Genomic DNA, 57,671 nt, shown 5'->3' on the forward strand with positions numbered 1-57,671 from the left:
ACGAAGGATGTCGAGACAACAATCTCGTCATCCTGCGCATGGTTGATGATTGCCCATATCCGCAGAGTTCTGCGAAAAATCAATCAAACCGCTTTCTGATTCAGGCTCTTAGGCTGTTCTCCGTCTTTCTGATGAGAAATATTGAACAGATCACGAATATCGGGATTGCTCAGGAGGCGACGATACATCTCCGTCGTTATTGTCAGGCCATGGGCTTCCAGAGCCGGAACGCAGGCTTTGATGATCGCACGGGTTTTGTCGTCCAGCGGGGCAGCCATCGGGGATCCTTAAAAATGTAGATATTGTATATATTTTAAGTATCTTCAGTGCTGTTATGGTGTCAATCATCCAGACGAGTACGTGCGTCGCGTTTTCCGACATATCGATAAACGCCATTGATCCAGATCATAGACACGGAAATCTTCTGATCATCAGGCGTTATCCTTTCGGACAATATCACCACGCAGCATCAGTCCGGATAATGACATATCGTTACTGATATTCCGGTTCTCTCAGTCATATCAGTTCACGAAAGAACGTATTTTAAAAAGTATATTATGATGCGGTTTTTTCGGAAAACTCCCGGATAAACCGAGCTGTCATTCGTGGCCATCGAAAGATATTGACATCAGCAATCAACGGCCTGTCGCGCGTCTTCAGAAGCGATAGGAACTTCCGCAGGGATCAGATCGAATATAAAAGAACGGGAAACATTGAAAACATTCATTCGACAGTTTCCGAAGTTACAGGCAGCCACAGAAGGGAAGTATTCCTCTGTAAGATAAATAATCACGAGAAAAATGGATGCTTCCACAACTATCCACCGGCATGCTGCCCAGAAGTCTGCCGGAGACCAGGAGACAACCCGCAACACGGAGTGATACCGGTTCCGGCCCCGTTCCTGTACAATCATCCCGCCGTGTCCGCCGACCTGACGTGCCCGGGCTTTTTCACTCACACGGAAACCTCTATCACAAGGGACGCGTTATCTTGCGTCGCCGTAAAGGATGCCTCCGTGTCACATAAAAACGTCGCCCTGCTCCTCTCTCTTTCAGCCCTGCTCGCCGGTGGCATGTTCACGGGCGGCGTTGCCGTCGCGCAGCCAGCATTCAGAGGAAGCCAGGTCAGGACTCTGCCCATCGCCGCAGCGCTCGCGAACAAAGATCGTCCTGAAGCGGACCGGGCAGCCGACGCAACCCGTAAGCCCGCAGAACTGCTCGCCTTCGCCGGGATGGCGCGCGGCATGAGAGTCGCCGACCTGATGCCGGGACAGGGTTATTTCACCCGGATCTTCAGCAATATTGTCGGAAAAACCGGCCATGTTTACACTGTGGTCTCCGCCGAACGCGTCGCGCAGAAACCTGACGCGGCAAACGCGGTGAAAGCAATCGCTGCCGATCCCTCATTCGCCAATGTCAGTGAAGTGACCACCCCGATCACCGCCCTGACCCTGCCCGGTCTCGTCGATATGGCCTGGACATCCCAGAATTATCACGATGTCTACGGCCAGAGCCCCGAATCTGCACTGGCATTCGATAAGGCCGTGTTCAGAATACTCCGTCCGGGAGGTGTGTACATCGTCATCGACCATGTCGCCACAGCCGGAAGCGGAAGTGAGGCGCCGAAAACACTCCATCGGATCGACCCCGCTCTGATCCGTGATCAGGTCACAAAAGCCGGTTTTGTTTTCGAGAGTGAAAGTGCAGCCCTGAAAAACCCGTCCGATCCGCATACGGCAACAGTGTTCGATCCGTCTGTCCGTGGCCGCACCGATCAGGTCGTATTCAAGTTCCGCAAACCTGGCCGCTGAAAACGATTTTGTGGTTATCCTGTCCGGCCTCTGCCATCCCTTGCGACTTCCCTCCTGACAGACCACTTTGCGAGACAAAGCCAGTATCGTCAGGGGGAAGAGGTGAAGGTGGAGGAACTCTATCTCGATAACGCAGCGACCACGCCATGTGACCCGCGCGTTATCGAAGTCATGATGCCCCTTTTCGCGGAAGACTTCGCCAATCCGCACAGCACTACTCATGCCCCGGGCGAGCGGGCCGCAAAGGCCGTCGAAACCGCCCGCGCCGGGATCGCCGCCCTCATTGGGGCCGATCCCCGCGAAATCATCTTCACGTCCGGCGCCACCGAGGCCAACAACCTCGCCATCAAGGGCGCCGCCCGATACCGCGCCCGCCACGGCGACGGCCGGAAACGCATCGTCACCGTCGCAACCGAGCATAAATGCGTGCTCGAAAGCGTCCGCGATCTCGCCTCCGAAGGGTTCGACCCCGTCATCCTGCCGGTTGACAGGAATGGCCGCCTCAATCCCGATCACCTCCGTGAAGCCGTCTCCGTCCCGACCGCCCTCGTCAGCATCATGGCCGCCAATAACGAAACCGGCGTGCTCCATGACCTCCCGGTCCTCAGTCGCATCGCCAGAGACGGCGGCGCGCTCCTCCATTCCGACCTCGCTCAGGCTGCCGGAAAAACAGCCCTCGACGTCCGCGCCCTGGATCTCGATCTCGCGTCCGTTTCCGCTCACAAGATGTACGGTCCGAAAGGCGTCGGCGCCCTCTTCGTCCGCCGCCGTCCCCGCATCCGTCTCGAACCTCTGTTCTCCGGCGGCGGCCAGGAACGCGGCCTTCGCTCCGGCACGCTGCCCGCCGCCCTCATCGCCGGCTTCGGCTGCGCAGCGCGGATTGCCACCCGCCAGGGTGAAGCCGATGCCCGCCATCTGGCCCATCTCGCAGAAGCACTCTGCAACAGTCTGCATGCCCGCCAGGTCGCTTTTTCCATCAACGCGAAAGACGCTCCCCGCCTGCCCGGAATCCTCAGCCTGCGCCTGCCCGGCGTGCCCCCCCTGGCTCTTATGGAGCAGGTTCCGGAACTGGCCCTCTCGGTCGGTTCGGCCTGCTCATCAGCCGATCTGGCACCATCCTACGTGCTCACCGCCATGGGCCTTTCGCCCGAAGAAGCCGCAGAAAGCTTGCGTCTCTCGCCCGGACGTTTTACGACGCCCGCCAGTATCACGCGCGCGGCCGACCTTATCGCCTGTGCCGCGCAGCAGGTGAGGGGAGCAGGACCCGCCTGGAACAGATCCCGGTCAGATGCGCGCATCTGACAGACTATCTGGCCGGGCGACGATGCTCACAAGACAACAATACCCGGAGCATGAACCCGGAAGGGCCGCCATCGCGCCATGCCTCCGCGACAGCCGTAACGAGAGACCTGAATGCCGCACATGATTTTCGTCGAGCCCGATGGCACAGAACACAAGGTCGATGCCCCTGTCGGCCTCTCCGTGCTCGAAATCGCCCATAAGCATGGCGTCGATCTCGAAGGCGCCTGTGAAGGCTCGCTCGCCTGCGCCACCTGCCACGTAATCGTCGATCCGTCCTGGGCTCCGAAACTCGCCGAACCGACTGAAGACGAGGAAGACATGCTCGACCTCGCGTTCGGCCTCGAAAAAACCTCCCGCCTGGGCTGCCAGATTGTTATGACAGATGCCCTGGACGGCCTGACCGTTCGCCTCCCGCGCAAGAGCTGATCTCAAACCCATGCTGACACAGACCGCTATCGGAAGGGCTCTGCCCCTGACCCGCCAGAGGCCGCAGACCTCCGGGCAGCGTTCTGTTGTCACGCAGGCAAAGACCTCAGGGCTCCGCCCTGAAACCCGGCAAAGGTCCGTGACCTTTGCCAACCATTTTATAACAGACAGCGCGCCGGGAGCAGCACGATGACCCGCATCCTCGTCGCCATGTCCGGAGGCGTCGACAGTTCCGTCGTCGCCGCCCGCCTCGTCGCGGAAGGCCACGATGTCGTCGGCGCCACCCTCCAGCTCTACGATACCAGAGGCGAAGCGAAAAAAGGCGCGTGCTGCGCCGGCCGGGACATCCAGGACGCGCGCGAAGTCGCCGAACGCCTCGGCATTCCGCATTATGTCATCGATGCCGAACAGCGCTTCCGTGACAGCGTCATCGAAAAATTCGCGGACTCCTACGCCGGCGGCGAAACCCCCGTCCCCTGCGTCGCCTGCAATCAGGGCGTCAAGTTCACCGACCTGCTCGGCCTCGCCCGCGATATCGGCGCCGACGCCATGGCCACCGGCCACTATGTCCGCCGCGTGGCAGGCCCGGACGGCGCCGAACTGCACCGTCCCCTCGATACCGACCGCGACCAGAGCTGGTTTCTCTTCGCGACCACGAAAGAGCAGCTCGACTTCCTGCGCTTCCCGCTCGGCGATATGCCCGACAAACAGGCTGTCCGCACCGAAGCCGAACGCTTCGGCCTCGCCGTCGCCGACAAGCCCGACAGCCAGGATCTGTGTTTCATCCCCAAAGGCTCCTACGCCGAACTCGTGGAAACCCTCCGTCCCGATATACGTGGCGAAGGCGAGATCGTGGACCGCTCCGGCAAGGTCGTCGGCCATCATGACGGCGTCACCCGCTTCACCGTCGGGCAGAGCAAACGCCTCGGTGACGCCGCCCGCCAGGATGGCGAACGCCAGATGGTCGTCGGCATCGAACCCGCCCGGAAGCGCATCATCATCGGTCCCCGTGAAACCGCTGCCGTGCTGTGCTGCCGTCTGCGCGACGTGAACTGGCTCATTCCGCCCCCGGATGAAGCGGCCGGAGAAACCGTTCGCTGCATGGTCCAGCTCCGCGCCCGTGAGAGGCCCCGTGCCGCCACCATCCGCCGCAGTGGCACCGGCGCGGAAGTGGTTTTTGACGAGCCCGCCATGCCCGCGCCCGGTCAGGCCTGCGTGCTCTATGACGGCAGCCGCGTCCTTGGTGGCGGCCTGATCTGCCGCGCCCCGGTCGCGACGCCCGACCCTGACAGCGAACGCTCGACGGCCAGCAACAAAGCAGGTTAGAGTTTCACGAATCGGGAGAAATCCGGGCTCCGCACGGGCCCGGCAGGTCTCTCAGGATTTGTTTCTGAAGCCTGCAACAGACTGTGCGGACAAACGTTGTTACTTCGTTCACGGGACCGGACAATAAGAAAAATATGAACGACACAGCATCACACGCCCCCGCACCCCACGATCTGCCCGTCAGACTCCTCATCGTCGAAGATGACCCGGGCATGCGCACGCTCCTGAGCCGCACGTTGCAGGCGGACGGATATCGCATCCGCGCCGTGCCGGATGCCCGCTCAATGTGGGACGCCCTCGAAACCGAAGCCGCCGACCTCATTATCCTCGATGTGATGATGCCCGGCATGAACGGCCTCGATCTGTGTCGCGCCCTGCGCCAGGGTGGCATCAAAGGCAATGTCGAAGACGAAGCCTTCACGCGCATCCCCATCATCATGGTCTCAGCCCGTGGTGAAGAACTCGATCGCGTCCTGGGCCTGGAACTCGGCGCCGACGACTATGTCGCCAAACCTTTCGGCCAGAAGGAACTCCTCGCCCGCGTTCGCGCCGTTCTGCGTCGCGGTCAGCAAAACGGCATGCCCGCACCCGACCGCCAGCGCCGTGAAGTCATCAATTTCGCCGGCTGGTCGCTCGATCTCCGACGCCGGGAACTCTTTGATCCCACCGGTGCCGCCGTCGAAATTTCCGGCGCCGAACACGATCTCCTCGTCAGTTTTCTCGATAACCCCCAGCGCGTCATCGGCCGCGATCGGCTCCTCGAACTGTCGCGAACCCGCCTGGGCGATGTCTCAGATCGCTCCATTGATGTTCTGGTCAGTCGCCTGCGCCGGAAACTGGGGTCCGACGCCGATAACCTGATCAGAACCGTCCGCGGCCAGGGCTATATCTTCACGGCCCCCATCGAACGGGTCTGAGAGGCTGTTTCAAAAGCCCCTCTGCCGGCGATCCGACGCGCGTTTTCTTCGCTCCGATGCTCACGGCCGCTCCGCGTCCATGCTCAAAAACACATGCTGGTCACGCCCCTCAGGGGGCGTTCCCGTTCGCCAGTGAGGCTTTTGAAACAGCCTCTGAGCCTCTCCTGCCCCGGAGAGCCCTGCTCTCCGAAGCCCGGCAACGGACATACACATGTCCTGAATAAACCAGGGGTATGGAGAGGCCTGTGGTCCCTGCCGGGACCAGGCAGAACCAGGCCTGTCCCCGGTCCTCACAAACCCGAGGTCATACCGTTTGATATCCAGAGCTGAATTCAGGACGCACGAACGCAGCATCCGTCTCTGGCCGCGTGGCCTCGTCGGTCGCGTCATGCTCGTCCTCCTCGCTTCCATCGGCCTCGTCTTCGTCGTCAGCTGGACACTCTATGAACACGCTGAAGCCTATATCGAGGACGGTGATCGCCTCAATCTGATCGGCGAACGTCTCGCAACAGACGTCCGCGTGCTCGACGGGGCCGCGCCCGCCACCCGCCCCATGCTCACGACCATGCTCTCCACCAACGATCTGCACATGATCTGGCTCCCCGCCGGCGCCCCGCCCGACAGCGAACCGGAACCACCACGCATGGCGCAGCTCCATACCCAGCTCGTCACCGCCAACCCGATCCTCGCCCGCGCGCAGCTCCGGCTGCACTCCGGCCGCCCCGGCAAATGGACCGACGTTACCGGAACCATCCTGCTGGCCGATCACAGCCAGATCCGCTTCACCGCCCCGGACATCCTCCGCAGTCATGTCGTCACCCGTGGTCTCGCCACCGCCACCATCGTCACTCTCTCCGTGCTGCTCGCCGCCGGCATGCTCGTCCACGCGCTCAGCATGCCCCTGAGGGCCCTGGCCACCGTCGCCGACACCGTAGGTTCAGGCGACTGGGAGCCTCTCAAAGAAAAAGGTCCCCGCGAAGTCCGTCGCCTCGCCCATGCGATCAACGAGATGCAGAAACGGATCACGCACCTCATCGAAGACCGCACCGAAGCCCTGGCCGCCGTCTCCCACGACCTCCGCACCCCGCTTGCCCGTCTCCGCCTCCGCGCCGGCTTCCTCACCGATGCCGAGGCCCAGGACGCCATCGAAGCCGATATCGATGAAATGGAAGCCATGGTCGGCGGCGTGCTCGCTTACCTGTCCGGCGAAAAGAAACGCGAACGCTCACGCTCCATCGATCTCGCCGCGATCCTGACCACGATCGCCGATGATGTCCTCGATCGCGGCGGCGCTGTCACATACGACGGTCCCGGTCGGCTGCCCGCGCACCTCCCGCCCCTCGCCATGAAAAGGGTCTTCACAAATCTCGTGGAAAATGCGCTGCATTACGCCGGATCAGCCGCCATCCACCTGACAGAACAAAACGGTCAGATCATCGTCGACGTCGAAGACGACGGCCCGGGCATCCCCGAGATCGAACTCGATCGCGTCACCACAGCTTTCTATCGCGTCGAAACCTCACGCTCCCGCAAAACCGGTGGCCTCGGCCTGGGCCTCGCCATCGTCAAGCGCGAAGTCGAACGCGTCGATGGCACCTTCACCCTTGAAAACCGCCCCTCCGGCGGCCTCCGTGCCCGCATCATCGTGCCAGCCTCGTCGTAACTCACAGTTTTTGAGGTTCCGTTCGACTCTGCGAGAGACTCGCAGAGCTTTGCTCAGGAACCCACCGGAAACATTTTATTCCACAGGACAGGGGGGGAAGTCGTCGTGCGCAGTACGCCTTCGCGTGACGCTCCCTCCAGATCCGGGCTCAGAGCCCGGGCTTTCTTCATGAAGGTCAATTTTTATGCGGGTTGGTATAATACCGGAGGTTGTGAAGACTGACCTGTTGATGAGAGCATCCGGGCTCAGCCCGGACCCCGCAGGCCCCTGCACCCCGGTCTGCTGATCATAAAACGGTTTGCAAAGGCGAGCCTTTGCCGGGTTCCAGGGCAGAGCCCTGCCAGATCCTCCGGTATAAGGCATGATCGCTTCTTTTTTAACGGTGTCCGGACTTATCATTAAAAATTGCACACTTATATTTTTAATGAGCTGAACACTCGTTTCAATTAATATTGTTCACGCGGAACCATGCATGAAGAGTAAGAAATGGCAGATGGAAAACATATAAACTCTGCAATCCTGTCTTTCGCAGGAAGGCAGTTTTATTTTGATGATATCGATGGCGCGGACCAGGTCGCCAGTCAGATCAGGGCCGGCACATTCGAGATCCCCCTCCCTCTGATGGTTATGGCTCACATGACCAGGATGAAGGGGGTATTCGTGGATGTCGGTGCAAATAGCGGGCTTTACACAATACTGGCAGCAATAACAGACCCTGATATATCTGTTTTGTCTTTTGAGCCATATCCTGTTGTTCGGGATATTTTAAATAAAAATGTATTAAGAAACGGGCTTGAGGGAAGAGTTGAGATATTCGGGACTGCTCTGAGTAATATGGTCGGAGAATTTCCGTTATACATACCAGACGATTCTCACGGTCTGATCGAGACAAGCTGCTCTCTTGAAAGCACATTCAAAAAGCAGCACAAAGGCTCAGTGAATGTGAAAGTCACCAAGCTTGATCTGATGAATATTGTAAATCCGATCTCCGTCATAAAGGTAGATATCGAAGGACATGAATGTTCTTTCCTGGACGGCGCGAGAAAGACGATCGAACATCACAGACCGGTCATTTTTTGCGAAATGCTCTGGGGAGTCGATACGAAATTCTATCAGAATTTCCTTCCTCAGATGGGATATGTCGATTTCAGATTGCGCGAAGATATTGCAATCCGTGATTCCATCACTCGTTTTGACGTCAAATCTCTGAATCATGCGCTCGTTCCTGTGGATAAACTGCCTGTGTTCTATGATTGCTGCCGAACGCACGGTATTGAGGTGGCTGAGAGTGTCGTGATCTAGTTTGCCTGACGGAGGGATACCTCTCCCCGCGCCGATCAGATGATCGCGGAGACGAGGGTGCAGAATTGTTTCTCCGCAAACCAGCCTCGAAATGAACAGATGATCGTGATTCATGGCTTTGCGCTATGTCCCGAAATCACGATGGCCTGGATTACGTAAGTAATACCAGAGGATCTGGCCTTTGACCCGCTGGGTTTGCCCTGGAACCCGGCAAAGGCTTGTCTTTTCAAACCGTTTTATGATCAGCAAACCGGGGTGCAGGGGCCTGCGGTCCCTGCCGGGTCCGGGCAGAGCCCGGAGACTCTCACCCACAGGTCAATCTTCACAACCTCCGGTATAAGCGCGTTGCGCGACGCGGAAAGAGCCCCCGTGTTGTCACACCTGGTTGCCTGTGGCGGCCGTTTTCGCCTGATCGGGACTACGGAAAATTGCAGCGCGCGTAAGCATTACATCATTCGCAAATACGCCTGATCGTTGAGAGCACTTTTGCCTGGCGCAAGCGTTGTCTTCATTTCTTATCGTCCATATCCGCAAAACTCATAGAAAAATCACCACCTCAGATCATTCTCTGATAAACTTTCTGCCTCCGGTGCCGTTTAACCGGGATAACGCCATTTTCGGAACGAGCTCCAGGTGACGCACCGCGTCGTAACACCGGCGCCGCGTGACAGGGCTGCCTCGCTCCGCCGATCATGGAGGTCATCATGGCTTATAAAACAGTCAATCCCTATACGAACGAGACGACGGCAACATTCCCTGATCTCAAAGATACCGAACTGTCGGCGTGCCTCGATCAGGCACAGGCCACATACGAGGACTGGTCCACAACATCCTTTGCAGACCGGCGCAGGATCGTAAAAAAGGCCGCGCAGCTTCTTCGCGAACAGACAGACGATTACGCACGCCTGCTCACGCTGGAGATGGGCAAGCTATTTCGGGAAAGTCAGGCCGAAGTGGAACTGTCCGCATCGATCCTCGATTATTACGCGGATCACGCAGAAGAATTCCTCGCCCCTCAGAAAGTGGATGACGTCGCCGGGCGAGGCGATCATGCGGTGATCATCAGCCAGCCCATGGGCATTATCCTGGCGATCGAACCATGGAATTTCCCTTATTATCAACTCGCCCGCGTGGTGGGGCCACAATTCATGGCCGGCAATGCAGTCATGGTTAAACACGCCTCGAATGTTCCGCAATCCGCTGCCGCGTTCGAGCGGCTGTTCCTCTCAGCCGGCGCTCCCGCAGGCCTTTACACCAATCTCTATGCCACCCACGAACAGCTCGAACGTCTGATCGATGACCCGCGCATCATCGGCGTGGCCCTGACCGGCAGCGAAGGAGCAGGCGCAAAGATTGCTGCCCGTGCCGGACAGAATCTGAAAAAGACTACGATGGAACTCGGCGGCAGCGACGCGTTCATCGTTCTGTCCGACGCCGATATGGATCAGGCCGTCAAATGGGCAGTCTGGGGGCGCATGAACAATGGTGGTCAGTGTTGCGTCGCATCGAAGCGTATCATCGTCATGGATGACATCGCCGATGAGTTTCTCTCACGCTTTCAGCAGGCCCTTGAAAAGATGCAGCCCGGAGACCCGATGGATGACGCAACGGGCGTGCCTCCGATGTCGTCGCAGGGTGCTGCCGACCAGCTCAGAAAACAGGTGGAAGAAGCCGTTCAGCACGGCGCAAAAGCCCTGAGAGCCGGTCCCGTTCCACCGACACAGGGCGCCTTCGTGCAGACGACAGTCCTCACCGACGTCAAACCGGATAACCCTGTCTATCATCAGGAGCTTTTCGGTCCCGTTGCCATGTTCTTCCGTGCCAGGGATGAAGATGAAGCGGTGCGGATCGCAAATGACAGCCCCTACGGCCTGGGTGGATCAGTCTTTACCCGCGATACCAGCCACGGCGCCGAAGTGGCCGCACGGATCGAAACCGGCATGGTCTTCATCAACCATCCGACCTGGACCCGTGCCGATCTCCCGTTCGGTGGCATCAAACGATCCGGTTACGGACGGGAGTTGTCCTCACTGGGGATACAGGAATTCGTCAACAGAAAGCTGATCGACATCGTCCCGGCTGACGCCGCCGCATAAGCGGCGCCCTCCCGATCCATGCTGTCGGGCTCATCTGTCCTCCGTCACTGCGGCGTAAGCTCCAGCCGGAACACAGGCGCGCCCGGCAGCAGCGGCCTCGCTTCTCCATGAACCCATGCCTCATGTCCGCTGCCATAATAGGGAAGAACCGGATTCGCCGCCTGCCCCATCGGCATCTCAAGCAAACCGGTTTCTTCATGCCCGGGGCTCACCACCAGCCGCTCCGATGCGCCAAACCCCGGCACCTGAACCCGCGGCACAACAGTGTCGCCCGCTTCCGGCTCATTCTCCGGGTCCGTCAGATGCCCCAGCAACGGCACCGCCCGTGCCAGCGGATGATCGATACCAACCCGATTGATCGCTCCCCAGGTGAAATGATCCGGCCCACCCGCCTCCCCGACATCATGTGCCACCTTTTCCAGGATTGCCGCCTCAACGGCGTCCCAGTCCCGGAACGGCGGCGGAACCAGCCCCGGCGGTCGCTGTGTCAGCACCGTTTCAACGGCCCACGCACTGCGTGGTGGCGCCCGAAGTCCATGTGACTCCGGCAGTGTCAGACCGTGGGCCCACGCCCCGAAAACGGTCTCGATGGCCCGTATCCGGTAATCACGAACCAGACGATACCCAATCGAGTCCGGCACCGCCCTTTCGCCCCACTGCGCCACAAACGGCTTCATCACCGCAAAATCATGTTGTCCGGATCGGGCATCCAGCGCGCGAAGCAGAAGCGCCTGCCACCCACGCAGCACCGTCGCATGGTCATCGAGCTGAATCGCCAGGAAATCACCTTCACTGAACAGAGATTTTTCAAAAAGATCATCGCGTATGCGCCCGGCCCGCAGCCCGTCCGCATACCCTCCGTCTCCGAGCGTCGTTAAAGCCGCCCCGCCCACAACACGCCCGTTGGCGGTCCACAAACGACCGGAGGGCGGATCGATAATTTCCGGAACTTCCGCTGGTGCAAGATAACCATTCCAGCCGTGCTGACCGTCCGCCCAGGAATGCGGCAGCCGGTCGTCCAGACCGACGCGCCGCGGAACAGGCCCGATAATGGTCCAGCCAATATGCCCCGCGCTGTCAGCCACCAGCATATTCTCATGTGGCAAAGCCGCGACATGCGCCGCGTCCAGTGCGCCCCGCACGTCATGCGCGGCCTCAAGCGCAAGAATGCCGCGTATATCGATCGCATTGTCATCCTCCGCGCTCCACCGCCACACCAGTGGCGCCCCGGACGAATCATGACCCGTCACCGGCCCCCAGATTGTCTCTTCAATCCGCTGCGCTGTGCAACCTGATCGACCGGAGCAAAGGTTTTCAGTCACCACTCCGACAGGACGGGGACCATCAGGCGTCAGATACCGCCAGGGCTCACCTGCCGCGGTTCCCTGCATCAGATCGAGGCGGATCAGATCGCCGCTCTCAATATATCCATCTGTAAAAGCCCAGGCGATATGCGTGTTGCTGCCCACAATCTGAACAGGTTCCCCAGGCAGTGTCACACCCGTCAGATCCAGTGTCGGAACTGTAGTCTCCGACGCCCTCACGATCTGACGCGCCCGATACCAGATGTTCGGAACACTGAGGCTGAGATGCATGTCACCCGCCACCATCGCCGCTCCCGTAGCAGTCAGATGTCCCGAAACAGCAAAATTATTAGAGCCCCGTTCAGGCTCAGGCGAATGCACGACAGACGGAGAACCGGGGGCGTCAGTTCCGCCGGACAGCGAGGCCGGCATAGCAGGCGCTTCAGCCACCGACCCGTCAGCCGGTGCATCAAGCGGCGTGTGTTCCGGGTCCAGAAAGGCCGTCATCTCCGGCCCCAGCCGATCCCGCAGACCTGCCCTCAGGCGCTGAGCCGCGCCATCATCGCTCTGAAGGTCGAAATACATCGCGTAAACAACAAGAAGAGAATCAATATCCGTCCATGGACGCGGTGCCTCGCGCAGAATCGCATACTCAAACGGCACATGTCCCAGCGCCGCCAGACCCGCGTTTACACCCGCTGTATAAGCAGCGAGCAAAGCCCGGCTGTCAGCATCCTGCCGCGCCAGAACCCGTTCAGCATGATGGCGAAACCGATGCAGACGACGGCGCCGATCCAGCGGCACAGCCACCTTCCCCACTATTTCCGATAATTCCCCGGCCCCGGCCCTGCGCATCAGGTCCATCTCGAAAAACCGTTCCTGACCATGAAGAAAACCAAGGCCCCGTGCCAGATCCGTACGATTTCGCGCCGTAATCGTCGGTATGCCCTCTTTGTCGCGCACAACGCTCACCGATGCCGAAAGTCCGGCAAGTGGCACCCGCCCCGAAAGCACCGGCCGGCTGGCATAAAGCACCCAGGCACTGTAGCCGACGCCAGCGGCAGTCAGTCCCGCCAGCACCGTTACCGCGGCAACACCAATGCGTCCTGCACGAAAGCGTCGTCGGCCAGATCCTGATGAGATGCCCATGGTCTCTTAACTATGTTGCGTAAGCGCAGTGTAATGGTGTCGTACAGGGAACCGCAAATAACCTTCGCGGATCAGCCGGACCCGTAACAGATCACCCGTCCCCCTCGTCCAGGCCCGTGACATCGGCCCCGGTCTCCATTTTTGTTTTTTGACCGCTCCTGGATTAGGGTCAGCGACCAGCACCGTTCCACAATCCGGATTCATCATGCCTGCTCCAGTTTCACAACCCGTTGTTGCTCCCCTGACCCGTGCCGCTATCTTCCTGGTGCTGACCATCAACCCGGGCAGCAAAGCCGAAACAGCCGTCAAAAGCCTTTGCGCTGATCTCTCGGCACTACGTCGCACCGTCGGCTTTCGTGACCTCAACGGCCAGCTTTCCTGTGTGACGGGCATAGGTTCAGACGCCTGGGACCGCCTGTTCCCAGGACCCCGCCCTGGAGAACTGCATACATTCAGGGAAATCAGTGGTGTTCATCACGCTGTTTCAACTCCCGGCGACCTTCTCTTTCATATCAGGGCCACCCGGCCGGATATGTGCTTCGAAATGGCATCCCTCATTATGGAACGCCTCCGTCCGTTTACATCGGTCATCGACGAAGTTCACGGCTTCAAATATTTTGATGACCGGGATCTGATTGGTTTCGTCGATGGTACGGAAAATCCGGAAAATGCCGCTGCCGCAGAGGCAGCTTTCATTGGTGATGAAGATCCTGCCTTCACCGGCGGCAGCTATGTCATCACGCAGAAATATCTTCACGACGTCGGCTCATGGAATAAAATTCCTGTCGAGACTCAGGAAAAGATTATCGGTCGTAAGAAACTTTCCAATGTTGAACTTGATGACGCAGCCAAACCCGACTACGCGCATAACGCTCTGAACGTCGTTACCCGTGACGGCAAACAGATCGATATCGTTCGCGATAACATGCCCTTCGGTGAAACTGGTAAAGGCGAATTCGGCACGTATTTCATCGGATATGCCCGCTCGGTCTCAACGACGGAAGAAATGCTGAACAACATGTTTGTCGGCAAACCCGCAGGCAATTACGACCGGCTGCTCGATTTCAGCCGCGCCGTCAGCGGCACTCTGTTCTTTGTGCCAACCGTGGGTTTCCTTGATGACGTGCAGGCGTAACGAATCCGGGCTTTGTCAGGTCAGTAAAAAGCGGCTTTGACGTGAGACAGGGCGGGGCTCTGCCCCGAACCCCGGCAAAGGCTCGCCTTTGCAAACCTTTGTTATTTTCACAAAATGGGGTGAAGGGATCAGAGACCCTTTTCGGGTTCGGGGCAGAGCCCGGAATTTCCCCCTGTCTGAAGCAAAGCAACGTCATAACAGAGAACTGAATAAATCCTCTGGTAAGTCCGGCAGAGACAGGAAGGCTATCCCTGTCATGTAACCCTGAACATCACTCATGAAGAGACGCAGCCACTCCGGCAATCGATCCATAGCGTCGGACTGGCACGCTGGCGATCATCTCCTCCGCTATCGTAAGCCGGATCATCCGGAAAATGCTGACTGCGTGCTTCGCCCGCAATTCAACCCGGCGGTCCCTCATACATCCCTGCCCGATCAGCACCGGACAGATCTCACCCCGCGCTCCATAAACCACCCGCCATCAGATTTCAGCGATAATCCCGCCTCGCGATCTTCCTCCGGAATGCCTCAGTCAGACCTGAACGATTTCGAAATAAAAATGTCCATAACCTTCCGGAATCTCAGTCATCACCTGTTCTGTCCCGGAAACAACCCAATACGTAATCTGCTGCACAGCGTAAAAAATCCGGTGGTCCGGCCCGGCAGAGACATGTTTACTCCCCGTTCTGGTACCCACATTCACACAGGAACTTCTGATCGTTTCGTCCGTCATAAATCCGGCAATCGTCCCGGCCTGCATTGTCAGTCCTCAAAGCCTGTGCGACATCTCCCCCCGACAGCATACAGTTCACCTCCCGGCCTGCCGCCGGAGGTTCGCTCTGTCTGGTGTCAGACCCGCCGATACGTTCATGTCCGCATGAAACGTCGGTTTCCCCATTCCGCGGAGATACAGGGAGGGATCCGGTGCACGATGTTCAGTCTCTCCCGCTCGCCGCGACGGATGCCGGTGCTGCACTCGCAGATGGTCTGGTCTGGGCTATCCTGTGCAATTCCGGTGAGAAACCGGAAAAACTCACTTCGGAAGAGGTCACGGACCGTCTCGCCGGTGCTCCGCTCGGCCGTCCCGGCTGGGCCTGGTTCCATTTCGACATTGTGCATACCGTTTCCCGCGCTCAGGTGGATGCCATTCCCTGCCTGCCGGAAGATGTAAAACAGGCCCTGACCAGCACCGATCGGGGCGCGCGGCTGGAATCCGAGGACGATCTCGTGTTCGGGGCTCTGCCTGCCTTTGACGATGCCGCCTCGGACGATGACCGCGACGTCTGCATCTGGCGCTTCGCGCTTCTGCCCGATCTGCTGATCACGACCCGCCGACACCCGATCCCGGCCCTGGGTGTCGTCTACCGTGAACTCCAGCGCCAGAAAGTGCCTGAAAATCCCGCCTGCCTCGTCGATCGTGCTCTGCTCGAATTCGCCGATACCGCCCGCCGGGATCTGTCGCGCCTCGACGACCATCTCGATCGTGCCGAAGACGTGCTGCTTCTGCTCGACCGCGACACCGATCTCGGACGCATGGGCGGTATGCTCGGTCAGGTCCGCCGTCGCTCCACCGAACTCCGCCGCGTCATCGCTCCGGTGAACCGCATCTTCCATGATGAGGAACTGGAACTCCCCGAATGGGCAGAGGATGACCTGCGCGACCGCTCCCAGCGCCAGATCCATGGCGCTCTGGACGATCTTCTCGCCCTTCAGGACCGTGCCCGCTCTCTCCAGGACGAGCTGACATCGAACCAGGCGGAAGAAACCAACCGCCGCCTCTACATCGTCTCCGTCGGCACGACCCTGATGCTGCCCGCGACATTCGTCACGGGTTTCTTCGGCATGAACACGGGCGGCATGTTTCTTACCGGTGGATCATGGGGCACGGTTTACGCAGGTTTCATCTGCTTTCTCATCATGCTGGGAACCTGGTTCGTGCTCAAGCTCAGCCGGATGCTCTGACGCATCCTGAAGCAGAGCTTTTTCAAAAACGTGGCCACGTTAAGCACAGTCAGGCAGAGCACACGGTATCGAAGTGTCGAAGTGAAGCAATAGCCTTGTGAGATTCAATAAAAACTCGCATCAACGCAATAAATTGCTTCCGGTTGCAGACGTTTCAGTCAGATCAGGATCACGGAAAAACAATCACTGGCCAGAAGAACTTTTGTTGTCCTCGCGCTTTAATGCCGCAAGACGGCCACGACACCGTATCAGAGCCAGCAATGTTGTCTGCGTCAGATGCGATCGTCCTGTGGCCCTTTTCAGAAAGGTTGCTTCTCAATGTTTGGTTCCAGACAGCTCGCTCTCCTTGCCACCTGCGGACTGGTGCTTTCATCTGCTGGTGTGGCTTACGCACAGACATCACAGCAACTTCCGGCCGGCACGACGCTTTCTGCTCCGCCCCCGGGCTCCATCCCCGTGACCAATCCGGCAGACGCTGCATCCGCTCCAAGCCAGGGTGCTCAGATGGTTCACGGCGTGACCGGCGCAGCCACGTCAGCCACGCCGGGTGCGCTGAACGAAGGCGGTATGCCCTCCATCGACAGCGCCAGTCCCGGAAACGTCGCCGGCCTGCTGTCCTACTGTATTCACAAAAAATACGTCTACGGGACAACGCCACGCAGCGTGGCCCGTGGTCTCGCAAAGCGCCAGGACGTGAAGAACGATCAGGCTTACTCACTTGGCGGCCAGGGCCTGCTGCAGAATGGCAGTTCCACTCCGTTTGACATCTCGACACTCAACAAATCTCAGCGCGTCAAACTGTGCAGCGATCTGACGAAGAAAGGTCAGACCCTTAACTAAAACAGTCCTGCCGGGTTCGGACTGAGTCCGAACCCGGCAGAAGCCCTGGGCTCCTGCGTCATTTTATATCGACGGATAATATCAGAGAGGCTGGCCTTCGATCTGTGTGAGACTGGTGGCCTCTCTCCTGGGCCCCACCAAAGGTCACAGACCTTTGGAACCGGTTTGTTCAACAGATCGGGGTGAAGGGGTCCATGACCCCTTCCGGGTCCGGGCAGAGCCCGGATGCTCTCATCCACAGGTCAATCTTCACAGCCGCTGGTATAAGCCCGTTCTCAGAGGTCACTTCTCCTGGTCTGGTGTCACGGGAAGCACTTCAGTCCTTGCTGTCAGCCGATGACACCAGACCACCCTGCATACGGACATCAAAACCGGCCATTGCCCGGATCGGCATGATCGCGCACACTTGAGCGCATGAATACGCCGAACGGCTCCGCACCCCCTTCGACCGAGCCCCCTGACGCGGACCCGATCCGCGATACGTCCTCTCCCGCCAGAGCAGCCCTTGAGGCAGCTATCGCGAGGACCGGCCTGGCCATCGCCCCGCGCGAGGAAACAGCGCTTCTTCGCCGGATCAGTCGCGCCCTGACGCCGGGCGCGCGGGATGTGCCCGACGAGACTTTCCATGCTGCCCTCTGCGCCGTTCGTCGCAAGCGCTGGGCCTCCCGTCTGATGGATCTGACCCGCCGCGAAGGCCGGATCTGGATCTCCCGCGAGGACATGGAACGCGCGGCCGGCAGCATTACAGACCCTGAAGCCTCAGATCCGGTGCTGCTGAACGCGCTCGATCCTGTCATGGCAACCCGTTTCCGCGATCTGGGTGATACGCCCCGCGCGGCTCTGGAAGCGATGAAGGCCGACATCCTCGATACCGGTCGCGTGCTCTCCGCAGCCCAGACGGCCAGGCTTGCCGACGCTGTTGCCGACGCCTTTCATCTCGCTGACCGGGCGCACTTCGTTGGTGGTGTGCAGCAGGAAGCCGAGCACCGTGCCCGCACGGAAGCGAGTATCGAACGCACGGCCCGGGCCCGGCGCGAGAGCGAGGAACAGCGTCTCAAAGAGTGGGAAAGCACCCTCGTCCGCTTTCAGGATGTTCCACCTCTGCTCCATTGCTCGCATCGTGAAGCTCTGCGCTGGATCGCCGAAAACCGTCTCCCTGTTGCACGGCGCGTCCGGCAGCCGGAGGGGCAGGAACTCTGGGAATTCGATCCCGCCGAAATCATCGCTCTCCGTCCGCTCCTGCCTGAATGGCGCCGTGGCGGGCCTGAAGTCGGAGACCGAAAGGAACGACAGGGCAAGGGACGCGACAGGCGCGACAATCCGCTCCCCGAACCTCCGGCGGTCGGCAAGCACGTCGCCAACGCCGTCATCGCCCGCGTCGCCGCGCTGGACCGCTACGCCGCCCATTTCCGCACGGCACGGGCGCTGGAGCGCCGGATTACCCTGGTCACCGGCCCCACGAACAGCGGTAAATCGCACACGGCGCTTGACGCGCTGGCTCAGGCGGAGAGCGGTCTCGCTCTCGCTCCCCTGCGCCTCCTTGCCCACGAGTTTCGTGAAGCTCTCGCCGCGCGTGGTGTCGAAGCCTCGCTGGCCACCGGCGAAGAGCGCATGATCATCCCCGGTAGCCGCCACCTTGCCGCGACCGTCGAGATGTGCCCGTTCAATAATCCTGTCGATGTCGCCGTCATCGACGAAGCGCAAATGCTCTTCGATGCCGACCGTGGCGCGGCCTGGACCGCTGCCATCATGGGCGCTCCGGCCCGCCATCTCTACGTCCTCGGCGCCCCCGATTGTATCCCCATGGTCCGGCGAATCGCCGAACTCTGCGGGGATCCGGTCGATGAAATCTCTCTGGAACGGAAAAGTCCGCTTCGGGCAGCGTCTTCGACTGTGCGCCTTCTTGATCTTCGGTCTGGTGACGCCCTGATCGCCTTCTCCCGTCGCGAGGTGCTTGATCTCCGCGCCGCCTTGATGGAGCGCGGCCGCCGTGTGGCCGTCGTTTACGGTGCGCTCAGCCCCGAAGTTCGGCGAGCCGAAGCGCAGCGCTTCAACTCCGGAGCTGCGGACATCCTGATCGCCACAGATGCAATCGGCATGGGCCTGAACCTGTCGATCCGCCGTGTCGTCTTTGCCTCCCTGCGGAAATTCGACGGCCGTCAGACCCGTGATCTCTCCGTTCAGGAAGTCAAACAGATCGGCGGACGGGCAGGCCGCTATGGCAAGCACGAAGATGGCGTCGTCGCAGCACTGACCGATGCGGGCAGCCCGCGCTTCATCCGCGACCGGCTGAGCGCCGCCCCCGAACCGCCTGAAGAACTGCGTCCCTATGTCCAGCCAGATGTCGATATCGTCCGGGCCATCGCCACGGAAATCGATTCAGACAGCCTCTACGGCGTTCTCGCCCGTATCCGTCGCGCCGTCCTCCGCCACGATGACCCGAATTACCGTCTTGCCGATATGGAGCAGCCCTTTGCTATCGCCTCCGCCCTGGAGGGTGTCGAAGGCCTTGATCTGACCCAGCGATGGACCTACGCTATGTGCCCGGTCGATGATCGGGATAACGGCATTCGCCGTCTTGTCGGCTGGGCTGCAGACCACGCCGCCGGCATCAGAGTTCCTCCTCCGGGAACAGGTCGCCTGCCGCCCCCCGACAGGGCGGGACGGGAAGAACTCGAACGTGCCGAGAAACGTCACAAGCGTCTCGTCGCCTGGCGCTGGCTTGCCCTGCGGTTTCCTGATTTTTACCCGGATCGTGACGATGCTGAGGACTCAACCCGCAAACTGAACGACTGGATCGAAAGCGTCCTGCGTCAGCAGAGCCGGGCGCGCACCCGGCGGTAAGAGCAACGTCCGCTTCTGCTCTGTTATGCTCGTGATATCTGCCCAAAAGGCAGGCGGTTTTTTGCAATCCGATTTGTTAAACAGGTCCGGGTGCGGGGGGGCTGCGTCTCTTGCCTGATTTGCGCAGAGCCCGCTCCATTTACCGACGTCAGCCTGTCTTCATGAGCGCAGGGATCTGATCTGTGGTGATAAAAAAATGGAATAATACCAGAGGCTGTGAATATTGACCTCCGGATGAGAACATGCGGGCCTGGCAGTGACCACAGGCCCCTGCACACCGGATCTGTTGATAATAAATGGTTTGCAAAGTCGAGCCTTTGCCGGGTTCCAGGGCAGAGCCCTGCCAGCCTCACAGCTATTTTCCGGTAACAGCATGGAGTGTTGCGGATACGACACGATGAGATGTCGAAACCACTACACTATGAGGCTCCATCTTGCAGTCCGTAAATCTCGCCAGATAGATACTCTGCAACTTGCTTGTCATATTTTCGACACATGCGGCACGTCATCCCTTTCACGTGCCTGAGGGGCTTTATTATGCATTCCGGTGTGCATCTGGTGTTTCTGACGAAAATCGAAGCCCGGCTAAAAGTTTTCCGGCGTATCACCCCTGCTTTGCTGTGTTCAACAGCGATCGTCTCTTCCGCTTATGCCGCGGATAAAAAATCTGCCTCACGTCCCGTCGCCAGCCACCAGACCGCAGGCTCAAAAACCACGACGACTGGCCCGGCTCGCAAGTCCTCTGCGCCTGTCCACCACCAGCCCGGTTCGATGAATGCCTCCGGCGATGCCGAATCTGTTGTCGCCACGGGGCATCGTCACGTCTCTCACGGCGTGAATCAGGTCGTCTCGCGCGCGACCATGGACAACTTCGTCGCCGGCACCAGCCCGATGCAGATCCTGGCACAGACGACTCCTGGTGTGAGCTTCCAGTCGTCTGACGCGCTCGGTCTCGATACGGTCGCGGCCACGCTCTATGTTCGTGGCTTTAACCAGACCCAGCTCGGTGTCAGTCTCGATGGCATCCCGATGGGCGCACAGGGTTTCCATAACTGGTACGGCCTGAATGTCGATCAGATGGCGATTCAGGACAACATCAATTCAATCACGGTGTCACAGGGAGCCGGTGCGCTCAGCACCCCTTCCACCCAGACGCTCGGGGGCGCGATCACCTTCACCTCTGCTGACCCGGAAGATCGCGCTGGCGGCCGGATCAGTCAGACCTTCGGCAGTTACCACATGTTCCGCACCTACGGGCGCGTGGATAGCGGCGTCCTTAATCCCAGCGGCACGAAATTCTACGCAGCCTACGCCAGGACGGATATGGATCTGTGGAAAGGCTACGGCGATCAGCAGGAGCAGCAGGCGAATTTCAAACTTGTCCAGCCGCTGCACGACAAGGGGAAAATTCAGGCGATTTTCGATTATTCGAATTTCACCCAGTACAACTTCCTCGGCATGACCAAAAACATGTGGGAGCAGATGGGGCGTCAGGCGACCTATCTGAAACCCGATTACCAGAAGGCGATCCAGTGGGCGAATTATGCCCAGAACGGCGGCATCCCGGCCGAATACGCTGGCCGCCTGTCCAATGACGAGGTCGGTGACGTCGCCTATGACGGCACCCAGATCCAGCGGAACTATCTGGCGGCCCTCACGGGCGAATACGAGATCCTCCCGAACGTCACGTCCCGGACTGTGGCTTACGGCCATGTCTCGAATGGCCTTTATCAGGGCACAAACAACTTCATGACATCGCCCTCATCAGGGGTTCCGATGGTGGACGAAGCAGGTCATCCTGACGTCCGGCGTCTGGGCTTTACGCAGAGCTTCGAGATCAGGCTGCATAAAAACGATATCCAGACCGGTATCTGGTACGAAAATAACAGCTTCAACTATCCGATGCGACTTTATGAGGATGGTCTCACCGAAGCGCACAACTCCAAAAGTGATTACAGGGAATCGCAGGCGACCAATCTGTGGAAAGATTCGTTTAATACGAACACGTTCCAGTTCTATCTGCAGGACACCTGGACGATCATTCCTGGCATGACGTTGCTTGGTGGTTTCCGGTCCATGACGCAGACGACGCATGGTGGCACGAAATATGACAACACCGCCGATCTGGCTTCCACATGGGACACCTACTACCAGCATCCGGCCAGCGGCAGCCTGACGGCTTCAGCTGCATTTCTTCCGCATTTCAATTTTGACTATCACTTTCTGGACCACCACGAGTTCTACTGGGACATTGCTGAGAACGAGCGGGCTTATGATTACGCGGCTCAGTCCGGTAGTGGTTCCGCCTGGTCAGGTCTCGGAACGAGCGCCACCGTCGATCCGGCTCAGCAGGTGTTTAACGAGAACAAGAGCAAGCTCAAGCCTGAGCGCACCTGGAACTATGTTGTCGGATATCGCTTCAACTCTGAATATTTCTCGGGAAGTGCAGATTTTTACCACACGGATTATTACAATCGCCTGGCCGCTATCACTGCCGGCACGACAAACAATATGTATAGCTCGTACATCAACGTTGGTCGTGAAACGATGAACGGCGCCGATGTCATAGGCACAGTCCGTCCGTTCGAAGGTCTGGCCATCACCAACAGCTTCAGCTGGAATAACGCGACCTATGAAACACGGGACCTGCCATACAATGGCACAACAGTCAGTCTGAAGGGCAAACATCAGGTCTATTACCCGAAGTTTATGTATAAAGCGGACGTAACCTACACGTGGCGCAGGGCGACCTTTAACTTCAATACCTCTTACCTGTCTTCACGACCAATGACCTATACGAACGATGTGAGTATCCCCGCATACTGGGCATCCTCTCTGTCCGCGACCTACAATTTCGGGCAGATCGGCTTCATGCGCGGGTTCAAAACGTCCTTTGGAATCAATAATCTGTTTAATCAGGGCTATATCGGCGGTGTCTATGGCGCGGCCTCTGTCTCCGGCGATGACAACGCCAACCTGTTCGCCGCTGCTCCGCGTCAGTTCTTCGGAACCATCAGCGCTCAGTTCTGACCCCGGTTCGGATAACAGAAACAGCCCTGGTTCGTCTGCCGTGCGAGCCGGGGCTGTCCTGGCTTCGGCTGTCCGCAGGTTTTGTATTCCCGACCCGTTTCTCAACTATCAGAACTGACCGGGTTACGCCGTAAGTGAGTAATCCGGTTGTGGTTCAGCGCCCATGTGATCAGTCACTCCGCTAAGAGACGTCCCCAGCAACTCGTCATAGACCGCCAGCGTCGACTCCTGCATCGCTCCGGTCGTATAATGCGCCAGCACGCTCATCCGCGCACGCTGCCCCATTGCGGCGCGTTGCTCGTCCGACGCATTGAGCGTCGCCACAATCATCTCCGCCAGTACCCGCGCATCACCCGGTGGCACAAGAATCCCCGTCTCACCATGCACGACAGTTTCCATAGCCGCACCGTGCGCCGCAACGATCACAGGCCGCGCCATCGCCTGCGCCTCAACGACGACGCGTCCGAACGGTTCGGGTTTCAGGGACGGCACGACAACCAGTTCAGACAGCGCCATTGCCGCCGGCATGTCAGCGCAATGCCCGCCAAAGCGCACCCGTTCCTGCAACCCAAGTGTCTCGACCAGCGCTTTCAGTTCCTCCGGAAAATCTGAACGCTCGGGTGCCTCACCCACAAACACGCAAACCCAGTTTCCGTTACTCCATCCCTCGCGCGTCATTATAGCCAGCGCATCAAGCAGCAGAGTCTGTCCCTTCCATTCCGTCAGGCGGCCCGGCATCAGAATAACCGGGAGATCTTCCGCAATATCCCAGGCATCAACCAGCGCCTGAATACGGTTCCCCCGGATACAGTCGGGATCAAACTGACGCGTGTCCGCACCTCGTGGGATAATCCGGAGCCGATCCGGACTGACATCGTAATCCCGCATCAGCCGGTCTCCGATGAAATGGCTGATCGCAATCACCCGGTCGCCGGAGGCCAGGACGGAATTGTAAGTTTTTTTGCCTGGGAAACTCTCGCTGTGAACGCCATGCCAGGTCGTGACAAACCGGGCCTGGCGCGAGCGCGTCGCGAGACGGGCGGCCCAGGCTGGCGCACGGGAACGGGCATGCACCAGATCAACCCCCTCTGTGGCGATCAGTGATTTCAGCCGGCTTGCATTCCGCAGGATCGCATAGGGTGATTTGTCACCCAGATTCAGCGGTATGTGCCGTCCGCCGTAATACTCGACTTTCGGAACAAGCCGTCCCTGCTCGCTCGCCACGAGCGCCACGCCGCCAGCACGGGTTATGGCCTCGACCATTTCAATTGTTCCACGTTCCACGCCTCCCGCATCGAGCGCGGGTAAAACCTGGAGAATGACGGGACGACGGGACGGCACACTCATAGTCAGTCGGACCTAGCATGCTCTGCGTAATCCTGCATCCGCAACGACGCACCGTTACATCCAATGACGCAAACGATCTGGCGAAAGGCATTACAGCCCCTGGTCAGCATGCCGGGTGAGACTTGACCGGAACGCCTTGTAAGCAGTCAATGAAAAGCATGCATGTCTGTCTCCAGCCAGCCCACGGAGTATCCACTGCTCCGGCGACGGCTTCTGTGCCTGACTGCGTCCGGAAGTCATTTCTTCGTGGAAGCGCCGCATCGCGCACCTCTTTTGTCATCGTGTTCGCTACGTGCGCCTTCCTGATCTGCTGCGCCTCTTCCGCTTTTGCTGCCTCTGTCAGCACGAGAGCAAAGCAGGCCGAAGCTCATCTTCCACCTTTTTCCCTCTCTGATTGTCTGGCTCTGCTGGATGACGACCCGTCCGACGTCAGTGACTATGTTGCCAGTCACAGCCGTGCTGGCAATGAGCGCGCCGTTCTGCACTGCGAAGCCCTGTCGGATGTGCTCTCGGGGGATTTTAGCGGAGGCGCGGATCAACTCGATGCTCTGGCACATGATGCTGCCAGAGGCGCAGAAGATGACACACCCGACGAACGGGCAGACGTGGCGGCCGATGCGGCAAGGGCCTGGCTGGCAGCTGATATGGCTCGAAAAGCCGACGCCTCCGCCTCCTACGGTCTCACGCTTGCACCTGATTCCGTCGCCCTGCGCCTGATTCGTGACCGCGCGCTGCTGCGCCTTGGTCAGTCAGATGCCGCGCTCACCGATCTCACTACTCTGGCCTCCAATCCGTTGCTGGCGTCTGAGACGCATCTGCTGAAAGCGACGGCTGAACGTGAAACGGGTCATATCGAGGCTGCCCGCACCGATATCGATGTCACACTCGCGGCTACCCCGGACGATCCTGCCGCTTTGCTGGAGCGTGGAATCATCCGTCAGCGTCTTGGAGACCTCACAGGCGCCAGAGCCGACTGGGATCAGGTTATTTCTCTTTCCCCGGACTCTCACGAGGCCGACCTTGCCCGACAGGATCTGGACATTCTGGCATCAGATCCTGATTCTGCATCCATTCATACCGATACAGCCGCCAACCAGCCCTCATCCGGCCCCGGACAGGCTGTGTCTGCTCACCCATGAGCCAGCGTATCCTGGTTATCAAGCTTGGCGCTCTTGGCGATTTTGTGCAGGCGTTTCCGGCTTTTCAGGCCATCCGCGACTACCACCCCGATGCCCGGATCACTTTGCTCACCACTGGTCCCTTCCGCGTTTTCGCAGAAGCCAGCCCGTGGTTCGATGCCATCGAATGCGATGATCGCCCGAAATTCACCGACCGGGCTGGCATGAAACGTCTGAAAGCCCGACTGTCCGGCTACGACCTGATCTACGACCTGCAAACCTCCAGCCGCTCGACCTGGTATTACCGCTTCGCCAGCCAGCCCCGCTGGTCCGGTATCGCACGCAAAGGCTCGCTGTTTCACGCCAATCCCTGGCGTGACGAGATGCACACCCGCACCAGGCAGCGCGACCAGCTTCGCATGGCCGGGCTCTCAGAGGTTGCTGAGCCGGACCTTTCATGGCTTGCCCGGCAGGGACCCGTGCCTGATTTCCCCTATGCTCTCCTCGTTCCTGGTGCCGCTCCGCACAGGCCCGGCAAGCGGTGGCCCACCGACCGCTATGCTGCCCTTGCCGCCATTCTGAACCAGCGAGGCCTCTGCCCCGTCATTGTCGGCAGCAAAGTCGACAGCGATCTTGCCACCATCATCCATGCCGAATGTCCGCAAACACTTGATCTCACCGGTAAAACGACTCTTCCTGAACTCGGCGGTCTCTGTGCCCGGGCCAGTCTCGCCATCGGTAATGATACCGGTCCCATGCACCTGGCAGCCGCTATGGGATGCCGGGCCATTGTCCTTTTCTCGGGTGAGAGTGACCCGTCCCTGACGGCTCCACTTGGTCGCACGCCAGGACAGGTCAGTGTGATCAGGGTCAACGATATGGCAACTCTTTCCGTAGACAGGGTTGTCTCAGCCCTCGGCTGACGCCATTAAAGTCGGCCTTTCGTGAAACGACCATCAATCCGGTCGTTTCAGTTTTATCATTCGCTTTCATGACCGGAGCACTCACCATGCCTGCCATAACCCTGCCCGACGGAACCGTTCGCCAGTTTGACGGCCCGGTCACGGGCACGGAGATCGCAGCCGCAATCGGCCCCGGTCTCGCCAAAGCGGCACTTGCTATCGAAGTGGACGGCCAGCTCCGCGATATTTCGCGTCCCGTTGAGCAGGATGCGGCCATCCGCTTCATCACTCGCAAGGATGAGACCTCGCTGGAGATGATCCGTCACGACGCCGCGCATGTTCTCGCTGAGGCGGTGCAGTCGCTGTATCCCGGCACCCAGGTCACCATTGGTCCGTCGATTGAAAACGGTTTCTATTACGATTTCTATCGCAATGAGCCCTTCACTCCGGAAGATTTCCCCGCCATCGAAAAGCGGATGCGCGAGATCGTGGCCGCCAATGAGCCTTTCGTTCGGGAAGCATGGCCGCGCGACAAAGCCATCAGATTCTTCGAAGATCGTGGCGAACGCTTCAAGGCCGAACTGATCCGCGATCTGCCCGCAGATGAAGAGATTTCTATTTACCGTCAGGGCGAATGGCTTGATCTTTGCCGTGGTCCCCATCTGCGCGGCACCGCTGATGTAGGCAATGCTTTCAGACTGATGAAGGTCGCCGGCGCTTACTGGCGTGGTGATCACCGCAACCCGATGCTCACCCGCATCTACGGCACGGCGTGGCGCGACCAGAAGGAACTGGAGGCCCATCTCCACCAGCTCGAAGAAGCTGAACGCCGTGACCACCGTCGCATCGGCAAGGAGATGGATCTCTTCCACATTCAGGAAGAGGCTGTCGGCCAGGTCTTCTGGCATGCCAAAGGCTGGCGTCTTTACACTGTGCTGCAGGACTACATGCGGCGCGCCCAGACCCGCGCCGACTATCAGGAAGTCCGCACCCCGCAGCTCGTTGATCGCAGCCTGTGGGAAGCCTCGGGCCACTGGGACAAATATCGCCACCATATGTTCGTCGCTACTGTCGAGGATGAGGACAAAACCCTCGCTCTCAAGCCGATGAACTGCCCCTGTCACGTACAGATTTTCCGCCATGGCCTTCGCTCCTACCGCGAACTGCCGCTTCGCATGGCCGAGTTCGGCGCCTGTCACCGCTATGAACCGTCTGGCGCGCTGCACGGCATCATGCGCGTGCGCGGCTTCACTCAGGACGACGCGCACATCTTCTGCACGGAAGACCAGATCGCAGCTGAGACCGTCCGCTTTGTCGCCATGCTCTCGGAAGTCTACAAAGATCTTGGCTTCGAACACTTCCGCATCAAGTTCGCGGATCGCCCCGAAGCCCGCGCCGGCTCGGACGAAACATGGGACAAGGCCGAGGCCGCCCTCAAAGAAGCCTGCAGGACCGCAGGCGTGGAGTATGAATACAACCCCGGAGAGGGCGCGTTTTACGGCCCGAAACTGGAGTTCGTGCTCCGTGATGCCATCGGTCGTGACTGGCAGTGCGGCACGTTGCAGGTGGACCTTGTCCTCCCCGAGCGACTGGATGCCAGCTACATCGGCGAGGACAGTGCCCGCCATCGCCCGGTTATGCTCCATCGCGCCATTCTGGGATCTTTCGAGCGCTTCATCGGCATCCTGATTGAGCAGCATGCCGGAAAATTTCCGCTCTGGCTCGCTCCGACCCAGGTCGTCGTCGCTTCCATCGTCACGGATGCAGAGCCTTACGCAAAGGACGTTGTTGCCCGGCTCCGTAAGGCTGGTCTCACCGTTGAAGCTGACACGCGCAACGAGAAGATCAATGCCAAGATTCGCGAGCACAGCCTTGCCCGCGTTCCGGTCATCCTCGTCGTTGGCCGTAAAGAGGCTGAAGCCGGTACTGTTGCGATGCGTCGCCTGGGAGGCGTCGATCAGCAGATTCTTCCAGTTGCTGAAGCTGTGTCTCTCCTGGCTGAAGAGGCGAAAGCACCGGATCTTAAGCGGAACTGATCTGTTTGAAGGAGTTGGGTGCGGGGCACGTCCCTGCATCCGCCAGGGTTCTCCCCCTGGAACCTGGTAAACCGTTTTATGATCAGCAAACCGGGGTGCTGGGGCCTGTGGTCCCTGCCGGGCTGAGCCCGGATTCTCTCATCCACAGGTCCGTCTTCACAGCCGCCGGTATAATTCGTACGGTGAAAAACTAAGATTTTTTCACAAACTCTGATTTCAGATTCATTGCACCGATGCCGTTGATTTTGCAGGCGATATTGTGTCCGTCACTGCCATCCACCAGACGGATATTTTTCACTTTGGTTCCGCTTTTGACGACCAGAGATGAGCCTTTAACTTTCAGGTCTTTGATGACTGTTACGGTGTCACCATCGCCGAGCGTATTACCGTTAGCATCCCGGATTACACCATCTCCGCCTGTCCCGGCTGCTTCGCTATTATCTGCTGCTGCTTGTGGATTAAATTCGTGGGCGCACTCGGGGCAAATCCACAGACTGCCGTCCTGATACACATGCTCACAGCCGCATTCGGGACACTTCAGTTCATTATTCATCATGACCTCATTTTCGACCGGCGGAACCTAAAGCACCAATGAACTGATTGGAAAGTCCGGTGGAAAACTTTAAAATCGCCACTATTTTCTCTGCTCCCCTTTCTTTTTCTCCACCATGTCGCATACCTCACAAATCTGATGTGAAGAGGAAGATGTCATGAGCAACGACGAAGACGAAGTGATCGTAGGTTACCTGATCCAGCGGGAATACGAAGAAGAGGAATTTGACTTCTGGGACCCGGAGAATGAGTGGCAGGATGATCCCAACGAAGCAAAGCTGTACGAGACTGAAGAAGAAGCTGAGCGGGACGCGAAAGCACTGCAGTCCGAAGATGCGTCCATGGAGATCTCGGTCGCCGTGGTGATCGAGGATGACGAGGAAGATGAGGATGAAGACGAGGAATAAGACCTGCAGGTCTTATTCCTCCGCACCGCACATTCTGGTACGCCGGGATGTGCGGCTCCCGGCTGACACTGACGCCGGATTATTTTATCAGGATCTGGCGTCATGTAGCCGCGGGGACAGGCAGGCTTTGAAAGCCGTTGTTACTGCGTAACTCCGAACTGAAATACGGTTGTGTAGTCAAATATCTCTCCCGGTTGCAGCGTTGTCGTCGGGAAATTCGGATGGTTTGGCGAGTCAGGGAAGTGTTCGGCTTCAAATGCAATGGCATCCGTCTGCCGATAGCTCCGGCCAGACGGCCCCGCGTAGGTTCCGTCCAGCGAATTGGACGTATAAACCTGTAGTCCTGGCTGTGACGTAAATACCGTCAGCGTTCGCCCTGTCGCAGGGTCTGTCAGATGAGCTGCCAGTCGTGGTGATTTGCCATATTCGCCGTTTATCACCCAGTTATGGTCGTAGCCGCGCGCATACATCATCTGCTGATCATTACTGCGCAGGCGTTCTCCGATCACATGCGGGGTCAGAAAGTCGAACGGCGTGTTTGCCACAGGTGTGATCTCGCCCGTCGGGATGGAGGTGCTGTCCGTTGGGGTATAATGGTCCGCGTTAATTGTCAGAACCTGGCGCTCGATGCTGCCTGAACCCTCTCCTCCGAGATTGAAATAGCTGTGATTTGTCAGGTTCAGAATTGTCGGCTTATCCGTTGTCGCGTGGTAATGGAGTGTCAGGCGGTCGGAATCGTCGAGAATGTAGTCGACATGCACCGTCAGCTTGCCGGGGAAGCCTTCCTCGCCGTCAGGGCTGACCAGCGTCAGTTCCGCACCTGAGGCATGTGAAAGCCCGTCAAGCCGTCGCACTTTCCAGAGTTTTTTGTCGAACCCGAGCAAGCCGCCGTGAAGCGAATTAGGGGGTGCTGTAATCGCGACATGATGCTCCACACCATTCAGAATATAGGTTCCTCCGGCGATCCGGTTCGCATAGCGGCCAATCAGTGCCCCGAAAAACAGTCCCCCTTTTGCGCTGTCGACCACATATCCTTTCAAGTCTGAAAAGCCGAGGACAATATCGGCCCTCGTTCCCTTCTTATCCGGTGTTTCGATGGCGGTAATGATGCCGCCATAAGAGGTGAAACGCACGGTAACGCCATGCGTATTACGGAGGGTGAAGATCTGAGCCTTGCCACTGTCCGGCAACATACCGAAAGTCGTGTTTTCAAAACGTGATGCTGCTTTCGAATGAGCGACCGGAATGACAGAACTAAAAAACAGGGCGCCAAGAATTCGCAGTGCATGACGTAGAGATGAACGGGAAAAATGCATGAGTCGACGATCCCCTGACACGGAACAGAACGCATGATGAAAAGAACTGTTCCGTTCAAATGACGAGCTTGTGTCCGATGAAATCGGAACTTTGCCTGGTCATACAGGAGAGAGGCTCCTCGGGGATGATTGTCACGCGATCCTTACGCGGAGAAGTTTATTCGAAATTCGGCCTGTGTATTTATTGCAGTATTAAGGTCTCGGGACTGTTAAAATGCCAGTCCTGTTTCAAAAATCCGGTTATGTGCGTTCGAATACTGCTTCGTTCTGCCCTGGCCTGCTATGCATCCGTTCCGCGCAGATGCGGAGAATAGCAGTTTCTTGCAGACCGATGCCTGTATCGGAATAATTTGCGGCAGAACAGGAACCTCTTGCCTGCTTCGGTTTTGTAGGAAGCGGAAAAGTTGTCGTTGACAAACGAAGTGCCCGTCCTCTCTTTTCCTGCGGACTGATAATGTTCTGAATGGGTTCTTTTCCAATGGCAACAAGAGCTGACAGGCCGGGAATCATCCTGGCCGCAACAGCCATCGTAACAGGGGTGCTCGGACTGATCCTGGCAGGCGGCGGTGCCTGGCTCGCGTCGCTGGGCGGATCTTTCTACTACGTGCTGTGTGGTCTCGCATTGCTCGTGACGGCGGGCCTTCTCTGGAAGCGGCGTGTCGAAGCCTGGTGGCTTTATGCCGGACTGGTTTTCGTGACGCTGATCTGGGCGGTCGCAGAGGCTGGTTTCGATTTCTGGACGCTTGCACCGCGTGGCGATGTTATTCTGCCGCTTGGTCTCTGGCTGCTCCTGCCTTTTGTCACGAAAGATATCGGGAGCAGGGCCGCCGCCGCTCGTCTGCCTCTGGCAGCCGGTATTGTTGTCGGGCTTGCCGTCTTTGGTTTCGCGCTGACGCAGGATCCGCAGGATCTGGCGGGCAATCTGCCTCAGGTCAGCGGACCGGTCACGCCTGGAGATGCAACGGAGGTCGCGAATGCTGACTGGGGGGCTTATGGCCGCACTCAGTTTGGTGATCGTTATTCGCCGCTCAGCCAGATCACGCCTGCGAACGTAAAGAACCTTAAAGTTGCCTGGGTATTTCGTACCCACGATCTCAAAGGGCCGGAGGATCCCGGTGAACTCACGGATGAAGTCACGCCGATCAAGATCCGGGACACGGTTTATCTGTGTTCACCACATCAGATTCTGTTCGCGCTGGATGCGGCAACCGGTAAACAGCGCTGGAAATTTGATCCGAAAATATCCTTTAACCCGACTTTTCAGCACATGACCTGTCGTGGCGTTTCCTATGCGGCGACGCCGGTTGATAGTGTGGCCGTCGGCAGTTCTGTGGAAGCTGCACCGGATGGCGCGCCGCCGGTAACGGATAATTGTTCTGAGCGGATATTTCTGCCGACCAATGATGGTCGTCTGTTTGCCATTGACGCCGGAAACGGCGAACGCTGCCGTGCTTTCGGGCAGGATGGTGTTGTCGATCTCACCGAAGGCATGCCGATGCGCGAGCCGGGTTTTTATGAGCCAACCTCGCCGCCGGTTGTCACCGGCAAGGTTGTGATCATCTCCGGTGCCGTGACGGATAACTACTCGACGCATGAGCCGTCCGGCGTGACCCGTGCTTATGATCTGCGTAACGGCCATCTTGTCTGGGCTTTTGATCCGGGCAACCCGAACCCGAACGAAATGCCGTCCGCAACGCATCAGTTTGCTGCGAACTCGCCCAATTCGTGGATCACATCGTCTTATGACAGCAAGCTGAACCTGATTTATATCCCGACCGGGGTTGCCACGCCGGATATCTGGGGCGGCCACCGCACGCCGGATCAGGAGCGCTATGCGTCGGGTATTCTCGCTCTGAACGCGGATACGGGTGAGAAAGTCTGGTTCTATCAGACTGTCCATCATGACCTCTGGGACATGGATATTCCCGCTCAGCCGAGCCTCGTGGATATCCATCATGCTGACGGTTCCGTGGTGCCTGCTCTTTATGCGCCAGCCAAGACAGGCAATATTTTTGTGCTTGATCGTCGCACCGGTCAGCTGATCGTGCCGGCACCCGAAACTGCTGTGCCACAGGGCGCGGCGCCAGGGGACCATGTTGCCGCGACACAGCCTTTTTCGGAGCTGACTTTCCGTCCGAAAAAGAATCTGACGGACGCGGATATGTGGGGCGCAACTATGGTCGACCAGATGATCTGTCGCATCATGTTCAAATCCATGCGTTACGACGGCCCGTTCACGCCGCCCTCGTTGCAGGGGACGCTGGTTTTTCCGGGTAATCTGGGCATGTTTGAATGGGGTGGTCTGGCTGTCGATCCGGTTCGTCAGGTGGCTTTTGCCAACCCGATCGCTATTCCATTTGTCTCGAAGCTGATTCCGCGTGGGCCGGCTAATCCGCCGCAGCCGGGACCGTCCGGTGGTCCGTCCGGTTCGGAAAGTGGCGTTCAGCCTCAGTATGGTACGCCATACGGCGTTGATCTGCATCCGTTCCTGTCGCCTTTCGGGGTGCCGTGTAAGCAGCCAGGCTGGGGCTATGTGGCCGGAATTGATCTGAAAACGAATAAGATTACCTGGATGCATCGCAATGGCACGACGCGCGACAGTTCGCCGCTGCCATTTGGCTTTAAGGTTGGCATTCCGTCGCTGGGTGGCCCGATCACCACTGCCGGTGGTGTGGCTTTTCTGACATCGACTGCTGATTACTATATCCGTGCCTATGACGTGACATCTGGCCGGCAGCTCTGGGAGGATCGCCTGCCGGCCGGTGGTCAGTCCACGCCGATGACGTATGAGGAAGGCGGTCGTCAGTATGTTCTGACGGTTGATGGTGGTCACGGGTCGTTCGGCACGAAGCTGGGTGATTATGTTGTCGCCTATGCGCTGCCGGATCAGAACGCGGCGCACTGAGTTTTCTGTCTGACCTGTCCGACACAGGGGCAGATCAGATTCTGAAAAAACCCCGGTCCGGATGGAAACATCTGAGCCGGGGTTTTTCTTTGGGCGCTGTTTCGTCGTTTGCTGGCATGGTGATTCGGAGAGCCTTTGTTGTGCCGGACTTTCCGGAGGATGAAGCCTGTCCCTTTGCGGAGATGCGACGGGTTTTTGTTTTGGGTGGGGTATTGGCGTATTTCGGGGACGGAGCGAGTGTGGGGCGGATTCCAGAAAGTTATGGACATTTCCGGTGCGAAGATGGAACGGATTTTTCGGGTGGGGACGGGAATGGCAAGGAGTTTTTGCTGGCGTGGGGATAAAATGAAACGGAGGACGGCCTGACTCCGGGATGTCTGAAAAGCCCGACACATTGATCCTTCGGGAAAATGACAGGCTGTTCGGGGGAGCCGGGCTTTGCCCTGGCACCCACCAAAGGTCAGCGACCTTTGGAAAAGCTCTGTTGTCGTTACGTGGTGGTCTGTGATTTTTTAAAGGGTTGGCAGAATCCGGGCTCTGCCCGGACCCGGAAGGGGTCGCGAACCCCTTCACCCCGATCTGTTGATAAAATAAGCAGGTTTTCAAAGGTCGCTGACCTTTGGCGGGTTCCGGGGCAAAGCTTCCTGGAAGGAGCCGGCACGTAACGACAACAGAGCTTTTGGAAAGTATTTTATTAAACAGGTTGGGGTGCAGGGGCCTGCGGTCCCTGCCGGGTTCGGGCAGAGCCCGGGGCGGTCAGTTTTTATGCGGGCTGGCATGAACCGAAGGATCTGGCGTGTGAGGCTGGCCGGACTCCGCCCTGGAGTCCGGAAAAGACTCTCTTTTGCAAACAGGCTTATTATAAAGGACTATTTTAAAAGCCTTTCAGTTGGTCACCCGTCACTGTGGGGCGGGTGTGGAGACGGTGGCGGTCGGAACCTGACTGAAGCTGTTGTTGCTGCGGTCTACATCGGGGATGACGCGGTCGGGGTCGAGGATGGCGGTGCGGATGGGCTGGTCGCCTGCGATCTGCAGGGTGACGTCGTTGCGGAGAAGCCATGTTTCTGTCGGGATGGTGATACGGGCGGAACTGCCGTCCATCCATGTGATCTGGAGAACGACCGGGAGTGGCAGCCAGCCTTTGCTGGCGACGCGGACGAGGGCGCCTTTGTGAGGGTCGTTGTCGACGTAAGTAACGTTGCTGACGGCGTAGTCGGGAGCCCAGTTGTTGAAATACCAGCCGCGCCAGAACCATGAGAGGTCTTCGCCGGCTTCGCTGTTCATCAGACGGAAGAAGTCGGATGGGGTGGGGTGGTGGAAGGCCCAGGTGGCGATGTAACGGCGGAAGGCGCGGTCGAAGCGGTCCGGGCCGAGGATCTGCTCGCGCAGCAGGGTCAGGCCGTAGGCGCCTTTGAAGTAGGTGATTGGGTGACGGTATTTTTCAGAGACGGTTTCCACGGGAGCCATAAGCACAGGGGCCTCGGGATCTTTCAGGAGTTTGATGATATCGTCAGCGGGTTTTCCGGTGTCCGGAGCGTATTCGGCATCACGCTTCGGGGCGAATTCGCCGTGGTTGAAGTGGTCTGAGGCATAGGCGTCGATGAAGGTGTTGAAGCCTTCGTCCATGAAGGCGTGGCGGCGCTCGTTCGAGCCGACGATCATTGGGAACCAGCCATGGCCGAGTTCGTGGGTTGTGATCCAGAACAGCATGGGATCGCGGTCGTCCATGCCGTCAAAAACGATGCCAGGATATTCCATTCCGGCGCCATGGCCTGCCGCGTTGATCGCATTGGGCCATGGGTAGGGGTACCATTTCCCGGAGAAATACTCGATGGCGTGTTTTACGTAGGACGTTGAGCGGTCCCAGCCGTGAGAACCGACGGCCTCGACCGGATAGACGGACATGGCGAGGCGCGGGGCGGCGGGTTTGTCAGGCGCCGGGGAGAGGGGAGGCAGATTGAGTTTTGCGGCATCCCACAGAAAGGCTGCCGATGCCATGAAGGCGACATCACGCGTGTTGTCCATGCGGAAATGCCAGGTCTTTGTGGCGGGGAGTTCCGGGCTGGTGACTTTCTCATCCTTGCTGACGACGGCGGTTGTTTTTGTGTCCTTTGCCGCTGGTTCGGGAGCGGGAGATGGCGCAGGCCGGGCAGGGGGAGGGGCTGTGGCGGCTTCGACGTCGGCCTGGGTGCGGATCATGACACGCTGGTCGCTTTTCGCAGCCTGGGCGAGGCGGTCCTGCTGGTCACGGGTCAGGACTTCGGTCGGGTTCAGGAGTGCGCCGGAGCCGGCCACGATGAAATTCGACGGTACTGTCACGCTGTAATCGATATCGCCGTAATCGAGATAGAATTCCTGGCCGAGATAGGGCGCGGTGTCCCATCCGCGAATGTCGTCATAGACATTCATGCGCGGGTAAAACTGGGCGATTTCGTAAATATCACCATTTTTACTGGGTGTAACGGCTGTGCGGCCACCCCATGGGCCGGGGACGACATAGTGCCAGACGATGCGCAGTTTCAGCTTGCCGCCTTTTGCGAGGGGATGAGGCAGGACGGTCTGCATGCGGGTGTCGGAAATCACGGGGAGAACAGGCGCGGGATGTCCGTCGTCATCGACGGAGACGCTTTCGATCACCATGCCGTCCGTGTGGTGAGTGTGACGTTCGGGAGAGGAGAAGTCAGCGCGCGAGCCTTCGCGGTAGATGTTCTGATCGAGTTGCAGCCAGAGGACGGCGAGGTCGTCCGGGCTGTTGTTTGTGTAGGTGATGATTTCGTTGCCGGAGACGGTTTTGTTCGTCTGGTCGATCGTGACTTTGATCTCATAATCCGCCCGGTTCTGCCAGGCGGAAGGGCCGCGCAGGCCGCTGCCGGAGCGGTAGCTGTTCACGGGGTCGGGGTAGGCGAGGGGCGCGAAAATCCGGGCGGCATCGGGCTGTGGCATTGTGATGCCGGGCTCATCGGCGCGGGCCGCGACCGGGATGCTGAGCAGGATGATGGAGCCACACAGCGCGGTTGCGGCCACAAGCGCGGTGAGCCCTGTGCGGCGCGGGCGGCGCGACACCGCAGGGAGCGAACGGGCACAAGAGGGGACAGGCTGGGGCTTCACGAGACTCACTCCGGACCAGGGCAACGCGGCCATGTTTATGGCTTTAAGGTGCTACCGGACTGACGGGTTCCGTCAAGTTGTGCCCTCATATTCTGTCAGAGGCTGTTTCAAAGGTCTCGTTCGCTGAGCGGGAGATTACCCCTGAGGGGTGCGACCGGTGTGTGTCTGAGCGCCGGGGCGGGGTAGTCGTGCGGGCCTGATCCCCGGATCGCGCCTTGCGGATCGTTGGCAGGGAGACTTCTGAAAGGCGCTGTCAGCGTTGCGTGTTGATCTGTGATTTTTCAAAGGGTTAGCAGAAGGCGTGGCTCTGCCCGGACCCGGAAGAGGTCGTCACGCGAAGGCGTGCTGCACACGATGCCCCCTTCACCCCGATCTGTTGATCGATAAGTCGGTTTGTAAAGGCTCTGTTATCATTCAGTCCGGCATCTTCCCAGGGCTTTGCCCTGGAACCCACCAAAGGTCGCAGACCTTTGGAAACCATTTTGTTATTATATCAATCGGGGCGTGGGGGCCGTCGTGCGCAGCACGCCTTCGCGTGACGGTCCCTGCCGGGTTCGGGCAGAGCCCGGATTCCGCCAGTTCTTTGAAAGAGTATCTTCTGCCTCCATCGTCATGCCTGTTTTGTTATGTCGGGCATGGATACTGAAGCTGATGAGGGTCTGTTATGGCGTGTTATACGGGCACTGCGGGATGGGGGATTGCCTCATCGCTCGCGGCATCGTTTCCGGGTGAGGGCACGCATCTTGCCCGCTATGCCAGGCGTCTGTCCTGCGCCGAGATTAACAGTTCCTTCTATCGTCCGCACAGGCAGGCGACTTATGAGCGGTGGGCGGCCAGCGTGCCGCCGGCATTCCGCTTTTCCGTCAAGATGCCGCGCGTCATCACTCATACGAAACGGATGGTGGACACGCGGGATGATGTCAGCCGCTTTCTCGATGAGATCAGCGGGCTGGGCGACAGGCTCGGGATGGTGCTGGTTCAGTTGCCGCCATCCCTTCGTTTCAGTGCGGTTGTGGCGGGCGCGTTCTTCGATGATCTCCGGCTACGGTTCGACGGGCGGATTGCCTGTGAGCCGCGGCATGGCGAATGGTTCTGTCAGGAGGCTGAGGCGCTGTTCGCGGGCCGGCATGTGGCGCGTGTCGCGGCTGATCCGGCGCCGATGCCTGCGGCGGCGGAGCCCGGTGGGTGGCGTGGCCTGACGTATCGCCGGCTGCATGGTTCACCGGAAATGTATGTTTCGGATTATTCGCCGGAAAAGCTGGCCCTGATTGCTGCGGATCTGCGTGATGATCCTGCGGAAGAACGCTGGTGCATATTCGATAATACGGCGCAGGGGCATGCGTTGCCGGATGCGCTTGTGGTGCTGGAGGCACTCAGTCAGGCCGGACGGTGAGAGCGGGCTTTGCCTGAAGCCTGCATTTTCAAAGGGCTGGAAGAAGCCCGGGCTCTGCCCGGACTCGGCAGGGACCGCAGGCCCCTGCACCCCGATTGATTCATAATAAAATGGTTTCCAAAGGTCTGTGACCTTTGGTGGGTTCCAGGGCAAAGCCCTGAGAAGATGCTGGCTCTGAATGACAACAAAGCCTTTGCCGGGTCCTGGGGCAGAGCCTGCTCTGTTTCATATCAAAGCGGTTTAATGGAGCGCTTGTACCAGAGGGGCTGGCCTTTGACCTGTGTGAGACTGGCAGGCGCAGGGCTGGCAGGGCTCTGCCCTGGAACCCGGCAAAGGCTCGCCTTTGCAAACCGTTTTATGATTAGCAAACCGGGGTACAGGGGGCATCGTGGGCAGCACGCCTTCGCGTGACGACCCCTGCCGGGTTCGGGCAGAGACCGGTCTCCGCTAACCCTTTGAAAAAACACATTTTGAATACTTAACGATAACAGAACCTTTCAGAATCGCGACGGAATGGCGGGCGGGGCTGTGGCGACGGACAATACTGAATATGGGCGAAATTCAGATATTGTCTTCCGGCAGTGGAACGAACACCATGGGTCATGATCCGTCATTCTCTGCTCGCGCTTTTCAGTTTCACCGTCGCGCACGGTGCTTTTGCCGCAACGGCTCCGGTCGTGTCCGATTCAGAGGTCACGAGCCGTCATTTTGAGGCCATCCGGGCTGATCCGGAACAGCTTCTGCCGTTTCTGCGGGCGTTTCCGAAAGGGAGCGATCTGCATAATCACCTGGTCGGGGCGGTTTATGCCGAGCATATGCTTGACTGGGCCGCACGCGACCAGCTTTGCGTGAATCCTGAGACCGGGGCGATCGGGCCGGCGCGGTGCACGCCGGGGATTCGTGGCACGCGGGAAGGTGTTCCGGCTCAGGCGATCATGGGTGATGCGGCTCTGTATGACCGTGAGATCGACGCGCTTTCGATGCGGGACTTTGTTCCGACGGCGACGGATCGCTCCGGGCATGACCATTTTTTCGGGACGTTCGATCGTTTTATGCCCGCGACCTTCATGCATAATGCCGACATGCTCGCCGATGCGCTCAATCAGGCGGGGTATGACCATGTGAAATATGTGGAACTGATGATCTCGCCGCAGCTCATGCCGGTGGCGGGTCTGGGCACTGCGACGCAGATTGCCGGTGTGGCTGATCTGGGTGCGGCGATTGACGGGTTTTCGTCCCGGGTCGCGCCGATGATCAGGGGTGCGCGTGACGAGACGGACACCATGGAACATGGGGCGCGGGCATTGATGAGATGCGGCACGCCGGACGCGACGCCGGGATGCGGCGTTTCGGTGCGGTATCTCTATCAGACGGTCCGCACGATGCCGCCGGGCATGGTGCTGGCGCAACTGACTTTCGCTTACGGACTGGTGCAGGCTGATCCGCGCTTTGTGGGCATCAACATCGTGGCGCCTGAGGATAATCCGGTGGCGATGCGCGACTACACGCTGCACATGCAGATGTTCAGGATGCTTTCGGCACGGGCGCCGGAGGTCAGGCTTTCGCTTCATGCCGGTGAACTGGCGGAGGGGCTGGTTGCGCCGGAGGGGATGCGGGATCACATCCGTCAGGCGGTTGAGATCGCGGGGGCGCGGCGCATTGGCCACGGCGTGGACATCATGCAGGAGCGCGATCCTTACGGGCTGATGGCGGAGATGGCGAAGCGCCGCGTCATGGTTGAAATCAACCTGACCAGCAATGACGAGATTCTGGGTGTAAAGGGAGCGGCGCATCCGCTGATGTCTTACCGGGCTCATGATGTGCCGGTTGCTCTGTCCACAGATGATGAAGGCGTGTCGCGCAGCAATCTCACCAGCGAATATATACGGGCGGCGCAGACTTATTCCCTCTCTTATGAGGATTTCCGGGATCTCTCGCGGAACGGGCTGGAATATGCCTTTGTGCCGGGGGACAGCGTGTGGTCATCCGTGCGGCCTTATCGCGTTGTGGCGGCCTGTTCGGGCGTGAGTGCGGGCATTGCGCCGCAGGATGGCGCCTGCCGGGATCTGATGGCGCACAGTGAGAAGGCGCGGCTGCAATGGGGGCTGGAGGGGGATTTTGCCCGTTTTGAGCATGCTGTTGCCACGGGTGCGGCGCCACGGGACTGAGTTTCTGTCTGTTTGCCTCAGGAGATATTTTACGATGCGTCTGGCTTTTTCGCTTCTCGCGACATTTGCGCTGAGTCTGTTCGTTCTGCCGCCCGCCTGGGCGGAGGAGGCGAAAATCCCGGTGCGGGTCGTTGTGGTGACGACGTTCGAGCTTGGGAAAGACAGCGGCGATGTGCCGGGTGAGTTTCAGAGCTGGGTTGAGAAGTTGCCGCTTGGCCGGGAGATTCCGGCGCCGGGGTCTGACCATGGGGTGATGCGCTACAATCCTGATCTTCAGGTGCTGGGGCTCGCGACGGGCGAGGGGCCGGAGCATATGGCGTCCGCCATGACGGGACTGGTGCTCGATCCGCGTTTTGATCTTCGCAGGGCGTATTTTGTTCTTGCCGGGATTGGCGGGATTGATCCGAACTTTGGTTCTGTCGGATCGGCGGTCTGGGCGCCGCGTGTCATCAATGGCGGTCTGGCTCATATGGTGGATGCGCGGGAAATTCCGAAGGACTGGCCGGATGGTTTTCTGCCGGTTCAGGGGGCGTCACCGGGGCTGAGTCCGGTTCCGGCTTTGCATTCGCAGTGGGGCGATATGGGCTATACGCTCAATCCGGGTCTGGTTGCCTGGGCTTACCGGCTCACACAGGATGTTCCGCTGCCGGACACGAAGGGGCTGCGGGCCAGCCGGGCGCGCTATCGCGGTTATCCGCAGGCTCAGCTTCCGCCGAAGGTGATGCTGGGCGACACGCTTTCCGCTGAGACATTCTGGGTTGGTGAGCGGATGAACCGCTGGGCCGAGCGCTGGGTGAAATACTGGACGGAAGGGAAGGGTGTTTTCGCCACCACGGCGGAGGAGGATGTTGGCTTCATGCAGGCTCTGTCGGCGCAGGCGCGCGCGGGGCGGGTGGATATGAACCGGGTTCTGATTCTGCGCACGGCGAGCAATTTTGATATGCCTCCGCCGGGTCAGAGCGCGGCTGATCTTCTGAAGGAGGAGTCTCAGGAATCCGGTTTTTCGGGGTTCATGCCGTCGCTGGACGCGGCGTATCGGGTTGGGAGCGTGGTGGTTCGGGAACTGGCGACGCGGTGGGACCGGTATGAGGAGACGGTTCCGGCGGCGCCGTGAGAGGGGCCTGAGCTGAGACCGGAGGCTTTATGGCCGGTGCGGGGACATGTAACGTTGTTTTCATAAGGCAATTTTATATAGCATGATGCATATACCGCGCTCTGCCTGAGCGATGAGGCGCGGGAAGCCGGAGAATTCACGCGTGCCGACCCCCCATATCGACGACCGCAGCCTGTCCGAGGTTTTTGCCACCATCAAAGTGCCGGGGGCGGATGCATCGTGGCTGCGCCGGTTTTTGGCATTTGTCGGGCCGGGGTATCTTGTGTCGGTCGGTTATATGGATCCGGGCAACTGGGCGACGGATCTGCAGGGCGGGGCGCGGTTCGGTTATACGCTGCTGAGTGTTGTTCTGCTGTCGAATCTGATGGCGATTCTGCTTCAGGCGTTGTCGGCGCGGCTGGGGATTGCGACCGGGCGGGATCTTGCGCAGGCCTGTCGGGAGCATTTTCCGCGCGGGATCAATCTCATGCTGTGGGTGGCCTGTGAGCTGGCGATTATTGCCTGTGATCTGGCGGAGGTGATTGGCACGGCTGTTGCGTTGCAGCTTCTGTTCGGGCTGCCATTACTGGCCGGGGCGCTGATTTCGGCGCTTGATGCTTTCATTGTGCTTCTGCTGATGGGGCGTGGTTTCCGGTATCTTGAGGCCTTTATTATCGGGCTTCTTTGCGTGATCGCTGTTTGTTTTATGGTGCAGCTGGCGATGGCGTCGCCGCCGGTTGCGGAGATCCTGCACGGGTTTATTCCGCGTACGCGGATCGTGACGGACAGTGCGATGCTCTACATCGCGATCGGGATTATCGGAGCGACGGTGATGCCGCATAATCTTTATCTGCACTCATCGATTGTGCAGACACGGGCTTATGAGCGCACGTCCGCGGGGCGGCGTGAGGCGATCCGGTTTGCCACGCTCGACAGCACGATTGCCCTGACGCTGGCGCTGTTCATCAATGCGGCCATTCTGATTGTCGCGGCGGCGGCGTTTCATAACAGCGGGCACAGTGATGTGGCGGACATTGCTGATGCGTATCATCTGCTGACGCCGATCCTCGGGGCGGGGATTGCCTCTACTCTGTTTGCGGTGGCGCTTCTGGCGGCAGGGACCAATTCGACGATTACCGGAACGCTGGCCGGGCAGATTGTGATGGAGGGGTTTCTTCGTCTGCGGATTCCGAACTGGGCCAGGCGGCTGCTGACGCGGAGTCTGGCGATTGTTCCGGTTGTGATTGCGACGATGTTTTACGGGGACCGGAGTGTCGATGAACTTTTGCTGTTCAGTCAGGTCATTCTGTCGATGCAGTTGCCGTTTGCGGTGATTCCACTGGTCTGGTTTGTGTCACGGCGGGATCTGATGGGGGAGTTTGTGATTTCGCGGACGATGGCGGGCGCGGCATGGGTCGTGGCGGGGGTGATTCTGGTGCTGAATTTTGAGCTGCTTTACAGCAGTCTGGCCGGGTGAACGTCATTACAGGTAATGCGTTAAAGCCGGGCAGGAGAGGCAGCACACGATGCCCCCGTCGCCCCGATCTGTTGATCGTAAAATGGTTTGCAAAGGCTCTGTTGTCGTTACATGTTGAAGCCTGCATTTTCAAAGGGCTGGAAGAAGCCCGGGCTCTGCCCGGACCCGGCAGGGACCGCAGGCCCCTGCACCCCGATTGATTAATAATAAATGGTTTGCAAAGGCGAGCCTTTGCCGGGGTTTGGGGCAGAGCCCCGCTTTATCTCACGTCGAAGCCCTTTAATTTATAACAGCCAGGGTTGAGGCTGACACATAGAAAGCAGAGTCCCTGGCTCCGCCCCGCATTCCGCCAAAGGTTGCAGACCTTTGGAAAGGTTCTGTCAGCGTTACGTGTTGATCTTTGATTTTTCAAAGGGTCAGCAAAAGTCCGGCTCTGCCCGAACCCGTGTCTTCATGCCGGCAGGACCCGCGCAATATCCGTCCGGGCCGCTCTTCACTGGTATAAAACGTGCTTATTTACCGTTTCCGGGCTGTCTGTGTTTGACTTGAGTGCAACAGCACGGTCATCATGGCTGCGAACCGGTCGCCCGCTCCCCACAGGCAGCGGGCGGTTTCCGTTTCGGCCCTGTTAATTTCAGACAAGAAGTAACTCTTTCGATGATTTCCGCCCTTATGCCGACCTACAACCGTGCTGATCTCGCTTTCGAGCGGGGCGAAGGCGCCTGGCTGTATACGACGGACGGGCGACGATTTCTCGACTTTGCAGCGGGCATTGCGACCTGCTCGCTGGGGCATGCCAACGCGCATCTGGTGAAGGCCATTTCGGAGCAGGCCGCGCGGGTAATGCATGTCTCCAACCTGTATCGGGTGCCTCAGGCGGAACGGCTGGCTGCGCGGCTGGTCGAAGCCACGTTCGCGGACAGTGTGTTCTTCTGCAATTCCGGCGCTGAGGCGAATGAGGGAATGGTGAAAGCCGTTCGTCGCGCCCAGGCGAAGACGGGCCATCCTGAACGGACACGGATCATCTGTTTCAATGGCGCGTTTCACGGGCGGACGCTCGGGATGCTGTCGGCGACGGGGAACCCGGCCTATCTCGACGGATTTGGTGAGCCGGCGCCGGGTTTCGATCATGTGCCGCTGAATAATATGAATGCGGTGCGGGCGGCGGTGACGCCTGAAACCGCTGGTGTGATGCTGGAACCGATCCAGGGTGAAAGCGGGATTAAAGCGGCGGATGTGCGGTTTCTGCAGGAACTGCGCACCATGTGCGACGAGTTCGGGCTGTTTCTGGCGTTTGATGAGGTGCAGACCGGGGTTGGCCGGACGGGCAGACTGTTCGCGCATGAATGGGCCGGGGTGACGCCGGATATCATGTCGACGGCCAAGGGGCTGGGTGGCGGTTTTCCGATCGGTGCCATTCTGTCGACGGAGGCGGTCGCGCGGCATCTGACGCCTGGTTCTCATGCCACGACGTTTGGCGGCAATCCTCTGGCCTGTGCGGCTGCGAATGCGGTGCTCGACGTGCTGCTGGCGCCGGGTTTTCTGGAGCAGGTGCGGGAGCGGGCGGCGTTGCTTGATACGCTGCTTGACGGGCTTGTGCGTGATTTTCCGGATGTGTTTTCCGAGCGGCGCGGGCTGGGACTGCTGATTGGTCTGCGTTGCGTTCCGAAAGCGGCGGACGTGCTGGCGGCAGCGAACCAGGCGGATCTGCTGGCTGTCACGGCGGGAGACAATGTGCTGCGGCTGGTGCCGCCGCTGGTGATTACGGAGTCTGATTGCCATGAGGCGGTGAAGCGGCTGACACAGGCGGCTGAGGCTGTTCGGGCCGTGTCTCCGGAAGCTGTCTCGTGAGTGCGGCGATAAAGAGCCCGGTTCAGGGAAAGCAGTCTGAGAGTGGTGCGGTGCGGCATTTTCTTGATATTCGTGATCTGGATGCGGTGACGCTGCGGCAGATTCTGGATGTCGGGGCCGGGATCAAAGGCATGCAGCGCGGTCGGGCCCGCCCTCTGCATCCGGCGAAACCGCTGGAAGGGCGCGCCCTTGGTATTCTGCTCTCCAGACCCTCGACACGGACGCGGGTGTCTTTTGAGGTTGGTGTTCGCCAGCTTGGCGGGGATGCGGTCGTTCTTTCGTCCAGTGATACTCAGATCGGGCGCGGTGAATCCATTCAGGACACGGCGCGGGTGCTGTCCCGTTTTGTCGATGCCATCGTGCTGCGCACGGGGCGCACCGCCTCGCTGCGGGATCTGGCGCGGTGGAGCAGTGTTCCGGTTATCAACGGTCTGACGCCTCAGTCTCATCCGGTGCAGATTCTGGCTGATATCATGACGTTTGAGGAGCATCGTGGGCCGATCAGGGGCCGGACGCTGGCCTGGGTCGGGGATGGCAACAACGTTGCGTCGTCGCTGATCGAGGCGGCGGCGCGGTTTGATTTTACGCTGCGTCTGGCCACGCCGCCGCAACTGCCTCCGAATAAGGAGGTTGTTGCGTGGGCGCGGGCCAATGGCGCGAAACTGCTTCTGACGCATGATCCGCGTGAGGCGGTCGCGGGCGCGGACTGTATTCTGACTGACACGTGGGTCAGCATGTCGGATGAGGCGGCGGCTGAGCGGATTATTCTTCTGGAGCCGTATCGTGTTGACCGGGCGCTGATGGCATGTGCGGCGAGAGACGCCCTGTTTATGCATTGTCTGCCTGCGCATATTGGTGAGGAAGTGACGGAAGAGGTGTTTGAAGGGCCTCAGTCCGTGGTGTTTGACGAGGCGGAGAACCGCCTTCACGCGCAGAAAGGCCTGCTGGTCTGGGCTCTGGGCGGGGAAGACTGGACCCGGTTCGGGAAGGAGCCAGAATGACCGAGGCGACAAAAAATAATGAGGCGCCGGTGCGGATCGTCGGAACCGGGCCGGAAGATGGTCCTGCGCTGCCGGGCACGACCGAGGACACGCCCGCTGCGCCGGGCTGGCTTGAGCCGGAAGTGGATGTTGCGTTTGCGTTGCTGGGCCTGACCGGAGCGGGGGTGGAACGTGCCCGTGATTCCTACATCGATTGTCTGGCCTGTGTTCCGCGGACGATGGATCTCGATGTCGGGCATGATGCGTGCAGGCTTGGGTTGCTGCGGGCGCTGAAGGCGGAGTTCACACTCGGTGACGATGTCTGGCGGGCTTTCGAGCAGAAGCTTGAGGCGATCGAGAGCGATCTGACTTCGGATTTGTAAACCGGACACACTGTCTCCATATCAGTCGGAATGCCGGTCCGGGGACTGGCGTGCCGTTTTCGTGCGGCGCGTCGTTCTGTGTCCGGCTCAGACAGATTCAGGAGGTCCGGGTGCGGTTGCCATGTGCGTGGCGGCATGCCGGACAGGAGAATGACTATGGTGGTGACCCCGGCTTTTCTTGATCGCGGTCGTCCTGATGTTCCCGATCTGGTGGTGCCGGCTGGTGTCACGCCTTTTCATCTGGCGGGGCGGCCCGTTCGGGGCCGGCTCGTGCGGCTGGGGCGCCTGGCTGAGGCGCTGCTGTCCCGTCATGACAATCCGCCGGCTGTGTCGGCGCTTGGTGGCAAGGCGCTGGCTCTTGTGGCGGCGCTCTCAACGGCGCTGAAGTTTCAGGGCTCGTTTTCGCTTCAGATCAAGGGTGACGGACCGCTGGGTCTGCTGCTGGCTGACTGCACGGATACCGGGAGCCTGCGATTTTATGCGCGCGGGGACGCGGAAGCGCTTGATACGCTTCTGGCGGATCATCCTGAGCCGACGGACCGGGAGCTGACGGGGGCGGGTTACCTTGCGCTGACGGTGGATCAGGGGCCTGACATGGACAGGCATCAGGGAATTGTTGAGATTTCCGGGGATACTCTGGCTGCGATGGCGACGCATTATTTCGAGACGAGCGAGCAGCATGCCTGCCGGATCATGCTGGCGGCGCGGCAGACGCCGGAGGGATGGCGTGCCGGAGCGCTGATTCTGGAGCGCATTGCGGCAACTGGCGGAACGGTTGACGGGGTTGTGAACGGTGACGTTGGCGAGGCGCTGGATGAGCTGGGCGAGGATGCCTGGGATACGGCGGTTGTTCTTGCGCGGACGCTGACGGACGACGAGCTGCTCGACGATGCTTTGCCGCCTGAGATGGTGCTGCACCGGTTATTTCATGAAGAGGACCTGAAAATCGGTCAGTCACGGGCGCTTGCTTATGGCTGCCGGTGCTCCAGGGCAAAACTGACGGATGTTCTGGAGCGTTTTCCGGAAGATGATCTCGACCATATGGCCGAGGACGGTCAGATCACGATGAAATGCGAGTTCTGCAATATCGACTTCCGTTTTGCGCGCGGTGAGGTCGGCAGGCATCTGGCCTGAGTGTGATATGACCGGAGACGTTGCAATGTCTGCCGGCGCGCATGGCGGTGTAAGACGGGAGTCGGGGCGATAAACACGGTTGTCTCACAGGCGCCGGTGCCTGCACCCAGGCCGGCGCCATCCGATGCGGAGGCGTTTGTCATCCGGGTCGGAAACAATGCATTCCCGCTTCGCATTCGTGGTCAGCCGATTCAAAGGCTTTATCCGGGCTGGCATATCTATGCGCTGAATGTGACGCTTCTGCCTATGGCTGTTGCGCTGCTGCGCGATGAGGGCGGAGCGGAAGCATACTGGCTTTTTGACGGCGAACTGAATTACCGCGCGAGCACGTTTGGTGATCTGGATGAGGAAGAGCGAAGCGCGGTGGTCGGCGCCATTGCGCCTTTCTTCCGGTCTCTGGCAGGGAACTCGCTGGGGGCGATGAAGCAGGTTCCGACTGAGCGCGCTGAAGCGGTCAGAAATCTCAGCCCGGTGTTGCGGGATGAGCTTCTGGCAGCCTGGCTTGAGCAGTTTCCGCAGCCTCGCTGTGTCGCGCGGAAAGCTTTGCCGCAGGGCAGCCTGTCTTTTGCGCCGGATGCCCTGCCTCTGGCATCCACGTCGCTGGCTCCGCTTCTGTCCGCCGCTGACGGCCTTTCGGAAGAGCCTTTCCCGCTCGTGCTCTCGCCTTACGGTCAGTCCGTTCTGCGCGGGCATCATGTTCTCCGGGACGACGATCTCGTTCTGACGCGGTTCGTGGAACCGGCGATGAAGACCGTGTTTTATCTGGGGATGGGGAAAGTTCCCGGGGAAAACACGCCCTGGGAGCCGGTGCTTTACAGCCCCCGGTCGGATCTGATTATGACCGATCTGCCAGCCGCCTGGGCGTCACAGATTCCGGCGCGGCTTTTGTCCTGGTTTATGGCTGATCCGGCGCATGTGTCCGCGGCACCGGATGAAGTGGTGATGGATCCGGGTGGTTCGGGGCGCTTTATGCCTGGCAGGGCCTCTTCTCTGCCGGTTACGCCGCCGGCTCTGCCAGGAAACTGGCCTGGTAATACAGCCGTTCCGCATGGTGCCGGAGTGGGTGAACTCAGCACCACAAGCCTCTCAGAGGCGCAGATTGCCGATGCTTTCCGGTCTGTTTCGGCCAGTGGCGCCGGGCATGACGGGGATGACGTGCGGAAACCGGCATCCGGGCCTGACGGGACATGAGCGGACGGGCTGTTCTCTGTTTCGCGGTTGTAATGGCTGCCGGGGCTGAAACGGCTCATGACAGAGTCGTTCATGCTGTGGCATCAGACGTCACGCAGCTTGCTGGCAGGATTTGCTGTTAGCCGCGATGGAGGACGTGAGATGAGGCGTGTTTGCAACCGGTTTCTGACTTTCAGGCGGGTCTCGCGGGCAGGGATGCTGGCGACGGTGATTGCGACTGCGAGTGTGCTGTCAGCATGTTCCTCGGACGATACGATGACCTCGTTTCCGCCTTATCAGTATAGTTACCTGTCGAAGCTTCAGCTTAATGTGGCATCGGTGCAGGTGCTGGATCATGCGATTCCCGGCAGTGTTCCGGGTGATGAGTCCGGTCAGGCGCCGATTCCGCCTGATCAGGCGCTGGTGCAGATGGCTCAGGATCGCCTCGTGGCGGCCGGGCAGAGTGGTGCGGCGATCTTCACCATTGACCGGGCCTCGATCCTGCATCAGCCGGGGGGCACGCTGTCAGGTCAGATGGACGCGCATCTCGACATTAATTCCCCGACCGGACAGCAGCTTGGTGTGGCGGAAGCGCATGTGACGCGTGAGTTTAAGCCGGATGTGAGTAAGGGCGATGCGGACAGCCGGGCCAATCTTTATGCGATGACCAGTCAGATGATGCAGGATATGAATGTGGAACTTGAGTTCCAGATCAGGCACAATCTGAAGGACTGGCTGGTGGATGCGGGCGGGATGCCGGCAGTGGGGGCTATTCAGACACAGTCTCTGGATGGTTCAGGGTCTTCGGGCGTCCAGGGTGTTGCAGGTGATACGGCGCATGGAGTCACTGCTGCCGGGACGGGAGGAGAGACGGCCGCCACGACGACACCTGCTTCTGCTCCGGCATCGGTTTCGGCTCAGGCGGTCAATCCGGCTGAGCCTGATGCGGTATTTCCGGACGGTGGCCCTTCAGCGGCATCGGATGATACGTCTTCGTCAGGGACCGGCACGACTCAGAAGCGGTCGCCGACTGCGGGTTATCTGAAGCTGCCGTCCGGCCAGACGAAAACCACAGCGACGCCTTCGACGGGATCGAATTCATCCGGATACTGAGAGCTGCTCCGGTTCCGGTGGCCGGGTTGCTGAACAGTTCAGGCTGTTCTTCGGTCTGATCTGATGATCTGAGCAAAACGCGCTCCGCTGCCATCGGTGGCGGGCGCTCGCGCAGGTGCGGTCTGCTTCGTGCTTCCGGCGAGTCCTGCTGGTTGTTCGTGGTGCAGCAGACCCAGCAGGAGGCGCGTTCTGTGGCGCTCTGTCTCGCTGGAAAAACTGTAATGCATTGAGCGGGAGTCCCGCTTTGCGGTGATGATTCCGGCGCGGCGAAGGGCGCCGAGCTGCTGACTGAGTGTGGGCTGACCGATGCCGGAGCGGGTCTCAATGTCACTGACGGCGAGTGTGCCTTCGAGCAGCAGGTCGAGGATCACCAGGCGCTGAGGCTGGGCGAGCAGGCGGAGGCGTTCGGTAAGCTGCCGGGCGTCGTCAGGCGTGAGCGGGTTCATGCCGGGGTGCAGCGGGCATATTGCAGAAACCATGCCAGGCCGGTTGCTGTGACGGCGTCTTCCGTGAGTTCAGCCGGGACGACGATATCATCTCCTGGCAGCCATCCTTCCGGCGTCAGAACACCATCGCGATCGACCTGTTGCAGGGCCTGGATGAGTCGCAGCAATTCGCTGACAGACCTTCCGACGGAAGCCGGATACCATGTCATGGCCCGGATGATGCCTTCGGGATCGATCGCGTAGACGCCGCGGATGGTGGCGCTGCTTTCGGCGGAGGCATCCAGCATGCCATAGGCGCGGGCGATGGCCATTGACGGATCTTCCACCACCGGAAAAGGTACTCTCACGCCGAAGCTGGTGTGGATGGCTTCCAGCCAGGCCAGGTGGGAGGGGAGGCTGTCGATCGAAAGGCCGACCAGACGGCAGTTCAGTGAGACGAACTGGTCATTGGCTTTTGCGAGCGCGATGAATTCGCTGGTGCAGACGGGGGTGAAATCAGCGGGGTGGGAGAACAGCAGAACCCACTGGCCGCGCAGATCGCTCAGTGTGAGCGGCCCTCTGGTGGTGCGGGCGGAGAAGTCCGGGGCTGCATCACCGATGCGCGGTGTGGCGGATTCCTGCGGGACCGGGAGGGGGGCGGGCGACGGGCCGGTCATGATCATCCTTTGCGGACGCGTATGGTCCTTGCCGGGTAATGTTTCTTAATTAAGTAAACCAGCAAAGTGTTGTTCTGCAAGCCGTAAAGGTCGGGCTTCCGCGCCACAGGTATCCGGCCGGGAGATCGGGCTGCAAACGGGCTCTGCCGGCGTCCGGAAGGGGGCACGGACCCCCTTCACACCAATTTCGGATGTCTTATTCCCACTCGATCGTTCCGGGTGGTTTTGACGTGATGTCATACGTCACCCGGTTGATGCCGCGGACTTCGTTGACGATACGGCCGGCGACGCGGGTGAGGAAGCCTGTGTCGAACGGGTAGACATCGGCGGTCATGCCATCCGTGCTGGTGACGGCGCGGAGGGCGCAGGCCTGATCGTAGGTCCGGCCGTCGCCCATGACGCCGACGGTGCGGACCGGCAGCAGGACGGCGAAGGCCTGCCAGATTGCGTCGTAGAGTCCTGCGTTGCGGATTTCTTCGAGATAGATGGCGTCGGCCTTGCGCAGCAGGTCGAGCTTCTCACGGGTGACGGCGGCGCTCGGGATACGGATGGCAAGACCGGGGCCGGGGAACGGGTGGCGACCGACGATGCTTTCAGGGAGGTCGAGTTCGCGACCGAGGTCACGGACTTCGTCTTTGAACAGCTCGCGGAGGGGCTCCACCAGCTTCATGTTCATGCGGTCGGGCAGGCCGCCGACATTGTGGTGGGATTTGATGGTGACGGACGGGCCGCCGGTGAAGCTGACGCTTTCGATGACGTCCGGATAGAGCGTGCCCTGGGCGAGGAAGTCCGCGCCACCGATTTTGGCGGCTTCTTCCTCGAAGACCTCGATGAACAGGCGACCGATGATTTTGCGCTTCTGTTCGGGATCGACGATGCCGTCCAGTTCGGAGAGGAAGAGTTCGGACGCGTCGCGGTGAATGAGTTTGATGTTGAAGCGGCCACGGAAGGTGCTGACGACCTCTTCGGCCTCGCCGGCGCGGAGCATGCCGTGATCGACGAAGATGCAGGTGAGCTGGTTGCCGATGGCTTCGTGGATCAGCACGGCGGCGACGGAGGAATCCACACCGCCGGAGAGGCCGCAGATGACCTTTTTCTGACCGACCTGCTGACGGATCTTGTCGATTTCGACGTCACGGAACCGGGCCATGGTCCAGGTTCCGGTGCAGCCGGCGACGTTATGGGTGAAGTTGCGCAGAAGGGCGGCGCCGTGTGGTGTGTGGACGACCTCGGGGTGAAATTGCACGCCATAAAGGCGGCGGCCTTCGTCGGCGATGACGGCGAAGGGAGCGCCTTCGGAGGTGGCGACGGCGCGGAAACCGGGTGGGAGTTGTGTGACGCGGTCGCCGTGGCTCATCCAGACCTGTTCGCGGGCGCCACGGGCCCAGGCGCCACGGAACAGGGCGCAGTCTTCGGTGACATCGACGAACGCGCGACCGAATTCCCGGTGATCGGAGCCTTCGACCTTGCCGCCGAGCTGGTTGCACATGGCCTGTTCGCCGTAACAGATGCCGAGCACGGGGATATTCAGTGCGAAGATCACATCGGGGATGCGGGGTGCGCCTTCATCGTGGACGCTGGCGGGGCCCCCGGAGAGGATGATGCCGCGTGGCGCGAAGGTGCGGATGCGTTCCGGGTCTGCCGTAAAGGGCCAGATTTCGCAGTAGACGCCGCTTTCGCGCACGCGGCGGGCAATGAGCTGCGTGACCTGGGAGCCGAAATCGAGAATGAGAATCCGGTCGGCGTGCAGGCTGGAATCGAGCGCTTCGGTTGTGGTGGCGGTGTCCTGGTCCTGACCGGACATGAGACGGGCTCCTTCGGGCGGGGCGCGCCTGACCGTGGCGGCGGGGCATCGGGTCGGCGGGCAACATTGCGGCATTGACCTGACGGGGTATAGGACGGCTGGAGCCCATCGTCACCCGTTTCCCTGCGTGTGGTCGGGACGGGCGGTCCCGATGTTTGTTTCTTCCGGAGGTCATGTCGATGCTTCGTCGCTTCTTCCCGATCTTTTCCCGGTTCTGCGCCATTCGTTCGTATGGGCCTGCTCTGGTGGCTGCGGTGGTGCTTGCCGCGGGGATGGTCGCCGGCACGCCTGAGGCGTGGGCGGCCGGTGATGCTCAGAGCGATCCTTACGGGTTATGGGCCGGCAGGCTGGTGACGGACCAGGGCAGTTGCCCGGACCAGCAGGATTCTGTCCTTCAGATTGATCCGGACCGGCTGGCGTTTACGCCCGGGACGGGGGTGCTGACATTGCGCGGGCGTCCGGACAAGGATCACAAGCGGTTTCATGCGCAGCTGATGATGACGGACATGAACCATCATCCGTTGCCGATGGTGTTTGAGGGGCATCCGGACGGGCAGACGATCACGGGCGAATTCGGGACGCCGTCCTGCAGGGCGCATGTGGTGCTGAAGCGGCCTGAGGGGCATGCCCTGGATAATTTCTTCGGGCGTTAAGGGGGCGGGCTCTGCCCGCACCCGGCCGGGACCGTCACGCGAAGGCGTGCTGCGCACGACGGCCCCTGCACCCCGATCTGTTTCATAAAATGGTTTCCAAAGGTGGCGACCTTTGGCGGGTTTCAGGGCAAAGCCCTGAGAAAGCGCCAGTACTTAACGATAACAGAGCCTTTGCCAGGCCCGGGCAGCGCGCAGAATCTTCACTCTCTGTCGGCCGGCGGCATCAGCCCGTGTTTTTGCAGATAGGCAGTTGAGAAAGAGCAGTGCGACATGAGAGTCAGTTGCTCGTCGCGGGCCACCTCGATGGCATGCCGGACGAGGGCAGTTCCGATGCCCTGGCCGCTGAGGGCTGAGGGGACGTCTGTATGGAGGATGTCGAGCGTTCTGTTGCCGCGGTCATAGTCGAGCCAGGCGATGCGGCGATCAATATGGATCTCGAAACGCTTTGCCGCCTTGTTGTCTGTGATCTGCATGGGGCACGATCTTCTGTTTGTCGTGAAGTCGGCGGGATGCCGGGCTGATATAACGCGGGACCGGGAGAAAAGATCAGACACGCATCCGGATCGGGCTGAGCGGAACACCGGCGGGGAAGCTGATCGCTGCATTGATCCGGACGAGGCAGCGAAAGATGATGGGTGAATCCGGGGGGAATATGCCGGAGCAGGCTTTCTCGTATCCTGAAAGAAGCAGGTTAACCTGCCAGACTGGTCGCGGAATGGAAATCCGTGTCGGAAACGAAAGGAACCGGGGGTGTCGGTCCGGGGATGGCAGGCTATGTTGCGGGATATGAGCCGGGTTCCGGTTCCGGGCGTCAGGCTTTGGGTCTGCGCTTTAAGTTTTGTTTTTCGAGTATTTTCAGCCCTTTGGATGATGTCATCTGAACGGGCTATGTTCTGACGCGAGCGTTCATGAGACCATCTTACCGTTTTGATCCGCCTCCGAATTTTCCGAAGCCGCCGAAAGCGCGGGCGACAAAATTTGTCGTTCTGGCGGGGCTGGTGGTGGTTTATGTTGGTGGGTACTGGGCGGTCAGCCGCTGGCCGGCGCGGAAGCTGCCACCTCAGATCGTGATGATTCCGGTGGATGTCGTAAAGTGGCGGCAGCGCGTGCCGGCGCCACCCCCATTGCGGCCGGCGATGACGGTGCCGGAGACTGTGGTGATTGCACCGCCGCGTCTGGTGATTCGTGGACGGCGCTAAGAGGCTGTTTCAAAAGCTCCTCTGCCGGCGATCCGACGTGCGTTTTCTGCGCTCCGATGCTCACGGTCCGCACGGTTGTTCCGCTTCTGTGCTCAAAAATACACGCGGGTCACGCCCATCAGGGGCGCTCTTGCCCGGCGATGAGGCTTTTGAAACAGCTTCTAATACCAGAGAGTCTGACCTGGCCGGTGCAGGACTGGGAGATGCAGGATTGGCAGGGCTCTGCCCTGGAACCCGGCAAAGGCTCTGTTATCATTAAGTGCTGGCTTCTTCCCAGGGCTTTGCCCTGGAACCCACCAAAGGTCACAGACCTTTGGAAACCATTTTATTATTAAGCAATCGGGGTGCAGGGGCGTGCGGTCCCTGCCGGGTTCGGGCAGAGCCCGGATTCTGCTAACCCTTTGAAAAATCAAAGATCAACACGCCACGACAACAGAGCCTTTCCAAAGGTCTGTGACCTTTGGTGGGGGGCAGGGCAAAGCGCTGAGACGGTGCCAGTCCGTAACGCGAACAGAGCCCGGAATCCGCGATTATGTACGATTGAGCCCAAGTTGTGCCCGCAGAGCCGTAGCCGTCGTGACTGCTTCGAAACCGGGGTTTCCTGGCTGAAAGAGCTTTGCCGTGGCGAGATCGCCGGTGATGACAGGTTCGAACCCGGCTTCACGCGTGAGGGTGGAGATTGTGGCCAGAGCGGACTGATCGTCACTGGCCAGAGGGATGGCGATGGGGGGTGTTTCTCGTGCTTCGGCGCGCAGGGCGGTCATGGCGATGGAGTTGAAGCCCCGGACCAGCCGGGCCTGGGGGAAATAACGCGCGGTGACGGGGCCTGCACCGTCGCGGGTGGCTTCGATGGCGAGGCTTCCGTCACGCCAGGGGTAGGGGTTGGTGGTGTCGAGCAGGATTTTTTCGGCGACGGTGGCGCCAAGGTCTTTTGCGACGGAGGGCAGGGCGCCGTAAGGGACGGCGAGGACGATGATATCGGCGAATGTGGCGGCTTGTTGCGGTGTGCCGGCGCTGGCATTGGCGCCAAGGATGGCAGCGGCGCTCTGCGCTTCCGTGAGGTTACGTGCTGAGAGCATGACCGGGTGCCCGCTTCTGACCCAGAATCCGGCCAGTGTGGTGCCGACCTGGCCTGAGCCGATGAAGCCGATTTTCAGGTGTGAGGTCTGGCTTTCGGCAGCGCGCGCCAGGCGGGAGAAGATCGGGGCTGTGACGAGCAGAGAGGAGGCGATGAGAATCTGTCTGCGGGTCGGGACTATGGGCATTTAGCTGTATCTCCAGAGGGCGGTGAGGGGGCCGTCCGGGCCGGAGACGGGATCGCTTTCGGGGAAAGGAAGACGGTCCATCCGGGCGACGGCATCGGCGGGGAGGGCTTCGCGCTGAAGGTCGAAATCCTGATCGGGCGGGTAGGCGCCGACGACAAGGAAATCTTCGTCGGATTTTTCATTTTTATGACCGGTGCCGGCGGGAAGGACGAGGAGATCGCCGGCTTCGACGTTCACTTCTTTGCCACCGGGGCCTCCGATGGTGAGCGTGGCCGAGCCTCTGGCGATTCCGAGGACTTCGTGTGCGGTGCTGTGGAAATGGTGGAAGGTGTAGACGCCCCAGCGCCAGCGCGGGGTCCAGCCGTTCTGAGTCAGCAGATCCTCGAAAGCTGCTGCCGGATCTGTGACGTTCGGGTCGATGACGCCCTTGTAGTGCAGGACCGGCAGGCGTGGATTGTTTGGTACCCAGTCGTGCGGCTGGAGCCTGAAAGCGTTAGGGGTGATGTGAGCACGGGGTGCGGATGCCATGGCTTTGCCTCCGGTGAATGACAGTCCCAGTGTGGCGAGCAACGCCATAAAGGTGCGGCGATCGGCTGACGGCGCATCGTCTGGATGGTCTGGCGGCATTGTGCGACTCTTTCACGGGGGGACAGTGTTCCGGTCCGTGGGGATGACGTGGGCGTCGAATGTACACAACGGGCGCGGCGATGGTTCGATGCTCACGGGTTGTTGTTCGCCGGACAAGGCGGGATTGCGTCTGTCCTGGCGATGTGTCGGGTGCAACGTCTGCGGCCTGCGGGCGTATTAAAGTCTTACGTGGTATTTATGTCTGACTTTGTCTCAGTAAGCCCGGCCACGGGTGGAGACGCTTTATCAGGAGATCAGGAACAGTGACGATTCCGGAGATCACACTTAGCGACGGTACGACCTTTCCGGCCATTACGTTTGGTACGTATAAGCTGAATGGCGCTGCCGGCGTTAAAAGCATAAAGAGCGCGATTGAAGTGGGTTATGACGCTCTCGACAGTGCCTTCAACTATGAGAATGAGGGCGCGGTGGGGCGTGCGGTTCGTGAGAGCGGTCGTTCCCGGGAGGCGTTGCGGATCGCCTCCAAGCTGCCAGGGCGGCATCATGCTTACGACGAAGCGCTCGCGACTATTGAGGAATCTCTTTATCGGGCGCAGCTCGATTATTACGATCTGTATTATATCCACTGGCCCAATCCGAAAGAGAACCGGTATGTCGAGGCGTGGACGGCGCTGATCGAGGCGCAGAAGCGCGGTTATATCCGGTCGATCGCGGTGTGTAATTTTCTACCGGAGCATCTGGAGCGCCTGAAGAGCGAAACGGGTGTTCTGCCGACGATCAATCAGATTGAACTGCATCCGTATTTTCCGCAGGACGCAATGCGGAAGTGGAATAAAGAGCATGGTATCGTCACGCAATCCTGGAGTCCGCTGGGTCGGGCGAATGATCTGCTGACGAACCCTGTTCCGGAGAAAATTGCGAAGCGGCTTGGGAAGGAAGTCGGTCAGGTCATTCTGCGGTGGCATCATCAGCTTGGTTGTGTACCAATTCCGAAATCGTCTCATCGTGAGAGGCAGATTGAGAATATGTCGATTTTCGACTTTTCTCTGACGGATGAGGATATGGCGGCGATGGCGACGCTGGCGCGGCCGGATGGGCGGACGAAGAATCAGGACCCGGCGGTCTACGAGGAGTTCTGACCGTTTTTGAAAGAGTCTGTGTTTTTCGTGTGTTGTCAGGAGACCGGGTGCTGGCCTGAGGTCCTGCAGGGGCCGGGGCTTTGCTCCCGGGAGGCAGGAGCTTGTTGCTTCTGCCGGACCCGGGTGTGTAGCGCGGTTATTGTTTATTTGTTTGCGGAAGAACAGGCGGCCTGCAGGCCATCATCTCCTGATGCGGCACACTGGAGGATCAGCTTGTCGAGCAAAAGTCCGTTTTTTGCACGTTTTGCATTGGTGATACGGTCTGTCAGCAAAGAGCGATCGTCGAATGCTTCCTGCTCTGTTGCCATATAGGTTTCCGCCTCGTCCGTTTTCCCTGCTTTGGAGAGCTTTTCTCCCCACAT

General features: G+C 59.6%; 44 protein-coding genes and 2 pseudogenes (1 of these 46 running past the window's edge). 32 read left to right on the forward strand and 14 right to left on the reverse strand.

Annotated features, from left to right (window positions below; genetic code table 11):
• Positions 1–99, forward strand: a pseudogene (locus GOB85_RS09895) (IS5/IS1182 family transposase); the annotation flags it as partial.
• 2 nt (positions 100–101) lie between these two features.
• Here GOB85_RS09895 and GOB85_RS09900 read toward each other — a convergent pair.
• Positions 102–278, reverse strand: a pseudogene (locus tag GOB85_RS09900) (nitric oxide dioxygenase); the annotation flags it as partial.
• Between the two features lie 737 nt (positions 279–1,015).
• On the opposite strand from GOB85_RS09900, the gene GOB85_RS09905 reads away from it, so the two are divergent.
• The 8 genes from GOB85_RS09905 to GOB85_RS09940 all read left to right on the forward strand — a co-directional run bounded on the left by GOB85_RS09905 (position 1,016) and on the right by GOB85_RS09940 (position 10,842).
• Complete coding sequence (locus GOB85_RS09905) at positions 1,016–1,810, forward strand: class I SAM-dependent methyltransferase (RefSeq protein WP_338421703.1); 795 nt, start codon at positions 1,016–1,018, stop codon at positions 1,808–1,810.
• A gap of 108 nt (positions 1,811–1,918) precedes the next feature.
• Positions 1,919–3,112 carry an aminotransferase class V-fold PLP-dependent enzyme gene (locus GOB85_RS09910; RefSeq protein WP_173577389.1) on the forward strand — a complete coding sequence of 398 codons (1,194 nt, stop codon included), beginning with the start codon at positions 1,919–1,921 and terminating at the stop codon, positions 3,110–3,112.
• Between the two features lie 111 nt (positions 3,113–3,223).
• Positions 3,224–3,538, forward strand: a complete 315-nt coding sequence (locus GOB85_RS09915) for a ferredoxin family 2Fe-2S iron-sulfur cluster binding protein (RefSeq protein WP_173577390.1) — start codon at positions 3,224–3,226, stop codon at positions 3,536–3,538.
• Between the two features lie 189 nt (positions 3,539–3,727).
• Entirely contained in the window at positions 3,728–4,864 is a 1,137-nt protein-coding gene (mnmA, locus tag GOB85_RS09920; RefSeq protein ID WP_173577391.1) for a tRNA 2-thiouridine(34) synthase MnmA, read from the forward strand.
• A 134-nt stretch (positions 4,865–4,998) separates the two neighbouring features.
• Positions 4,999–5,781, forward strand: a complete 783-nt coding sequence (locus GOB85_RS09925; RefSeq protein ID WP_173577392.1) for a response regulator — start codon at positions 4,999–5,001, stop codon at positions 5,779–5,781.
• A 388-nt stretch (positions 5,782–6,169) separates the two neighbouring features.
• Positions 6,170–7,444 carry an ATP-binding protein gene (locus GOB85_RS09930; RefSeq protein WP_173577439.1) on the forward strand — a complete coding sequence of 425 codons (1,275 nt, stop codon included), beginning with the start codon at positions 6,170–6,172 and terminating at the stop codon, positions 7,442–7,444.
• 486 nt (positions 7,445–7,930) lie between these two features.
• On the forward strand, positions 7,931–8,746 hold the full coding sequence (locus GOB85_RS09935) for an FkbM family methyltransferase (RefSeq protein WP_173577393.1): 816 nt from the start codon (positions 7,931–7,933) through the stop codon (positions 8,744–8,746).
• A gap of 704 nt (positions 8,747–9,450) precedes the next feature.
• Entirely contained in the window at positions 9,451–10,842 is a 1,392-nt protein-coding gene (locus GOB85_RS09940) for an NAD-dependent succinate-semialdehyde dehydrogenase (protein ID WP_173577394.1), read from the forward strand.
• A gap of 44 nt (positions 10,843–10,886) precedes the next feature.
• On the opposite strand, the gene GOB85_RS09945 is transcribed toward GOB85_RS09940, so the two are convergent.
• Positions 10,887–13,295, reverse strand: a complete 2,409-nt coding sequence (locus tag GOB85_RS09945; protein WP_173577395.1) for a penicillin acylase family protein — start codon at positions 13,293–13,295, stop codon at positions 10,887–10,889.
• Between the two features lie 205 nt (positions 13,296–13,500).
• On the opposite strand from GOB85_RS09945, the gene GOB85_RS09950 reads away from it, so the two are divergent.
• Positions 13,501–14,430, forward strand: a complete 930-nt coding sequence (locus GOB85_RS09950) for a Dyp-type peroxidase (RefSeq protein WP_173577396.1) — start codon at positions 13,501–13,503, stop codon at positions 14,428–14,430.
• A 271-nt stretch (positions 14,431–14,701) separates the two neighbouring features.
• On the opposite strand, the gene GOB85_RS19065 is transcribed toward GOB85_RS09950, so the two are convergent.
• Complete coding sequence (locus GOB85_RS19065; protein ID WP_206752437.1) at positions 14,702–14,851, reverse strand: hypothetical protein; 150 nt, start codon at positions 14,849–14,851, stop codon at positions 14,702–14,704.
• 503 nt (positions 14,852–15,354) lie between these two features.
• Between GOB85_RS19065 and GOB85_RS09955 the strand changes: the two genes are divergently transcribed.
• The 4 genes from GOB85_RS09955 to GOB85_RS09970 all read left to right on the forward strand — a co-directional run bounded on the left by GOB85_RS09955 (position 15,355) and on the right by GOB85_RS09970 (position 23,106).
• Positions 15,355–16,392 carry a CorA family divalent cation transporter gene (locus tag GOB85_RS09955; protein ID WP_173577397.1) on the forward strand — a complete coding sequence of 346 codons (1,038 nt, stop codon included), beginning with the start codon at positions 15,355–15,357 and terminating at the stop codon, positions 16,390–16,392.
• 318 nt (positions 16,393–16,710) lie between these two features.
• Entirely contained in the window at positions 16,711–17,232 is a 522-nt protein-coding gene (locus GOB85_RS09960) for a DUF2501 domain-containing protein (RefSeq protein WP_173577398.1), read from the forward strand.
• Between the two features lie 414 nt (positions 17,233–17,646).
• The gene (locus GOB85_RS09965; RefSeq protein WP_173577399.1) at positions 17,647–20,076 is read left to right on the forward strand and encodes a helicase-related protein; all 2,430 of its coding nucleotides are present in this window, start codon (positions 17,647–17,649) and stop codon (positions 20,074–20,076) included.
• Positions 20,077–20,613: 537 nt separating this feature from the next.
• Positions 20,614–23,106, forward strand: coding sequence for a TonB-dependent receptor family protein (locus GOB85_RS09970; RefSeq protein WP_173577400.1), 2,493 nt, complete (start codon positions 20,614–20,616; stop codon positions 23,104–23,106).
• Between the two features lie 123 nt (positions 23,107–23,229).
• Here GOB85_RS09970 and GOB85_RS09975 read toward each other — a convergent pair whose 3' ends face one another.
• Positions 23,230–24,453, reverse strand: a complete 1,224-nt coding sequence (locus GOB85_RS09975; RefSeq protein ID WP_173577401.1) for a glycosyltransferase family 4 protein — start codon at positions 24,451–24,453, stop codon at positions 23,230–23,232.
• Positions 24,454–24,668: 215 nt separating this feature from the next.
• Here GOB85_RS09975 and GOB85_RS09980 point away from each other — a divergent pair, with 215 nt between their 5' ends.
• The 3 genes from GOB85_RS09980 (at position 24,669) to thrS (ending at position 28,509) form a co-directional block, all read left to right on the forward strand.
• Positions 24,669–25,592: a tetratricopeptide repeat protein gene (locus GOB85_RS09980; RefSeq protein ID WP_338422447.1), complete on the forward strand. Its 924-nt coding sequence runs from the start codon at positions 24,669–24,671 to the stop codon at positions 25,590–25,592.
• Entirely contained in the window at positions 25,589–26,494 is a 906-nt protein-coding gene (locus tag GOB85_RS09985; protein WP_173577402.1) for a glycosyltransferase family 9 protein, read from the forward strand. Before GOB85_RS09980 ends, GOB85_RS09985 begins: the two co-directional genes overlap by 4 nt.
• Before the next feature lie 86 nt (positions 26,495–26,580).
• Positions 26,581–28,509: a threonine--tRNA ligase gene (thrS, locus tag GOB85_RS09990; protein ID WP_173577403.1), complete on the forward strand. Its 1,929-nt coding sequence runs from the start codon at positions 26,581–26,583 to the stop codon at positions 28,507–28,509.
• A gap of 190 nt (positions 28,510–28,699) precedes the next feature.
• Here the strand turns inward: thrS and GOB85_RS09995 are convergent, their stop codons facing one another.
• Positions 28,700–29,062 (reverse strand): zinc ribbon domain-containing protein YjdM, encoded by a 363-nt coding sequence (locus GOB85_RS09995; RefSeq protein ID WP_173577441.1) that lies wholly within the window; start codon positions 29,060–29,062, stop codon positions 28,700–28,702.
• Positions 29,063–29,219: 157 nt separating this feature from the next.
• Between GOB85_RS09995 and GOB85_RS10000 the strand changes: the two genes are divergently transcribed.
• Positions 29,220–29,468, forward strand: coding sequence for a hypothetical protein (locus tag GOB85_RS10000; RefSeq protein WP_173577404.1), 249 nt, complete (start codon positions 29,220–29,222; stop codon positions 29,466–29,468).
• Positions 29,469–29,608: 140 nt separating this feature from the next.
• Here GOB85_RS10000 and GOB85_RS10005 read toward each other — a convergent pair whose 3' ends face one another.
• Positions 29,609–30,784, reverse strand: a complete 1,176-nt coding sequence (locus GOB85_RS10005) for an aldose epimerase family protein (RefSeq protein ID WP_173577405.1) — start codon at positions 30,782–30,784, stop codon at positions 29,609–29,611.
• A 478-nt stretch (positions 30,785–31,262) separates the two neighbouring features.
• Between GOB85_RS10005 and GOB85_RS10010 the strand changes: the two genes are divergently transcribed.
• Positions 31,263–33,689, forward strand: coding sequence for a glucose/quinate/shikimate family membrane-bound PQQ-dependent dehydrogenase (locus GOB85_RS10010; RefSeq protein ID WP_173577406.1), 2,427 nt, complete (start codon positions 31,263–31,265; stop codon positions 33,687–33,689).
• A 900-nt stretch (positions 33,690–34,589) separates the two neighbouring features.
• Here the strand turns inward: GOB85_RS10010 and GOB85_RS10015 are convergent.
• Positions 34,590–36,632, reverse strand: coding sequence for a M1 family metallopeptidase (locus tag GOB85_RS10015; RefSeq protein WP_173577442.1), 2,043 nt, complete (start codon positions 36,630–36,632; stop codon positions 34,590–34,592).
• Between the two features lie 829 nt (positions 36,633–37,461).
• Between GOB85_RS10015 and GOB85_RS10020 the strand changes: the two genes are divergently transcribed.
• The 10 genes from GOB85_RS10020 (at position 37,462) to GOB85_RS10065 (ending at position 49,559) form a co-directional block, all read left to right on the forward strand.
• Positions 37,462–38,190 (forward strand): DUF72 domain-containing protein, encoded by a 729-nt coding sequence (locus tag GOB85_RS10020; RefSeq protein ID WP_173577407.1) that lies wholly within the window; start codon positions 37,462–37,464, stop codon positions 38,188–38,190.
• 602 nt (positions 38,191–38,792) lie between these two features.
• Positions 38,793–40,358, forward strand: a complete 1,566-nt coding sequence (locus GOB85_RS10025) for an adenosine deaminase family protein (protein WP_173577408.1) — start codon at positions 38,793–38,795, stop codon at positions 40,356–40,358.
• Between the two features lie 34 nt (positions 40,359–40,392).
• The gene (locus GOB85_RS10030) at positions 40,393–41,472 is read left to right on the forward strand and encodes a purine nucleoside permease (protein WP_173577409.1); all 1,080 of its coding nucleotides are present in this window, start codon (positions 40,393–40,395) and stop codon (positions 41,470–41,472) included.
• A 112-nt stretch (positions 41,473–41,584) separates the two neighbouring features.
• A complete protein-coding gene (locus tag GOB85_RS10035; protein WP_173577410.1) occupies positions 41,585–42,928 on the forward strand; it encodes an Nramp family divalent metal transporter in 1,344 nt (447 codons plus the stop codon).
• A gap of 657 nt (positions 42,929–43,585) precedes the next feature.
• Positions 43,586–44,779 (forward strand): aspartate aminotransferase family protein, encoded by a 1,194-nt coding sequence (locus tag GOB85_RS10040; RefSeq protein WP_173577411.1) that lies wholly within the window; start codon positions 43,586–43,588, stop codon positions 44,777–44,779.
• Positions 44,776–45,780, forward strand: coding sequence for an ornithine carbamoyltransferase (gene argF / locus GOB85_RS10045; RefSeq protein WP_173577412.1), 1,005 nt, complete (start codon positions 44,776–44,778; stop codon positions 45,778–45,780). Before GOB85_RS10040 ends, argF begins: the two co-directional genes overlap by 4 nt.
• Entirely contained in the window at positions 45,777–46,142 is a 366-nt protein-coding gene (locus tag GOB85_RS10050; protein WP_173577413.1) for a hypothetical protein, read from the forward strand. The genes argF and GOB85_RS10050 overlap by 4 nt, the downstream gene beginning before the upstream one ends.
• A 156-nt stretch (positions 46,143–46,298) precedes the next feature.
• Positions 46,299–47,276, forward strand: coding sequence for an Hsp33 family molecular chaperone HslO (gene hslO, locus GOB85_RS10055; RefSeq protein ID WP_194298745.1), 978 nt, complete (start codon positions 46,299–46,301; stop codon positions 47,274–47,276).
• A 96-nt stretch (positions 47,277–47,372) separates the two neighbouring features.
• Positions 47,373–48,467 carry a hypothetical protein gene (locus GOB85_RS10060; RefSeq protein ID WP_173577414.1) on the forward strand — a complete coding sequence of 365 codons (1,095 nt, stop codon included), beginning with the start codon at positions 47,373–47,375 and terminating at the stop codon, positions 48,465–48,467.
• 141 nt (positions 48,468–48,608) lie between these two features.
• Positions 48,609–49,559, forward strand: a complete 951-nt coding sequence (locus tag GOB85_RS10065; RefSeq protein WP_242011428.1) for a hypothetical protein — start codon at positions 48,609–48,611, stop codon at positions 49,557–49,559.
• Between the two features lie 38 nt (positions 49,560–49,597).
• Here GOB85_RS10065 and GOB85_RS10070 read toward each other — a convergent pair whose 3' ends face one another.
• The 3 genes from GOB85_RS10070 to guaA form a co-directional block, all read right to left on the reverse strand.
• Entirely contained in the window at positions 49,598–50,005 is a 408-nt protein-coding gene (locus GOB85_RS10070; protein ID WP_173577415.1) for an ArsR/SmtB family transcription factor, read from the reverse strand.
• Positions 50,002–50,661, reverse strand: a complete 660-nt coding sequence (locus GOB85_RS10075) for a peroxiredoxin (protein ID WP_173577416.1) — start codon at positions 50,659–50,661, stop codon at positions 50,002–50,004. Before GOB85_RS10075 ends, GOB85_RS10070 begins: the two co-directional genes overlap by 4 nt.
• A gap of 196 nt (positions 50,662–50,857) precedes the next feature.
• Complete coding sequence (gene guaA, locus GOB85_RS10080) at positions 50,858–52,465, reverse strand: glutamine-hydrolyzing GMP synthase (RefSeq protein ID WP_173577417.1); 1,608 nt, start codon at positions 52,463–52,465, stop codon at positions 50,858–50,860.
• A 173-nt stretch (positions 52,466–52,638) separates the two neighbouring features.
• Here guaA and GOB85_RS10085 point away from each other — a divergent pair, with 173 nt between their 5' ends.
• On the forward strand, positions 52,639–53,118 hold the full coding sequence (locus GOB85_RS10085) for a hypothetical protein (protein ID WP_242011429.1): 480 nt from the start codon (positions 52,639–52,641) through the stop codon (positions 53,116–53,118).
• Between the two features lie 200 nt (positions 53,119–53,318).
• Here the strand turns inward: GOB85_RS10085 and GOB85_RS10090 are convergent, their stop codons facing one another.
• Complete coding sequence (locus GOB85_RS10090) at positions 53,319–53,591, reverse strand: GNAT family N-acetyltransferase (protein ID WP_173577418.1); 273 nt, start codon at positions 53,589–53,591, stop codon at positions 53,319–53,321.
• A gap of 435 nt (positions 53,592–54,026) precedes the next feature.
• Here GOB85_RS10090 and GOB85_RS10095 point away from each other — a divergent pair, with 435 nt between their 5' ends.
• Entirely contained in the window at positions 54,027–54,317 is a 291-nt protein-coding gene (locus tag GOB85_RS10095) for a hypothetical protein (RefSeq protein WP_173577419.1), read from the forward strand.
• Between the two features lie 530 nt (positions 54,318–54,847).
• On the opposite strand, the gene GOB85_RS10100 is transcribed toward GOB85_RS10095, so the two are convergent.
• Both GOB85_RS10100 and GOB85_RS10105 read right to left on the reverse strand, forming a co-directional pair.
• On the reverse strand, positions 54,848–55,582 hold the full coding sequence (locus GOB85_RS10100) for an NADPH-dependent F420 reductase (RefSeq protein ID WP_173577420.1): 735 nt from the start codon (positions 55,580–55,582) through the stop codon (positions 54,848–54,850).
• The gene (locus tag GOB85_RS10105) at positions 55,583–56,209 is read right to left on the reverse strand and encodes a cupin domain-containing protein (RefSeq protein WP_173577421.1); all 627 of its coding nucleotides are present in this window, start codon (positions 56,207–56,209) and stop codon (positions 55,583–55,585) included.
• 263 nt (positions 56,210–56,472) lie between these two features.
• On the opposite strand from GOB85_RS10105, the gene GOB85_RS10110 reads away from it, so the two are divergent.
• The gene (locus tag GOB85_RS10110) at positions 56,473–57,309 is read left to right on the forward strand and encodes an aldo/keto reductase (RefSeq protein WP_173577422.1); all 837 of its coding nucleotides are present in this window, start codon (positions 56,473–56,475) and stop codon (positions 57,307–57,309) included.
• Positions 57,310–57,452: 143 nt separating this feature from the next.
• Here GOB85_RS10110 and GOB85_RS10115 read toward each other — a convergent pair whose 3' ends face one another.
• Positions 57,453–57,671: the 3' portion of a M48 family metalloprotease gene (locus GOB85_RS10115; protein ID WP_173577423.1), read on the reverse strand. 1,215 nt of this gene lie beyond the right edge of the window; the window shows 219 of its 1,434 coding nt (coding positions 1,216–1,434); its start codon lies beyond the right edge, outside the window; its stop codon occupies positions 57,453–57,455.

It is taken from the genome of Acetobacter fallax (assembly GCF_011516735.1).
GTDB classification, from domain to species: Bacteria; Pseudomonadota; Alphaproteobacteria; order Acetobacterales; family Acetobacteraceae; genus Acetobacter; species Acetobacter fallax.

Excerpts from the sequence above, each read along its gene's own strand:
- GOB85_RS10020 (WP_173577407.1), top strand. The coding sequence starts at position 37,462 with ATGGCGTGTTATACGGGCACTGCGGGATGGGGGATTGCCTCATCGCTC.
- GOB85_RS10105 (WP_173577421.1), bottom strand. The coding sequence starts at position 56,209 with ATGCCGCCAGACCATCCAGACGATGCGCCGTCAGCCGATCGCCGCACC.
- GOB85_RS10065 (WP_242011428.1), top strand. The coding sequence starts at position 48,609 with ATGAGGCGTGTTTGCAACCGGTTTCTGACTTTCAGGCGGGTCTCGCGG.
- guaA (WP_173577417.1), bottom strand. The coding sequence starts at position 52,465 with ATGTCCGGTCAGGACCAGGACACCGCCACCACAACCGAAGCGCTCGAT.
- GOB85_RS19065 (WP_206752437.1), bottom strand. The coding sequence starts at position 14,851 with ATGAGGGACCGCCGGGTTGAATTGCGGGCGAAGCACGCAGTCAGCATT.
- GOB85_RS10040 (WP_173577411.1), top strand. The coding sequence starts at position 43,586 with ATGATTTCCGCCCTTATGCCGACCTACAACCGTGCTGATCTCGCTTTC.
- GOB85_RS09975 (WP_173577401.1), bottom strand. The coding sequence starts at position 24,453 with ATGAGTGTGCCGTCCCGTCGTCCCGTCATTCTCCAGGTTTTACCCGCG.
- GOB85_RS10095 (WP_173577419.1), top strand. The coding sequence starts at position 54,027 with ATGAGACCATCTTACCGTTTTGATCCGCCTCCGAATTTTCCGAAGCCG.
- GOB85_RS09995 (WP_173577441.1), bottom strand. The coding sequence starts at position 29,062 with ATGAATAATGAACTGAAGTGTCCCGAATGCGGCTGTGAGCATGTGTAT.
- GOB85_RS09970 (WP_173577400.1), top strand. The coding sequence starts at position 20,614 with ATGCATTCCGGTGTGCATCTGGTGTTTCTGACGAAAATCGAAGCCCGG.
- GOB85_RS09985 (WP_173577402.1), top strand. The coding sequence starts at position 25,589 with ATGAGCCAGCGTATCCTGGTTATCAAGCTTGGCGCTCTTGGCGATTTT.
- GOB85_RS10075 (WP_173577416.1), bottom strand. The coding sequence starts at position 50,661 with ATGACCGGCCCGTCGCCCGCCCCCCTCCCGGTCCCGCAGGAATCCGCC.
- GOB85_RS10025 (WP_173577408.1), top strand. The coding sequence starts at position 38,793 with ATGATCCGTCATTCTCTGCTCGCGCTTTTCAGTTTCACCGTCGCGCAC.
- GOB85_RS09915 (WP_173577390.1), top strand. The coding sequence starts at position 3,224 with ATGCCGCACATGATTTTCGTCGAGCCCGATGGCACAGAACACAAGGTC.
- GOB85_RS09940 (WP_173577394.1), top strand. The coding sequence starts at position 9,451 with ATGGCTTATAAAACAGTCAATCCCTATACGAACGAGACGACGGCAACA.
- GOB85_RS10100 (WP_173577420.1), bottom strand. The coding sequence starts at position 55,582 with ATGCCCATAGTCCCGACCCGCAGACAGATTCTCATCGCCTCCTCTCTG.
- GOB85_RS09950 (WP_173577396.1), top strand. The coding sequence starts at position 13,501 with ATGCCTGCTCCAGTTTCACAACCCGTTGTTGCTCCCCTGACCCGTGCC.
- GOB85_RS10010 (WP_173577406.1), top strand. The coding sequence starts at position 31,263 with ATGGCAACAAGAGCTGACAGGCCGGGAATCATCCTGGCCGCAACAGCC.
- GOB85_RS10035 (WP_173577410.1), top strand. The coding sequence starts at position 41,585 with ATGAGGCGCGGGAAGCCGGAGAATTCACGCGTGCCGACCCCCCATATC.
- GOB85_RS10085 (WP_242011429.1), top strand. The coding sequence starts at position 52,639 with ATGTCGATGCTTCGTCGCTTCTTCCCGATCTTTTCCCGGTTCTGCGCC.
- GOB85_RS09945 (WP_173577395.1), bottom strand. The coding sequence starts at position 13,295 with ATGGGCATCTCATCAGGATCTGGCCGACGACGCTTTCGTGCAGGACGC.
- GOB85_RS09930 (WP_173577439.1), top strand. The coding sequence starts at position 6,170 with ATGCTCGTCCTCCTCGCTTCCATCGGCCTCGTCTTCGTCGTCAGCTGG.
- GOB85_RS09935 (WP_173577393.1), top strand. The coding sequence starts at position 7,931 with ATGGCAGATGGAAAACATATAAACTCTGCAATCCTGTCTTTCGCAGGA.
- GOB85_RS10030 (WP_173577409.1), top strand. The coding sequence starts at position 40,393 with ATGCGTCTGGCTTTTTCGCTTCTCGCGACATTTGCGCTGAGTCTGTTC.
- GOB85_RS09960 (WP_173577398.1), top strand. The coding sequence starts at position 16,711 with ATGTTTGGTTCCAGACAGCTCGCTCTCCTTGCCACCTGCGGACTGGTG.
- GOB85_RS10050 (WP_173577413.1), top strand. The coding sequence starts at position 45,777 with ATGACCGAGGCGACAAAAAATAATGAGGCGCCGGTGCGGATCGTCGGA.
- GOB85_RS10015 (WP_173577442.1), bottom strand. The coding sequence starts at position 36,632 with ATGCCACAGCCCGATGCCGCCCGGATTTTCGCGCCCCTCGCCTACCCC.
- GOB85_RS10070 (WP_173577415.1), bottom strand. The coding sequence starts at position 50,005 with ATGAACCCGCTCACGCCTGACGACGCCCGGCAGCTTACCGAACGCCTC.
- hslO (WP_194298745.1), top strand. The coding sequence starts at position 46,299 with ATGGTGGTGACCCCGGCTTTTCTTGATCGCGGTCGTCCTGATGTTCCC.
- GOB85_RS10000 (WP_173577404.1), top strand. The coding sequence starts at position 29,220 with ATGAGCAACGACGAAGACGAAGTGATCGTAGGTTACCTGATCCAGCGG.
- mnmA (WP_173577391.1), top strand. The coding sequence starts at position 3,728 with ATGACCCGCATCCTCGTCGCCATGTCCGGAGGCGTCGACAGTTCCGTC.
- GOB85_RS10005 (WP_173577405.1), bottom strand. The coding sequence starts at position 30,784 with ATGCATTTTTCCCGTTCATCTCTACGTCATGCACTGCGAATTCTTGGC.
- GOB85_RS10090 (WP_173577418.1), bottom strand. The coding sequence starts at position 53,591 with ATGCAGATCACAGACAACAAGGCGGCAAAGCGTTTCGAGATCCATATT.
- GOB85_RS09925 (WP_173577392.1), top strand. The coding sequence starts at position 4,999 with ATGAACGACACAGCATCACACGCCCCCGCACCCCACGATCTGCCCGTC.
- thrS (WP_173577403.1), top strand. The coding sequence starts at position 26,581 with ATGCCTGCCATAACCCTGCCCGACGGAACCGTTCGCCAGTTTGACGGC.
- GOB85_RS09965 (WP_173577399.1), top strand. The coding sequence starts at position 17,647 with ATGAATACGCCGAACGGCTCCGCACCCCCTTCGACCGAGCCCCCTGAC.